The sequence below is a fragment of the Bacillus altaicus genome, from assembly GCF_042136375.2.
Classification (GTDB): domain Bacteria; phylum Bacillota; class Bacilli; order Bacillales; family Bacillaceae_G; genus Bacillus_A; species Bacillus_A cereus_U.
Genome location: NZ_CM143394.1, coordinates 1,609,651 through 1,665,688, shown reverse-complemented (window position 1 = coordinate 1,665,688; position 56,038 = coordinate 1,609,651). Strand labels below are relative to the sequence as shown.

The following is a 56,038-nucleotide window of genomic DNA, read 5'->3' as shown; positions in this document are numbered from 1 at the left end:
TACATACTTCTGGAGATGCATTTGAACTTTTCCCCTCGCAGGATGCTGTATATGCTACACAATACATCCCTGCAAAGATTACAGAAATTGCTTGGGACGATAAATACATTATCACAAAACAAATTGAGGAAAAATCAGATCCAAATAATCCTGACGCAGCAATTACAAATAAAAAAAGTGAACATTATTGGATTATCGATGTAAAGCATAATAAACGATTTGGTCCTTATAATGAAAAACAATTTAACGAGCAAAAAGATGCTTTTAAAATTACAGTGCCTTTTCAAAGTGTAGATTCATATGTGAAAGAACTAAAAAAACAGTCAGCATAACTTTTTATGCTGACTGTTTTCGTTTAAATACACACCTTACTTAGAAAATGAGATATTGAAAGTTTGTGGCTCTTTAACAGCTTCATGAGTATCTCCCACTGCTAAATCATCTGTTGTAAACTTAATATCCTTTACCTTCTCTTTTCCATCATCGAGTATTAAACCGATAATTCCTTCTCGTGTCTCACCAGGTTTATAATCTTCCCTTGATACACTCTTTGTGCCTACAAGTGTGTCTTCTTCATATAAAAAGTTTTGAGTCGCTACATTAAAATGCTGTTTGTCATTAATAATAACATCATTCATAGAGAAAAATTGCATGTTCTTATTTCCACTATTTTCTACCTTATATGTAATTTCAACATACCGAATCGTATCGCTAATCTCAGTTCCACTTAACGATGCATATAATTCAGCATCTTCTTGACTCACTTTATCTCCCAATCTACGCTTTACTTCTTCAGGAGTTAATGCAGTATACACTTTCAATGTATTTTTTGCATCTTTGCTCATTTGTGATAATGAGATAACTTTAACGTCTTGTACGTGAATTTTCATTGGGGCTACTTCAAATGTCTGATTCACAGAATGAATCTGTTCTAATTCAAAAGTCCCCCATCCCTTTTCTTTCACCTTTTGCCCTACTTTTTTAAGCTCACGCCCACCATACTCTTTTGTTTCAGGAATAAATTCTTTCTTTTTAGGTTCTGCTTTCTTTTCTTCTTGATGGAAGCAACCACTTAACATAAGAAGAAAACTACATAAAACAAAAATACTTTTCCATGCTTTCATCATTTAATTTCTCCTAACACTATCATTCATTAAAATATATTAGTCCCTTGTTTTGTAAACTATAGAAACAATGAAAAGTCCACAAAAAGAACTTGTCAGTCCAGATACCATTATACCTCCTATTTGGAAAATATGAAAATAGGGGTCTAATAACGCATGAACGATAAATATAGTGGCTGCCACAACGATAGATGAAGTCCAATATTTCTTTTTTTCCGAAGTTAAACTAGTATCTTGATCAGTTTCCCTCCTATATTTCCATAGTACATATATTAGTAATAGTAGACCAAAACACGTACTCCCATGCTGTAAAAATTTATAAATTGGAATACTATATACTTCTTGCTGTAACAGCGGCATTTTCATAACAAAATAGCCGGTCTTATGAGTAAAAGCATCCCAAACGACATGCGTTACCATACCGAATAAAGCAGAATAGCAAAATACAAAAATATCTTTCCAAGTATAAAGCCCCCACTTCTCATCTACTACATATTTATAGTAACTAGCAAAAGGCTTAGGTAAATGTGTTATAAATGGTCCTTTTAAAATACAATGATATGCATATGCTAATAAAAAAACGAGTGGTAAATTCAAATATAAGAACCCAGCCCATGTATGGCCAATAATACCGTATGGCCTAAAATGTAAAAAATATTCAAAATCAGGTGCCATACTACCTAATATAAGAGCCGTCACTGAAATATAACTAGAATGTTTCTTAGCAAAAGGGAGAACAGCTGCTGGATGTGCGAATGTAAATGGCATAGTTTAACTCCTTTTCATATTTCCAATAGCATACATATTATCATAACGATATGAACAATCTCTATGCAATGTTTATTTTCACATTGGAATATGATAGTTTAAATGTTATAATCCACATAAAATATTCAGAAAATAAGAGGAGTTCATGCGTCGTTAACACTTGTATTTTTTCTTGTTTTGTTTACCTTGTTTTTAAGTATATACATTGGCTTCTTTCTATGGAAGCACTTGAAAATTATAAAATATGCGCCTACTCTAGTTGGCTTTATGAGCGTTCTTTTCATTTTTATATGGAAGAGAATTACTTTCGGCTGGGAAGGTCTCGGTTTTGGCGCACTTCAATATACAATTTTATTAGCTAGTTTTCTTAAACTTGTATTCGCTGCTTTTTTAGAAACAAAATCCGTTATGAATTGAGGTTTATATATTGATTGACGTACCCTTTTTAAAAAGTGTCACATTAAAAAAAGAAAATATCCCTAGCTTTTCCGCATATCCATACTGCTTACCGGCTATACGAACATTACAATCACTCCTTTTCCATCCGAATGTAACATTCATTATTGGAGAAAACGGAACGGGTAAATCAACATTACTCGAAGCGATTGCAGTTGCTTTAGGTTTTAATGCAGAAGGTGGAACGAAGAATTTCCGTTTTAGCACCAACGATTCACATTCATCTTTACATGAATATCTTCGAATTTCAAAAAGTTTCAATACACCAAACGACGGCTTCTTTCTTCGTGCTGAATCATTTTATAACGTCGCTTCTTATATCGATGAAATAGATGCTATAAAATCTTACGGTGGCGTTTCACTACACAAACAATCACACGGCGAATCATTCTTCTCATTATTTATGAACCGCTTTTCAGGACAAGGTTTATACATTTTAGATGAGCCTGAGGCAGCTTTATCACCGATGAGGCAACTTTCAATGCTCATTCGCATGCACGAGCTAGCTGAACAAGGTTCACAATTTGTTATCGCGACGCATTCTCCCATTTTAATGGCTTATCCTGAATCTACTATATACTCTTTAACTCAAGAAGGGATTCACGAATCGACATTAGAAGAAACAGAGCATTATCAAACGACGAAACTTTTCTTTGAAAATCGCGATCGATTATTTCATCACTTATTTGAGTCATAAAAAAGAGGCAGCAATCGCTGCCTCTTTTTTATAGTGCTTCTATAAATAAAGCTACTCCAATACCGCCTCCAACGCATAGAGAGGCAATACCTTTCTCTAACCCACGTCTTTTTAATTCGTGAATTAAACTTACCGTAATACGAGCACCTGTACAACCAATTGGATGTCCAAGTCCTACACCACTACCGTTTACATTCACTTTCTCACGGTCTAATCCTAACTCTTTCTCTACAGCTAGGTATTGTGCAGCGAAAGCTTCATTAATTTCAAGTAAATCTGCATCTTCTAATGACCAATCTACTTTTTCTAACCCTTTGCGAATTGCTGGTGCTGGTCCAATACCCATAATTTTCGGATCTACACCTGCCACTGAATATCCAACAATTCGAGCTAACGGTTGTAAACCTTTTTCTTTCGCCTTTTCTTCACTCATTAACACTAAAACGGCACTTCCGTCATTAAGACCAGATGAATTCCCTGCAGTTACTGATCCGTCTTTACGGAAAGCTGGTTTTAATCCTGCTAATTTTTCAGCTGTAATATCTGCACGTGGATGTTCATCCTTCGCAAATACAACTTCTTTTCTACGTTCTTTTATTGTAATAGGAACAATTTGATCGTCAAAGTATCCAGACTCCATCGCTTGCAACGCTAATGTATGGCTACGAAGCGCAACTTCATCTTGTTCCTCTCTTGTAATTTCATATTGTTCAACTAAATTTTCCGCTGTTTCACCCATCATAATATGGTGAATCGGATCTTCTAAAACTTCCCACACCGTATCACGAATTTCTCCGTGCTGTAGACGTTGTCCCCAGCGGTGTTGTTTTAATGCATAAGGGCTCGAGCTCATTGCCTCTACTCCACCTGCAACAACAATATCACTTACACCTAATTGAATTTGCATTGCAGCAGACATAATTGCTTGCATACCTGAAGAACATTGACGTTGAATTGTATAACCAGTAACTGTGTCAGGAAATCCTGCCGCTAATGCAGCTGTTCTTGCCGTATTTGCTTCATCAGTTCTTTGAATACAATGACCTAAAATTACTTCATCAACTTCATGTGGCTCTACTCCGCCTCTTTTTACAGCTTCCTGAAGTACAGGAACAGCTAATTCTACTGGTGTTATATTTTTTAGTGCTCCTCCAAAAGTTCCAATTGGTGAACGAACTGCAGCTGTAATGACAACATTATGCATTTTATACTTGCCCCTCTCTTATGTACCCTGGTAAGTTTTTAGGTGAAATTCCATAAGTTGTATGTCTACAATTATCATACTATAAACATACCAAAAAATCAAAATATTTAATATAATAAAAATAGAAGGAATTAACCTTCTATTCTGTCAATGCATATAAGAATTTTTGTAATATCTTCTCTGTCGTTTCATTCAATTTCGGTAACTTGTCTACTGGAAAATATTGAAGTTGTAACCCTTCATGATCGAGCTTTAATTCTCCGCTTACATGATGTGCCTGATACAGATGAATCACATTAAAAATTTCATCTCCATTTGGATAACGGAAATAAACTTCCTTTCCTGAAAGAACACCAAGAAATTGCATTATTTTTGCACTTAGCCCCGTCTCCTCGAATAATTCCCTACGAGCAGTTTCTTCTGTCGTTTCTCCCAGTTCCATTGCCCCGCCAGGCACACCCCAATCATATGTATCTGAACGATATTGAAGCAATACTTCTTGATTATCATTTAATATAATAATTGCTGATCCTACTAAAATAAGTGGTCTCGTACCAACTACTTTGCGTAACTCTTCAATATACCCCAATATGTAAACTCCCCTTTCCTCACCCTTCCTTATCATAACAAAATTCTCTTCCTTTTGTTGCTGTAATTTTCAATAAAAAAAGGAAGCTTCCGCTTCCTTTTTTTACCGTTATTTCTTAAAGCTTTCGTATTTTACAGCTTCAAAAGCTTCTTCAATTTCCTCATTGCTATAATGGACATATGTAAAACGCCCTAATTCTACTAATCTAGCTATTTCTTGTAACGCTTTATGCTGATCATATGTTTCTTCAATTGTAATATTTACATAAAACTTCATTAATGGATGTTCATATAAAGGTTCTCCCACCTCTACATATACATCTTCAACCCCTTGCACAACTCTTACATAGCTCGCAAATTGATACAGAGCTTCTCTGTCTGAAACGATTTTTAATGTATACATATATTCTCCCCCTTTTCTTTACTATATCAAAAAGATGACCATACTACGTTATAGAACTATGAAATTTTTTCGACTTGTAGTCTAGGCGTTTATCCATACATAGGACCTTTTCCCCACATATATTATAGAAAGAATTTTTTCCTTTGAGGTGTTCCTTATGGATTCATACGTTAATATATGTGTTTGCATTACTCCAGGCGCCGATATTTCTGACGACCGTATCGCAAAAGATTTAGCAGTTGCAGAATCAATTTGGCATCCCATTACATTTCAAATTAAAGAAGTAATTGTACTAAACGAGCTTTTCCGTTTTTCTAATCGGGAAATTAGTTATAAAAACTCCATTCAAAGTCAGGAAAAATTATCATCCTTTTTTCAAACTTGTGTTAACGAAGCTCCTGAATGTGACCTTTATATTTGTTATATTGGCAGTGATTATTTCAAAGAAACCGCAGTAATAGCTTGCGCTTACTCTCTAGCGAAACAACAACAACTTACTGGTTACATCGTTCTAACAAACTCAGCTGCTCCAATGAAAAATATATACACCCTCGCTCACGAAATTGGTCATATTTTATTTACAAGACGTGTTCATGGAAAACTTACTCATGCAGATCCTCATTCCCCAACTGGATCGGAGCACCACCCTTCTCCATCAAATCTTATGTACCCTATAGTTCCCCGCCCAGAAAACGTCCATATTCATTCCTTATTAACGAACGAACAAAAGGAGCTCTCTTTACAAAGCTCTTTATTACAAAGAAAAAAACAGTAACGATATTGTTACTGTTTAAAACAACATATTCCAATCAACAAACCAAATACCGGCTGCGAGAAATAAAGTGAAACTATAAGCAGTGGGGGTTTTGTTCATCCCCCACTGCTTATTAGCCTTCACCAATCGGGCGTTTACGGGCAGTTGATCTCCCACCTAACTTCTTTGCTCCATCCGAATTTTGAGATGGGAGTTTTACTGCCCGTTAATGCGGGGTAAAAATAGACAACTAAAAGTAAATGTAATCCCTCTAAAAATCCCAATATAATATTTCTTTGGAAATACTTTTTTGCATATCCAAAGCAGCCCTTTTCCTATTAAACCGAAAAACAAAACATAACCCGATGTGTCATCTAGTAAAGTATTAAAATATTCATCATGTATTTGTGAAAGCAATATAATTAAGTTAACCTTAGAAAACAATTACTCCATATACATATAAATAACTCTTTCTCTTTTTTATTCGTATACTTCTCTTTTTTCTAATTTCGTATGAATTTTTAAAAGCATATAAATAACAATGAAAAGAATTACTTGTTGTACATACATTCCAATAATGCTTGATAAGTCTATCGTTACAAATGCATATTCTAATACAATTGGAACTAGTAAATAAGACAAAGTAAACCAACCACCAAATTTAATATTTACAATAGCTGCAAAAAGAACTACTATGCCAACAAGAGTGAAACTTTCTGTAGCAGTAAATTTAATAAATGTTGTACCATAAAAATTATTTAATAATGCAATACTAAAAATTGATAAAAACCATATTGCACCGGTTATATACATAATTAAAAACTCAGTTCTTTTACGCTTAAAGGCTGCTGTTCTCATCCCCAATATTAATACACTAACCCCTACAAAAGTCATAATTGGATATCCAATTAATTCAACTAAAGAATACGACAAACGATGATCAGCTTCACTAAAGAATACACTCTTCATCATCGTGAATGCTAATAAGTTTACAATAAAGTAAAGCAATAATTTATAATTACCTTTCTTATCTATCTCCATCTCTTTTGCAAGTTGATTAGCATATTCCTTTGGAGCATGACCAAATATATCACTTACACTCTTCCCTCTTTTTTCTCCTTCTACTAAATGAACTTCCGCATCTTCTATAAAAGAAATAATATCTGCTTCTCTAATGCCCTTTATTCGTAAATACCCTTGAGTTTCATCTATAAATTTTTGTGCTTCATTCGATAACACCTTTATCCCTCCCTTATTTAACCGTTTCTCTTCTATTCGCCTTCATCATAATTTCAAGGAAAATTAAAATAAATAAACTTCCATACAAGCATACAATTTGAAATAACATTGGCATAAGATCTTCCGATGTAAATGTTTTAAAAACTAACATAATAGAAAGCGGAATAATTAAATATAAGTTTTTAAACCATCCTTCAAAATATATATTTATAGCTACCGTGAGGATAAAGATCCCTCCAGCTAATATATAACTTTGGACTAGAGTCAACGTAAACATCGTTGTAGGATATATCACATCTAATATCGTAACTGCTCCTAATAAAAACATTGGCGCGATCATGACTAAAAACCACATGGAAAACCACGTTTTTGTAAGACTTGTTACAAATGTCATTTTACGAAGCAGAAAATTAGGACCCATAACAGCTAAAATCAATGTAAAACTATAGCCAATACACTGAATAAGCGAAATCTGTAAAATCCCATTATTAACTATTAAAATAGAAGCAATAATCCAAAACGAAACGATATTCATTACCGTAAACCCAATTTGCTTCCACGTTTCCTGTCTATCCCTTTCCATCACTTTTACAAGTTCATTCGCGTATTCTTTCGGTGAACTTCCGAAAATATCTTCTACACTTTTCCCTTCACCCTGACCTTCTATTAAATGCAACTCTGCATCTTCTAAAAAGCTTTCAATATCGCTTTCTTTCACACTCTTTGCAGTTAAAAATAATCTCATATCCAATAAAAAATTTCGCGCTTCATTTGATAGCATTATTTTTTTCTCCCCTTCCCTTCAAGTAGACGCTCTACACTACTTTGCATCGCTTCCCAGCGATCCATAAATTCATCCAGTGCTTCCTCGCCTTTTTCTGTTAATGTATAATATTTTCGCTTTGGACCAGATGGAGATTCCTTCATCACACTTGTTATTAATCCTTCCTTTTGCATTCGTATTAATAACGGATAAATACTTCCCTCACTCGCCATTGTGAAACCATATTTCGCTAGTTTTTCACTCATTTCATAACCATATATTTCACCTTCAGAAATAATAGCAAGTAAGCAACCTTCTAAAATCCCTTTTAGCATTTGACTTGTCGACATATTTCAAATCCTCCCACTATCTTGTTTTACAAGATAGATAAGCGTAAGTATCTTGCTTTACAAAATAGTATAGCAGAGACTATTTTGTAAAACAAGATAGCTAAATATATTTTTCCAAATGTTTGCAGGGATTTCATTATCACCTCTCTAAATAGAGCAATAAGAGAACTTTTATTATGAAGGAGTGTTTTTCATCATGGTTACAAATCGAGTTGTCTTTTTAACAGGTGCTGCGAGCGGTATTGGTTATGAAATGGGAAGTGCTTTCGCAAAAGAAGGTGCTAAAGTTGTCATTAGTGATCGTCTTGAAGATCGTGCAAAAGAAGCTGCTGAACAATTGCAAAAAGAAGGCTATCAAGCTATCGGTTTAAAATGTGACGTTACAGCTGAAGAAGAAATTGCAGCAGCAATTTCTCAAACAGTTACTCACTTCGGTTCATTAGACGTATTAATTAACAACGCAGGAATGCAACACGTCTCACCAATTGAAGATTTTCCAACGGATAAGTTCGAACTTCTTATTAAAATTATGCAAATTGCTCCATTTATTGCAACCAAGCTTGCCTTTCCTATTATGAAGAAACAACAGTATGGACGAATTATTAATATCGCTTCTATTAACGGCCTTGTCGGATTTGCTGGAAAAGCTGCTTATAATAGTGCGAAACATGGCGTAATCGGATTAACAAAAGTGGCTGCTTTAGAGGGAGCAACTCATGGAATTACTGTAAACGCTCTTTGTCCCGGATATGTTGATACTCCCCTTGTACGAAATCAACTACAAGATTTAGCAACTACACGAAATGTACCACTTGAAAATGTTTTAGAAGATGTTATTTATCCTCTTGTACCGCAGAAGCGCTTGTTGCAAGTACAAGAAATTGCAGATTATGCTATGTTTTTAGCAAGTGAAAAGGCAAAAGGCATAACTGGTCAAGCAGTTGTTATCGATGGTGGATATACTGCTCAATAAAAAATAAAGTTTGCTCACGAAGAGCAAACTTTATTTTACTTTCTATCGCGAGGATCTTCCTACTTTAGTAATTGTTTAGGGAGTTTCTCAATTGCAACAATCACTCCGTCTAATTTACTTTCAATGCGATGTAGTAAATATAGCGTTACAACAATTGGAAACCCCACATTACCTATCATCCTGATCCACTCATCCATCTTTCTCTCCTCCCTTCATTACATAAATAAGAGGAAAGGAAGACTTAAGGCATAAAAAACAAGCTATTTTTTATTATCTTGTTTTTTTAACTACTCAGCCATACATTTCATTTTTCAGCATATAGATTGCTGCCATGAAGATACAAATGTTCCTACACCTTGCTACCTTTCTTTGTTTTAAAACGTTGCGCGTGGTAGGAACAGGCCCTGAACGCTCCTATACATAGCCAGTCCCTCTCGACCATTTAAAAAATGTTTTTCTACCGGTTTTTTTATATAGCGACTGAGCAGTTAGCTTGTTTTTTCAAATAATGATGTAATTTCTTGCTTATAATCTCCACGTAAAATACCTTTCTCAGTGATAATTCCTGTAATTAATTCATGCGGTGTTACGTCAAATGCAGGGTTAAATACAGGCGTTCCAAGTGGCGCCACTTGTTTCCCAAAAATTTTCGTAACTTCTGTTTCATCTCTTTCTTCAATGACAATTTCAGCACCTGTTTGTTTCGTAGTATCAAATGTAGATAACGGTGCTGCAACATAAAATGGGATACCGAAATACTTTGCTAATATAGCTAAATTTAATGTTCCTATTTTATTAGCAGTATCACCGTTTTCAACGATTCGATCTGCTCCTACAATAATCGCATTAATTTCTTTCGTTCGAATTGCATGTGCTGCAGTATTATCCGTAATAAGCGTTACATCAATGTCTGCTTGCTTCAATTCCCATGTCGTTAAACGACCACCTTGTAAAACCGGTCTCGTTTCACACGCATACGCATGTAAACGTACACCCTTCTCTTTCCCAATATAAAATGGGGCTAATGCTGTTCCATATCTAGCAGTTGCAATACTTCCAGCGTTACAAATTGTTAAAATTTTATCACCGTCTTTAAAACATGTTAAAGCATGTTCTCCAATACTTCGGCACACCACTTCATCCTCTTGCTGAATACGAAGTGCTTCCTCTTCTAATATTTTTTGTGCTTCTTTTATTGTAGAAATCCCTCGTATTGCTTCTCTCATGCGATCAATTGCCCAAAATAAATTGACTGCCGTCGGACGTGATGTCCCTAAATAGTTACAATCTCTATTAAACTTCTTTTGAAATTCATCGATATTTGTAGCATCGTATTTCTTTGCCGCAAGCGCCAAACCAAACGCAGCTACAATTCCAATTGCAGGTGCTCCGCGTACTTCTAACATAATGATACTTTTCCATACATCTTCAACATTCGTTAATGTTTTGTATTCAGTGACATGCGGCAACTTTGTTTGGTTTAATACCGCAATGGCATCTCCTTTCCAACTTACAGATCTCGGAATAGTAATGATTGTACTCATGCCTTTACGCCTCCTGAAATTGTATGTTGAAATAATGTTCGGAACAGTTGTATATCTGCGCTCTTTGATTCATATTTTAATAGTTCTTTTCCTAAATAAAGTGCTTGTTTTTTAGCTTGAATTCTTCTTTCTTTATCTGATATTTCATCTAAATCTGCCACGTGTGCTAGACCAATTGTTCTACGAATAAGTTCACATCCAGCAAATCCAACAATATCACTAAAAATATTTTGCAAAATAATTGGTAACCATTGTTTCTCTTTCGTATATACTTCTACACCTTCTCCAATCCATAGCTTTGTAAAAGTTTCTACAAAATAACTCCATGTTTTCTCGATATGGAAAAATAGCACACTTCTTTTTTCCTCTTCACGCGATAACGCATTTAATAATAAATTTGCAATAAATTGGCCAAGATCAAATCCAAATGGACCGTACGTTGCAAATTCCGGATCAATTACTTTCGTTTCAGAAGGCGATGAAAATATACTACCAGTATGTAAATCCCCATGAATGAGCGCTTCTTTTCTCGTTAAAAACTTATACTTATACTGTGCTACTTTTAATTTTAAATTTTTGTCACTCCACAGTTCATCAACCGCTAGTTGTAACTCTGGCTCATAATCATTCGTATCATAATGACCAAACGGATCTGTAAACACTAAATCTTCTGTGATTTTACTAAGATCCGGATTAACAAATTCACTATCTAACACTCTTTTCTCTTCTGAACGTACGCCGAAATCTGAAGTATAAAATAAAACATGTGCTAGAAAGCGACCAATATGCTGGGATAAAAGAGGATACTCTTCTCCGTCTATTAATCCTTTTCTTGTAATCGTTAGCCTTGATAAATCTTCTATTACTGTCACTGCCAACTCCTCATCATGACTGTATACTTTTGGAACGTATTCCGGTACATACTTCGCGAAAATTTGTAGTGCTTTACTTTCAATCGTTGCTCTTTTTATTGACAATGGCCAGCTCTCACCAACTACTTTCGCATATGGAAGTGCTTGTTTTATTATAATTGTCTTCTCTCCATCATCTAATTTAAATACATAATTTAAATTGCCATCTCCAATTTCATGGCAAACTACATTTGCTTTCTTTTCAAAATAGCCATGTTCTTTTGCGTAGTGTACAGCTGTTACTTCTGTTAATGAATAATATCCCATCGTCTTCTCCCCCTTTTAATTCAGAGGTTTTTCTAGCACAGAAAAACCTCTTCCCACAAAGAAAGAGGTTTGAAGTTTATCTTCTCCCCTCTTATCTGCCAGAAAGTTTACTTTCTGCTGGAATTAGCACCGTGCCTTTTGACGTCATAAACGCCCCATTTCACAATGGTATTGCGGTCGGTTGCTGGGCTTCATCGGGCCAAATCCCTCCACCTGCTCTTGATAAGAGTTGTATAATTTTTTTGAATTTTTAACTTTATGATGAAGACTATACCAAGAATAAAAATCACTTGTCAACATTTTATTTGTATAATTCTGGACGGCGATCTGCAAAAACTGGGATTCCTTTGCGAACCTCTTTAATTTTCTCGAATTTCAGCTCTCCAAATAAAATAGATTCCTCTTCATTTGCCTCTACTACAACTTCACCCCAAGGATCGACAATTAAAGAATGACCTGCAAACTCATTGTTCGGATCCTTTCCTGCTCTATTACATGCTACAACATAACACTGGTTTTCAACTGCTCTCGCCTGTAAAAGCAAACGCCAATGTGCTAAACGAACTAATGGCCATTCTGCTACAACAAATAAAACTTTTGCCCCTTTAGCAGTATGAACACGCATCCACTCCGGAAAACGAATATCATAACAAATTATGCCAGCGCACTCTACATCATCTAGCTTAAATTCACCTGTCTCATTGCCAGCTACTAAATATTTATGTTCATCCATAAGCTGAAATAAATGTACTTTACTATATTCATTGACTAGCTTCCCTTCATTGTTTACAACATACATTGTATTTGTAACACCTTGCTCTGTTTGCTTTGCTATGGAACCACCAACAATATGTACACCATATTGTTTCGACCATTCTTTCAACTTTTCTTTCGTTTCCAATCCATCCCTATCTGCAATTTCAGAAAGTCTTGTTAAATCATATCCTGTTGTCCATAATTCTGGTAAGACGATAACATCTGGTCTTTCCTTCATCGCTTCGCTTATTTTATTTTTAGCATTCTCAATATTTTTTTCTACATCTCCAAAGATAATATCCATTTGAATACATGCCACTTTCATTTTGTCCGCTCCATTCTTAATTTTTTCTTTACAAAATACTGGAAAGATTATATCATTTGTCACTAGAATTGTAACAACTTTCAAAAGAGGTGGAAAGTATGAAAAATTTTCAACCTTCCAAAGTAGTAACATCATTGCCGACACAATTTTTCGCTTCACTTGTTGCAAAAGTTAACAAAGTCGTTGCAGCTGGTCACGATGTTATTAATCTAGGTCAAGGTAATCCAGATCAACCAACACCGCAGCATATCGTAAAAGCTTTACAAGATGCGGCTGAAAAGAGCATTCATCATAAATATCCGCCATTTCGCGGACATGAAAGCTTAAAAGAAGCCGTGGCAACATTCTATCAACGCGAATATGATGTAGTAGTAAATCCAAAAACTGAAGTTGCTATTTTGTTTGGCGGAAAGGCTGGATTAGTAGAATTACCAATTTGTTTTACAAACCCTGGTGATACCATTCTCGTTCCAGATCCAGGCTATCCAGATTATTTATCTGGAGTTGCTTTAGCAAAAGCGCACTTTGAAACAATGCCGCTTATTGCAGAAAATAATTTTTTACCGGATTATACAAAAATTGATGACTCTATTGCCAAGCAAGCAAAGTTAATGTTTTTAAACTATCCAAATAACCCTACCGGTGCTACAGCATCAAAAGATTTCTTTGATGAAACCATTCATTTTGCTAATAAACATAGTATATTAGTTGTTCATGATTTTGCTTACGGTGCTATCGGATTTGATGGTCAAAAGCCTGTTAGTTTCTTGCAGGCAGACGGTGCCAAAGATACAGGAATTGAAATTTACACTTTATCGAAAACTTTCAATATGGCTGGATGGCGTATTGCTTTTGCAGTGGGGAATGAAAGTGTCATCGAAACAATTAACCTATTGCAAGATCATATGTATGTTAGTATTTTTGGTGCAGTTCAAGATGCTGCCCGCGAAGCACTATTAGGCTCGCAGTCTTGTGTGGTAGAACTTGTTAATAGTTATGAATCTCGAAGAAATGCTCTTATTAAAGCTTGTCACTCGATTGGTTGGAATGTAAATATTCCAACCGGATCATTCTTTGCATGGCTTCCTGTACCAGAAGGCTATACATCTGAGCAATTTTCTGATATTTTGCTAGAAAAAGCACATGTCGCTGTTGCCCCTGGTATTGGATTTGGTGAGCACGGCGAAGGATATGTTCGTGTTGGTCTCTTACATACAGAAGATCGATTACGAGAAGCAATTAATCGAATTGATAAATTAAATTTTTTCAAAAAGTCATTGACAACATAAAAAAAATCTGACAAAATTCAGTTATCTTAAAAATTTAAACATTTCTAAATACTTCTTATCAAGAGCAGGTGGAGGGACGAGCCCGACGAAACCCGGCAACCGATCTACAATTGTAGACACGGTGCTAATTCTCGCAGCGTTACGCTGACAGATAAGGAGCTGGTTGTAAAAAAACCTCTCCTTAGCTGAGAGGTTTTTTTATTTAACTAGGAGGTTATAACAATGAGCGGAATTATAGCGACATATTTAATCCACGATGATTCTCACAACTTAGAAAAGAAAGCAGAACAAATTGCAATTGGTTTAACAATTGGTTCATGGACTCATTTACCACACTTATTACAAGAACAATTAAAACAACATAAAGGCAATGTCATTCATATTGAAGAGTTAGACGAACAAGAACATATTAACTCCTATCTTGGCAAAAAAGTATTACGTGGAATCATTAAAATTCATTATCCATCGCTGAACTTCAGCCCAGACTTACCAGCCATTTTGACAACAACATTTGGAAAACTTTCGTTAGATGGGGAAATTAAACTAATTGATTTAACATTCTCAGACGAATTAAAGAAACAGTTCCCTGGACCGAAATTTGGAATTGAAGGCATCCGAAACCTTTTACAAGTTCAAGATCGCCCTCTTCTAATGAGTATTTTCAAAGGGATGATAGGACGGAATATTGGATATTTAAAAACTCAACTACGCGATCAGGCAATTGGAGGCGTAGATATTGTAAAAGATGATGAAATTTTATTCGAAAACTCATTAACACCACTTACAAAAAGAATTGAATCTGGGAAAGAAGTTTTACAATCTGTATACGAAACTTACGGACATAAAACTTTATACGCAGTAAATTTAACAGGGCGAACTTATGATTTAAAAGAGAACGCGAAACGTGCGGTGTTAGCTGGAGCAGACATTCTTTTATTTAATGTATTTTCTTATGGATTAGATGTACTGCAATCACTTGTAGAAGACGATGAAATTCCAATTCCTATTATGGCACACCCTGCTGTAAGTGGCGCATATTCGTCATCGAAACTATACGGGTTCTCTTCGCCATTACTACTTGGAAAATTACTACGTTACGCTGGTGCTGATTTCTCTTTATTCCCATCACCATACGGCAACGTTGCATTAGAAAAAGAGGAAGCCCTTCTCATTACAAAAGCATTAACTGAGGAAGACCACTATTTCAAGAAAAGTTTTTCTGTTCCATCTGCTGGAATTCATCCTGGTTTCGTTCCCTTTATTCTACGAGATTTTGGTAAGGATGTTGTTATTAACGCCGGCGGCGGGATTCATGGGCATCCAAATGGAGCTCAAGGCGGTGGCAAAGCTTTCCGTGCTGCAATTGAAGCTACTTTACAAGGTAAACCACTCCATGAAGTGGATGAAATAAATTTGCATAGCGCACTACAAATATGGGGAAATCCTTCTCATGAGGTGAAATTATGAGTATTCAAGTATTTTGTGATTTCGATGGTACGATTACAAATAACGATAATATCATGTCCATTATGGAAAAATTCGCACCACCAGAAGCAGAGGAAATAAAGCAAAAAATTTTATCGCAAGAACTTTCTATTCAAGAAGGTGTTTCTCAATTATTTCGATTAATACCTATTAATCTACACGATGATATTATTCAGTTTTTACAAGAAACTGCTGAAATCCGTACAGGTTTTCATGAATTCATACAATTTATTAATGAAAATAACATTTCCTTTTACGTTATATCAGGTGGAATGGATTTCTTCGTCTATCCACTCTTACAAGAAATAATCCCTAAAGAACAAATTTATTGTAATGCAACTGACTTTTCAGGAGAATTTGTTGAAGTTAAATGGCCGCACCCTTGTGACGAGCAATGTCAGCATAGTTGCGGTCTCTGTAAATCATCATTAATTCGGAAACTAAGCTCTAAAGATGATTTTCATATTGTGATAGGAGATTCCATTACTGATTTACAAGCAGCAAAACAAGCAGATAAAGTATTTGCCCGTGACTTCCTTATTACAAAATGTGAAGAAAATCATATTGCTTATACATCCTTTAATACATTTCACGATATTCAAGTCGAATTACAACATTTGTTGGAGGTGAAATCATGAAACAACTTTTTCGTCAATGGTATGACTTAAGTGAAATAAAAAAAGAATTAACAACTCGGAATTGGTTTCCAGCAACGAGTGGAAATATTTCTATAAAAGTCAGTCATGATCCCCTTACTTTTCTTATTACAGCAAGTGGAAAAGATAAAACAAAAACCACTCCAGATGATTTTCTATTAGTAAATCATCAAGGAGTTCCCGTTTTAGAAACTGAATTACGCCCTTCAGCAGAAACAATATTGCATACACATATTTATAACAGTACGAATGCTGGGTGCGTACTTCATGTTCATACAACTGATAATAATGTCATCACAAATTTGTATAGCGATAAAGTCACCCTTCAAAATCAAGAGATTATTAAAGCTCTTGATATTTGGGAAGAAGGTGCAACGATTAACATTCCTATTATCGAAAATGATGCTCATATCCCAACGCTTGGAGAGAAATTTCGAAAGCATATACAAGGAGATTCAGGAGCAGTATTAATTCGAAACCATGGCATTACCGTATGGGGCCGTGATAGCTTTGATGCAAAAAAAAGATTAGAAGCTTATGAGTTTTTATTCCAATTTCATATAAAATTATTATCAATTCAAGGAGGCGTTTCTAATGGCGCAAATTCGTATTCATGAGGAAAATACTCGTATTGAGAATGAAGTAGAAGTATCAACCTTTCTACAAGGAGAAGATGTTTTATATGAGAAATGGAATATTTCTAAACTTCCTACTCATTTAAAAGAAAATTACTCCTTAACAGATGAAAATAAAGCTGAAATATTAACGTTGTTTTCAAAAGAAATTGCGGATGTTTCAGAGCGCAGAGGTTATAAAGCATATGATGTGATTTCACTTTCAAATAGCACACCTAACCTTGACGAGTTATTAATTAATTTTCAAAAAGAACACCATCATACTGACGATGAAGTTCGCTTTATTGTCAGCGGTCATGGCATCTTCGCTATTGAAGGAAAAGATGGTCGATTCTTTGACGTTGAACTTGAGCCTGGTGATCTTATATCTGTACCTGAAAATGCAAGACACTATTTTACCTTACAAGATGATCGCCAAGTTGTAGCTATTCGTATTTTTGTTACAACAGAAGGTTGGGTTCCAATTTATTAAGGTAGCTAGTTGAATAAAAGAACTTGGAACCCCTTTTCCAACCTTTTATTCACTCTACATATATACATCCTCCTATGGAACAGGCTTATTTCATAACATTGAAGTAAGCCTGATTTTTTATTTACTAAAATGATTTGTCCCTTTCGTTTGTTTAAATCAAATATATCGAATCATAATTCCACTTTATCAAGTGCATTTCGGAATACTTTTTGAACATTTATTGAACTTTTTTTGAATTTTTTCTGAAAATTCTGTTTTGCGTATGATATACTACAACTAATAAGAAGGAAAAGAATATTGCAAACAGAGGGGGATAATCATGAGTTTACTTATCGCACTTATACTAGGAGTTATATGCGGAGCTATTCCTGTCATTTTAGGAGCTATTATGGAAGAATTAGAAGTTGGTGTTTTAGGTTTTGCTGCATCGTGTGTAAGCGCTTTATTTTTCGGTTTATATGGTGCTATTCCTGTTTCTATTCTGTGCGCATTTTATATACTACGCCATGCTCGCGCGAAACAGTTGGGTCCTAATCACATTGCACAAGTTATTCCATTCCCAATTGAAAGATGCCGTCGCGCTTCCAGCCTATAGATTATCCAACTTAAATATTATGCCTGCCTAAATAAATAAAAAGTCCTCAAATGAGGACTTTTTATTTATTTTCTTCTAGAAATTGAAACAATTCTTGCAAATGAAGTGCATCTTCGCTATAGCTAACGGATACATGACATGTCCCTTCAATCTCAGCATGCATATAAAGAGCAATTCCATCCCGATCATATTTCAATGCCAAATAAAACTCCATTTCCTCTAACATCTTTTTCGAGGTTCGGATAACATAATGCCCTTTCTCATCTCTTCCATATTCAAAATCTGGTTCAAAATCGTATTTTTGTTTAAAAGCTTCTTTTTGCTTATCATTAATCTGTACACAAGTTGCTCGCTGCACAGCATCAATCATTTCGTCAAACTTTTGGAGATCCATCTCATTTACCCCCTTATATACTTTTTGTATAATACTTGTGTTCCACTATTCTCTTTTCCATCTGCGATTAGCTCTTCATACAATTCCTTCGCTAGGGTTAGGCCCGGTACTGGTAATTGTAATTTTTCAGCTTCATCTAAAGCAATCTTCATATCTTTCATAAAATGCTTTACATAAAAGCCAGGTTCAAAATCTCCTTTTAACATTCGAGGAGCTAAATTACTTAATGACCAGCTACCTGCTGCTCCTGTCGAAATACTCTCTAATACTTTATCTGCATTAAGTCCAGCCTTTTTCGCATACGCTACCGCTTCACATACTCCTATCATGTTAGAAGCAATTGCAATTTGATTGCACATTTTTGTATGTTGTCCACTCCCAGCAGGGCCTTGCAACTGAATATTTGTTCCTAGTTTTTCAAATAGAGGTAAGCAAATATCATATATTCTGTTCTCTCCACCGACCATAATTGCTAGTCTAGCTTCTTTAGCTCCAACATCCCCTCCAGATACTGGTGCATCTAATGTATATATATTCTTGCTTTTCGCAACTTCATTAATACGTTTTGCCAATGTTGGTGTCGATGTTGTAAAGTCAATTGCTATCGTACCTTCATTTGCATGTTCTAAAATTCCATCTATCCCAAAATACACTTCTTCTACATCATGAGGATAACCAACCATCGTCATAACAACATCAATTTGCTTTACTAACGCTTTCGGTGTATCACACCAAGTCGCACCCTCTTGCACTAAAGAATCCGCCTTTTCCTTCGTTCTATTATATACATATACTTTATAACCACTTTGCATTAAATGGTTAACCATACTTTTTCCCATCACACCAATACCAATGAAACCTATTGATAAATTTTTATTCTCCATCTTCTCATCCCCTTTGTTCTAATAAATCATTTACCATCTTCCTAAATTCCTTATTAAAATCATCATCCAAACTATTTTTCACATTTGAGAATAAAATAACAAACGTTCCTTTTTCTTTATTGAAATTATTAAACGTATTCCAACCAGATAGTACACCATGGTTATGGAAAAAATCAGGATATATGTAAAAGCTAAATGCATATTTTCTTTCTTGTGAAGGTGTAAACATCGCTTGTATACTTTGTTCTGAAAGAAGCTTTCCATTTATAATCGCTTCATCTAATTTCTTCATATCTCCTACTGTCGTATACATCTCACCAGAACCATATAACCAGTCCATCCCTAATTTTTGCGCTGGTACAAGTTCTTGATCTTTCTTCACATAACCCTTCGTGAAGTTTTTATCTCCAGGTACCATATTTCCCATACCTGATTCATGCATCTCTGCCTTTGTAAATATATTTTCTTTTATATAATCTCCTAAAGGCTTTTTCGTTATATTTTCTATAATATAAGCGAGCACCATATAATTATAATCCGTATACTTCCAACCTGTTCCTGGTGGAAAATCTAACTTTTGACTTCCAATCCAATTTATTAAATTGATACGTGAAGCTACATTAACCTTTCCTTTCCCACTTTCCGGTAAACCAGATGTATGCGTTAACAAGTGATATAACGTGATGTTTTTATCTGCTGGAAATGAAGGAATGTATTTATTTACATTATCTTGGATATTTAACTTCCCTTGTTCTTGTAACTGTAGAATGGATGTAGCAACAACTGTTTTCGTAATAGAACCGATACGATATTTTGTTTGAGGCGTATTTTCTATTTTATTTTGAACATCAGCATATCCATATCCTTTATTCAATATAACATGCTCTTTATCTGTCACCAAAACTGTCCCATTAAATTGCTTTCCTACTAAATATTGATCTAACTTTTGAGATATACTAGCATAATCAATTTTTTGTACTTCTTCTATATTATCTTGTACCTCTGACTCAATAGCAGGAGTTATCTTTGTTGTTAATACTGCTTGTTCCTTTGGATCTGGACTATAGAGAAAATAGTATACTCCGCCGCAAACTACAGCAGACAGTGAAACCATAGCCATTATTTTTTTTATCATATTGTTCCTCCGTCGTTACTTCATTTAAAATGGTCCCCCATATTCTATTATCAGGTAATAAAAAAAAATCGCAACAATTTGTTGCGAAAAATCACATTTTTTCTTTCCTATATATACATACTTGATTTTTCCCATTTTTTTTTGCTTCATATAATGCAATATCCGCTCTTTGCATTAATTCTTCTTTAGTAATCCCATTCTCATGTAACGCAACTCCAAAACTCGCTGTTAACTTTGAAATTCCAGAGAATTGCTTTGTTTCAATAAAAAATCGTAATGACTCCGCAACTTGAAACGCTTCTTTTTCTACCGTATTTGTCACTAATATTATAAATTCCTCTCCTCCCCACCTTGCAAATATATGTTGATTTTCAACTTTAGATTTCATAAGATCTGCTAGTTGTACTAATGCTAAATCGCCAAAATCATGACCATATGTGTCATTTACTGATTTAAAATTATCTATATCAAACAAAATAAGTGCTATTTTTTCATCGTTACGTACTACATTCTCCCACTCTTTCTCCAATATTTGTTGGAATTTCAAACGATTATATATTTCTGTCAATGAATCTATCATTGCAAGCCTTTCTTGCTCTTGATAGATTTCATCTAATTCTGTAATCTCTGTGCATTTTACTATAAATCGCGATAAGTCTTCTGGTAATGGTATCGCACGTAATAGAAAAGTAAATGCTTCTCCTTCATGATTGTACATTTTAATTCTTCTTCCATTTGATAAAGTATCATCCAGCCATGTTATATCGTGAGTCGTCGAATAATATCCGTTCTCTCTAATAAGATGTTCTGCAAACACTAAATGTTGTTCACGATACGTAAATAAGTTATCATATCCGAAGAATTGTAAAAAATTTGTATTACAATCAACAATCTCATCATCTTCTACTATAAATAATAAATCATTTTGAAAATCAAACATCGTTTGAAGCAATTCTTGTTGTAAACCTACTTGCCGCACTAAAGAAAGTTGATATAAACTCTTATTCACTTCCTCTAGTACCACTTGTGGGGTTACTGGTGCTATAACAATATTACGTATTCCTAACATTAGTAAATCTGCAAACTCATTGTTTATCTGTTGATCCCAAATGATAATGAATGTACTCCGTGAATCATATATATTCTTTATATATTTTATTTGATCAACATCTGTTACATACATAATTACAATATGCGGTTTAGTTCTATGAAACAATATTTCTCCTTCTTCAAAACTATTTGCTATAAACATACATTTTGGATGGACATTTTCTATCGTTTGTTGATGTGTACATCCATCTTCTATATAAAGGACATTCAACTGAAGATCTTGTAATACATTTTGGAAAACAGTATTCTCTAATAAAAAATGTAGTATGTTCATCACTAGTCTTCACTCACTTCATATATCTTGTTTTACTGAATTCCTCATAATCATTTTATAAAAGATTGTTCTCAAAAAAAATCCGATTAGTGAGGGATACATATTAACAAGCTAATTGAGAATGTTATCTTCGCTTATCTATTCTAGAAATTCCTTTTTTAGTTTATGATTATATGAATTGTATCGTTTGTATGAATGCCCTCCTTATTACTTAAAACTTGACAATTAAAATAAAGTTATTATATTCTTAAATTCAATAACTTACAAAATGTAAGTAGAATATATTACATGTATTTTAAATTAAGCTGCTATGTAATTTGGAGGATATATAATGACAAACAGTGACTTTTTTAACGTTTTATATGAACGCACATCTACACGTGCATTCAACCCTGAAAAAGAAATTTCATCTACAGAATTACACGAAATTTTAAAAGCAGCTGCTCAAGCACCTTCTGCTTGGAACTTGCAACACTGGAAATTCCTTGTTTTCCAAGGCGAAGACGTACAAAAACGATTACACCCAATTGCTTATAACCAACAACAAATTCTTGATGCTTCTGCCGTAGTCGCTATTTTAGGTGATTTAGAAGCATATAAAAATGTTGAACCTGTTTACGGTCCAATTGTAGAACAAGGATTTATGAAAGAAGAAGCTAAAGAGCGCTTAGCTAAAAACATTGAATCTGCATATACTCGTGAGCAATACCCACGAGATGCTGCCTTTTCAAATGCTGCTTTAGCAGCAATGCAACTTATGCTTGCTGCTAAAGCAACTGGCTGGGATACTTGCGCAATTGGTGGTTTCAACCCTCAAGCACTAATGGAAGAATTTAATGTTTCATCTCGTTACGTACCAATTATGCTTATTACAATTGGTGAATCAACTTTAAAAGGTCATCCTGCACCGCGCATGAGCGTAGAACAAGTGAGTGAATGGGCGGAATAATAAAAAAAACGAAGGTAATTTCATTACCTTCGTTTTTTTATATTCTGTCACACATCCGTAATATTACAATGTATTATTCGACATCTATACATAGAGAAATCGTAATTTTTATGCTATCCCTATAAACAAATATGACGTTTTATGTCGAAATTTGTTAAATCGTTGAAATATAACCGTGTGTTTTTGTTACAATTGTGATACAATGATAACAAATAGATAACAAGAGAGGGATTTTCATTGAGTTCATACGGAAGCTTTATCGCACTTTTAAGTTACATAGTAACTGTACTACTGCTATATTTTATTGGCGATGCTGCAAACATATCAGTGTTACAATTCCCAAAAGAAGAAGCGTTACAATTAGAAGCAGAAAAACATACTGCACGATCCATTGCACCACTACTCTTAGCTCTTCCTGTATATATCATCGTTTTATATAAAAGCAAAAAAGTGTAAAGGCTACCTATTTCATTCATTTCGGTGGTCTTTACATTTTTTTGTGACATTTCCCCTATTTTAAACATCATTCCATACTAATTACCCATCTAGTCATTTAAAATGAGAAAATCCCCTAGAAAAATTTCCATTATCTGTCCAGTCACTAAGTAACGAACTTACATAGATTATAAGTGTGAAGGGGGTGATGAGGATTATGTTTGGATCATTTGGATGCTGTGATAACTTTAGAGACTGTCATCATCATGAAAGAGAGCGCAACCACAACCATCGTGAGAAAGAGAAAGAAGAAATTAGACCACAACGACATGCTGTATGTAACGTGCTTGCACATCTTTCTATAGGCACTGAGATTTCGCTTCTTAAACTAAAAGGAAATGGAACATTCCGCAATTTAGTTTTTGAGGGGTTCTGTAACGGTATTGCTCTATTCTCTGCATTAAGAAAAGATGACGACAAAGACAACAACAACAACAACAAAGATGATAAGAATGGAAACAATCGTAATGACGATAGATTTGAAGGGATTTTACGTGTTTGCCCAGAAGATGTTATCGCAATTGCTCTTTAAGATAAGTTTAAACAATAAAATCACCTAAGGTATATGTAGCAAAAAAACCTGAGATCGATTTCGAATCGACTCAGGTTTTTTACTATTATATGCTTTTAACTAATTCAACAACTTCTTCAGCAGTTGACATTGTTAATGCTTTTTCTGCTAATGTTTCCATTTCTGCTTTTGACAACTTGCTTAGTTGTGTTCTTGCAGGAAGAATAGATGTTGCACTCATACTGAACTCATCTAAACCTAAGCCTAATAATAATGGGATAGCAAGTGAATCTCCCGCCATCTCACCACACATACCAGCCCATTTGCCCTCTTTATGAGCAGCATCGATAACCATTTTTACAAGACGTAAAATAGATGGGTTATATGGTTGGTATAAGTAAGCTACACGCTCGTTCATACGGTCTGCAGCCATTGTGTATTGGATTAAGTCATTTGTTCCGATAGAGAAGAAATCAACTTCTTTTGCGAACTGATCTGCTAATACTGCTGAAGCTGGAATTTCAACCATCATACCAACTTCAATAGAATCAGAAATCGTTGTACCCGCTTGAACAAGTCTTTCTTTCTCTTCTAATAAGATTGCTTTCGCTTGACGGAACTCATCAAGAGTTGCAATCATTGGGAACATAATCTTTAAGTTACCGTATACGCTAGCACGAAGTAATGCACGAAGTTGTGTACGGAACACATCTTGCTCATCAAGACATAAGCGAATTGCACGGTATCCTAAGAATGGGTTCATTTCTTTTGGTAAATGTAAGTATGGAAGCTCTTTATCTCCACCGATGTCAAGTGTACGAACAACGACTGGTTGATCTTCTTTTACACCTTCAAGAACTGCTTTATACGCTTCGAACTGCTCTTCTTCTGTTGGAAGATTGTCACGGCCCATGTATAAGAATTCTGTACGGTATAAACCAACGCCTTCTCCGCCATTATCGATAATACCTTGTACATCATTTGGTGTTCCGATATTAGCAACAAGCTCAACGTGATGTCCATCACTTGTTACAGTTGCTTGGTCTTTTAATTTTGCCCATACAACTTTTTGCTCTTCAAATTTCGCTTTCTTTTCTTCAAAAGAACGAAGAGTTTCTTCAGATGGGTTTACAATTACTTCTCCATCTAAACCGTCAATGATTACGATATCGCCGTTTTGGATTTTCTCCATAACAACCTTCGTACCAACAACAGCTGGAATTTCCATAGAACGAGCCATAATTGCAGAGTGAGATGTACGTCCACCGATATCAGTTGTGAAACCTTTTGCATATTCACGGTTTAGCTGAGCTGTATCAGATGGTGTTAAATCTTCAGCAATGATGATTACTTCTTCAGAAATTGTACCAGGATTTGAGAAATTAATTCCTAGTAAATGTGCAAGAACACGTTTTGTTACGTCGCGAATATCCGCAGCACGTTCTTTCATGTATTCGTTATCCATGTTTTCAAACATAGAAATAAACATTGATGCAACTTCATCCATTGCAAATTCAGCATTTACTTTTTCGCCATTTACTTTATCTTTTACTGGATTTACTAATTCTGGATCATTTAATACTAATAAATGTGCTTCAAAGATAGCAGCTTTATCAGCACCTAGCTCAGCAAAAGCATGGTCCTTAATAGCTTCTAGTTCAGATTTTGCTTTCTCAAGCGCAGCGTCTAAGCGTGCAATTTCAGCAGCTTCGTCTGTAATTGATTTCTTTTCAATGTTAAATTCAGGATTCTCAAGTCTGAAAGCCTTTGCAATAGCAATCCCACTTGATGCAGCGATCCCTTGAATGTTAAGAGTCATTATTCTCCTAATCCTTCGTTTTTCATAGTTTCTTCGATAGCTGCTAGTGCTTGAGCTGCATCATCACCATTTGCAGTGACCTTAATTTCCGCGCCTTGTTGAATTCCTAAAGACATAACACCCATGATTGATTTTAAGTTAACGTTTTTTCCGTTATACTCTAAGTTAATGTCAGAACCAAATTTGCTTGCAGTGTTTACAAGTAGAGTTGCTGGACGAGCATGAATTCCTGAGTCGCTAGTTACTTTAAAGATTTTTTCCATGATAATTTATCTCCTTCAAATACAGTATTTTTTTAGTTGTATAGACGTGAGTACTACATCATCTATTGTATATAATAGGCGATGTTCGGTCAACCACATCGCCTATTATAATTATAAACATTTTGCGTCAAATTCCTACTGAATGTCAATAATAGCGTTTTCGCCCTTCTTAACATTTCCATCTTTTTTCAATTCGACTTGTTGCCCTTGTTGTAAATTCGTAAAGACGATTGGTGTAATAATAGATGGTGCATTTTCTTTTACAAATGCAAGATCTACTTTTAATAATGGTTGTCCTTGCTTCACTTTATCACCTTGTGCTACAAGCGCTTCAAAGCCTTCACCATTTAATTTTACAGTATCAATACCGAAGTGGATTAAAATTTCTTTTCCGCCTTCAGACTGAATACCAATCGCATGTTTTGTAGGGAATACATTTACAATCTCACCATTAACCGGAGAAACTACTGTTCCTTCTGTTGGCTCAATCGCAAATCCATCTCCCATCATTTTCCCTGAGAATACTTGGTCAGGTACTTCTGTAATCGGTAAGATTTTCCCTTCAATTGGTGAAACGATTGTTTCATTTTCATCAACCTGTTGAGGAGCTTCTTCCACTTTTACAGGCGCTTCTTTTTCAACATGAGGTGTACGACCTGACATAATATCATGAATTTGTGATTTTAATGTGTCAGATTTCGGTCCGAAAATAGCTTGAATGTTATTTCCAACTTCAAGTACACCGGCTGCTCCAAGCTCTTTTAAGCGGTCTTTATTTACATTTTTTTGTTCGTTAACTTGAACGCGTAAACGAGTAATACAAGCATCTAACGAAGCAATATTTTCTTTACCACCAAGTGCTACTAATACTTCACGTGGAAGTTCTCCTGCTTCTGTTTTCCCTGCGCCTTCATTAGCAGTTGCCTCTTCACGACCAGGTGTTTTTAAGTTCCATTTACGGATTGCAAAACGGAATCCGAAGTAGTAAATAACTGCTAGTACAAGACCAACAATAATTACCCACCACCATGCCGTACGACCTGGTAGTACACCGAATAATATGAAGTCAATTAAACCACCAGAGAATGTCATACCAATTTTAACACCTAAAATTTGCATTGTCATAAATGATAGACCAGCGAATACTGCATGGATTCCGAATAATACTGGTGCTACGAATAAGAATGAAAATTCAAGCGGTTCTGTAATACCTGTTAAGAAAGATGTTAATGCAGCAGATCCTAAAATACCAGCTGCTAATTTTTTATTTTCTGGACGTGCTTCATGGTACATTGCTAAAGCTGCTGCTGGAAGACCGAACATCATGAACGGATACTTACCAGTTGTAAATGTACCTGCTGTTAATTCTACGCCGTCTTTTAACTGTGCCATAAAGATTTTTTGGTCACCACGGATTAATTCGCCAGCTGCATTTGTATACTGACCGAATTCGAACCAGAACGGTGAATAGAAAATATGATGTAATCCAAATGGAATTAATGAACGTTCAATTAAACCGAATATAAATGCTGCTATCGTTCTATTTGCATCAATCATTTGATGTGAGAACGTATTTAAGCCACCTTGAATGTATGGCCAAATGAAGCACATGATAATACCTACCACTAAAGAGAATGTTGCAGTTGCGATTGGTACGAAACGCTTACCTGCAAAGAAACCTAAGTATGATGGTAATTCAATGTTGAAGTATTTATTATAACAATATGCCGCTACTATCCCGACGATAATACCACCAAACACTCCTGTTTGCAGCGTTGGAATTCCTAATACGTTTGCATATGCTGGATCTGAAAATCCAATTTTTACTGGATCTGTTCCAGTGCTTGTTACTTTCACTAGTTTATCTACTTCTAAGAACACACTCATCGTTTTGTTCATAATTAAGTATCCGACGAACGCTGCTAAACCAGCTACTCCGTCTCCACCAGCTAAACCGATCGCTACCCCAACTGCGAATAATAGCGCAAGGTTAGCGAAAATAATATCGCCAGATTGTTCCATAATTTTTGCAACCATTACGAACCAATCTGCTTTTAAAGCAGGGATAACATTTGTTAGTTGTGGATTTTGAAATGCATTACCAAATCCAAGTAAAATACCTGCTGCCGGTAAAATCGCTACTGGAAGCATAAGCGCTTTTCCGACTTTTTGAAGAACACCAAAGATCTTCTTAAACATGGAAACCCTTCCTCTCTTATCTATATTGATACTTTTCGACAAACGCCAAAAAGGCATGAGGAAAAAAAAGATAGAACGATAGCTATACAAAGGGTAGTATGTCCCTTTCTTTAGCTTACATTCCCAACTTTTCTCCACTCATGCCTGATCGAATCAGTAACACGTGTCAAAAATAGGATTACGTATAAGTTCACTATAATTAAAGCAAACGTTTTCGTTATTTACCTTAATGTGTTTGTCGAATTTTGTATAACTTTGCAATAGTTATTATACATAACTATTGTAAGCGATTCAATCATTTTTTTTAACGTTTTCATTTTAGACAAAAATATATGTCTTTTTACACATGTTCTGCTTTCACTAATCGTTGTAAATGCATCGTTAAATAAATACTCTCCGCTTCATAAACAGGAAGTTGTAATTCGTTCTGCATTACTTTGACTAGCTTCCACGCCAAATTGTAACAAACTGGATATTCTAATTTTAATAAATCAGCAAAACTTTGTGCTTCTTCTACTTTTTCTCCTTTTTTCACCCGTTCAATAGCATATTGTAAATGGCGAATAAGGCGTAAATAATGAATGCTTTCTTGGTCTAAAGTAATTTGTAGGTTTGTCTCAATTAAAGACACAAGTTGTGCAATAAGACGAGAATTTTGATTAACAGAAGATAAATCAGAGTTTGTAAGCGAGCTATAAATATGGAGTGCGATAAAGCCAACTTCTCCTTCTGGCAATGTAATTTGCAAACGAGAATTTAAAAGTTTCACAACTCCTTCAGCAATTTCATATTCCTCTGGATATAGCATTTTCGTTTCAACTAAAAAAGGATTATCTATTGTAAGTCCTTGTTTCAGCCTTTTAATTGCAAAAGAAATATGATCTGTTAAAGCGATATGAATATGTTCATTTAATGGAGACTCCGCTTTTTCTTGAATGTATAACATAATATCATTCATCAATTCAATTAGCTTTTCACTCACATGCGGCACTAAAAGTTTGTATTGTTCTCGATCACGTTCATTTTTTAAAACAAACATTTTCTCAATTTGTTCTTGCTCCAACACATCTTCAGCCTTTTTTCCAAATCCAATTCCTTTACCGATCACTACTACTTCCTCGTGTTCAGGATGGCTAGCAATGATGACATTATTATTTAAAACTTTTTTAATTTCTAGATAATTACTCATATAACACCACCCTCGTACTTAAATAGCCTACTTTTATGTTACAGAACATTCTTCTTTGTCGTCAATGTAAAACATCTACCATTTGATAAAAATTCATTTTTTAGACATGTTTGTATATGATGCGTATAATGTAAGAGCAACTGTACATAGAAAGGAGATAGCAACATGATTAAAATGTTTGTAAGTGATATTGACGGTACAATGATGCAGCATGGAGGTCTGATTGATGAACAGGATGTTGCGGCACTTCGCAGTCTTGCTGAGCAAAATGTTATTCTTTGTTTCGCTTCCGGGCGACTTGATAATGAAATCGCAGACTTAATGAAGGCTGTAAATACAAATTTCCATCGCATTAGTGTGAATGGTGTGTTTGTATACACTAATGAAAATAAGCAACTATTATCCGCAAATTTTGATTCCAGCATTCTTCCTGATTTACTAGCTATGACAAATCAAGACCCTTATTTCCGTTATGTAAGTGATGAGCATAATTACTATATTGAAGAAAAGACACCTTTTATTCATGAACTCGAAAAACAAGTAGCAATGACTTCTGTTGAAGAACCAAATTTATTACAGAAAATCGATGATACAATTTTTCCAAATAAAATTTCTATCGGTGGAACAAAAGAAAACTTACAACTCCTTCAAAAAAAGATCGATGAAAAATTCCATGGAAAAGTTAGTACTTTCATTTCAGCTGAACAATGTTTAGATGTAATGCCACCAAATATTAGTAAAGGTTCTGCTATTTCTGTTTTATTACAAGAGTTTCAAATACAACCAGAGGAGGTTGCGTGCATAGGGGATTCTTACAATGATATTCCAATGTTTTCTTTAACTCCTCATAGTTTTGCTATGTCTCAAGCTGATGATGCGGTAAAAGAGCACGCTCACTATGTAGTAGATGCTGTCAAAGATGCCGTTAACCAAGTACTTGGTTATAATGAAGAAGCAAATAAAAATACGACTCGATCCTTATAAGGATGAGTCGTATTTTTATTTCTTTACATGTTGAAAACATCAAAGTTCACTGTACTTCACAAACTGAAATATATTACTTGTTACGTGCGATGTTCGTAATAAACTTGTAACGATCCCCACGATAAATACATTTCACATACTCTAACGGTAACTCACCTTCTGAATATGACCATTGACGCATTACAAGTACAGGCGCCTTTTTAGGAATATGCAGATGTTCAGCTTCATTATCCGTTGCAATTGAAGCTTCAATTGATTGAGTAGCGCGAACAAGCTTAAAGCCCAGTTTTTTCTCTAAATGTTCATATAAAGATTGTTGCAATATTTCTTCGTTAATATCTTTCACAAGAGTTGGCGACAAATATGTCGTCTCAAATGCAATCGGTTCGTCATCAGCTAAACGCGTACGCCTCACTTCATAAACCGATTCTCCCTCTTGTATTCTTAGCCGGTCTGCTATTTTAGCAGTAGCTGGAACTAGGCGGAAACTTAATAACTGGCTGCTCGGTTTCATACCACGAGAAATCATATCTTCTGTGAACCCCGTCATTCCTTGCAACTTTTGCTCCACTTTCGGAAGTTGGACGAACGTTCCAATCCCACGTTTCCGGTATAAATAACCTTGTTCCACTAAGTTATTAATCGCCTGTCTGATTGTCATACGACTCACTTCGAACTTATCACAAAGTTCATTCTCAGATGGAATTTTATCTCCCGGCTTCCATTCACCTTCCTCAATTAGCTGTTTCACCCACTCTTGAATCTGATAATAGATCGGAAATGGTGAATACTTGTCGATGTTCATCAGCAATCGCCTCACTGCATAAAGATAGAGCTTCTGGATCTGCGATTACGGTTACATTCGGATGACGTTGTAGAACTGTAGCAGGACACGCCTCACTATATTCACCTTGCAATAACTCTTTAATAGCTTCTGCCTTTTTAGATCCCATAGCAACAAGTAGAATTTGTTTTGCTTTCATAATACTTCCAATTCCCATTGTAATCGCATGAGTCGGCACATCTTCTTCATTTTCAAAGAAGCGAAGGTTTGCTTGGCGCGTAGATTCTGTTAATTCTACAATGTTAGTTGGAGAATTAAATGGTGTTCCTGGCTCATTAAATCCGATGTGACCGTTTTCACCGATTCCAAGAATCTGTAAGTCAACTGGGTTAGCTACTAGAATGCCTTCATAACGCTTGCACTCTTCCTCTAAATCACTTGCCATCCCATTCGGTACATAAGTTTGTTTAAATGGAAGATGATCAAACAACTGTTCTTGCATGAAATAGTGATAGCTGTTTTTATCTTCGTGTGGTAAATTTACGTACTCATCTAAGTTTACAGTGGTTGTATGACTTGTATCAAGTTTATTTTTTCGCATTTCTGCATAAATACCTAATGGAGAGCTTCCTGTAGCCATTCCTAAAGTTGGATTTTCTTTTGATTTTACAACCTCTTTAATTAACTTATAACCTGATTCTGCTAATTCTTCTGGAGTTTTTACAACAAGAATATTCATCTTATTACTTCCCTTCCTTCATATGAATTCCTAAACGAACCGTATCATATACATGTAATTCTTCAGTCATAACAACAAAGTCTGCATCTTTACCTGCCGCTAACGCGCCTTTATTATTTAATCCAAATTCTTCTGCTTGATTAACTGATGTCATCAACACAGCATCCTCGATTGAACATCCTGTAAATTCAATTACATTTCGGAAAGCTTGATCCATTTTCAAAATACTACCAGCTAACGTTCCATCTTCTAATCGGGCACTGCCATCTTTTACATGTACTGGCTGTCCGCCAAGTTCATATAATCCTTCTTCAAGACCTTTTGCACGCATTGCATCTGTAATGACACTTACTTTTTTCGGCCCTTTTAATTTATACGCTAATTTCACCATATCAGGGTGAATGTGAATACCATCTGTAATTACTTCAACCATTACATCTGAATTTAATAACACATGACCAACAACTCCTGGTTCACGATGATGTAATCCACGCATTTGGTTATATAAATGTGTTGCATGTGTAATTTTTCTATTTTTCAGTTGTGCATCAATCGCATCTGTATGCCCCATTGTGCCAACAACACCTGTTTCAGCAAGATACTGTTCAAACTCTAACGCACCTTCTTCTTCCGGTGCATATGTTACTAATTTAATTAGATTACCGCTTGCTTCCTGCCATTGTTTAAATTGCTCGATACTCGCAGGAACAATATGTTCAAGTGGTTGTGCACCCGCACGTTTTTTTGAAACATATGGTCCTTCTAAGTGAATATATTCGAAATGTGCTCCTTTATCTTTCGCTTCCTTTGCAGCAAGTAGCGCCGCTTCAATCGCTTCTGGAGCTTGTGTCATTGTTGTTGGGAAGTAAGTTGTAACTCCTTCTTTTAACATTTCTTTACCAAGAGTTACTAATCCATCGCTATTTGCATCCATCGCATCAATATCGTATCCACCATGAATATGAACATCAATCATACCTGGAATCACAATCTTTCCTGCCGCATCTAACACAGTTTCATTTTCTTGTGATACATATTGAGCCATCAAACCAATTTCTTTAACTGTTTCTGTGTAACGAATAAATCCGTTTTCCACTACTTCTTTACCTGTATAAATTTTGGCATTGATGACAACTTGCGTTTTCATTTTCATCGATCCTTTCCCATGAAATACCTACTTATTATTATTACCTTATTCGCCTAATTCCATCTTAATATACACACAAGTAGTTGTCTATACATTCTAATGAAATTTCCTCTTCGTTCAGCGAAAAAAGGAAATTGATTTCTTTTTCATTATAATATATATTATCCATTTTTTCCAAAATGGATAATACCCTCTTATATAATTAGTTACTTAAGTAATGGCATAAGGCCGCTTGCCCCCATAGTAATATGTTCACCATCTGTTTCTATTTCCACAGTTCGCTTGTTTGTTCTGTATATCATTATACCACGCTGTTTTAATCGTCTTACTACACTTTGATGAGGATGCCCATACGGATTTCTACTCCCGTACGAAAGAATAGCGAATTGTGGATCTACTTTTTTTAAGAATGTTTCACTCGTTGAAGTATACGAGCCATGATGCCCAACTTTTAATACATCTGCATGTACATCAAATTGCTTTAATATTTCATTTTCCGTCCGTATATCAGCATCACCCATTAATAAAAAGTCCGCTTTACCATATCGAATCTTTAACACAATTGAGGACTCGTTATTCTCGTCTTTTGATTTACCATTGTTCAATACTTGTATAGAAACATGTGGATCTAGCGGTATGTATTGTCCTTCCTTCACTGAAATGAAAGGAATGCCCCTTTTTTTAATGTTATTCCGATACGTATGATAAGTAAATGAACTATATGTTTTCCCACTATCTAATACGAGTGAAACTGGCATTTGTTCTACAATTGGAATAAGCCCTCCTATATGGTCCATATCAGGATGAGTACTTACAATCACATCTAAATGATTAATTCCTTTTTCAATTAGTTTTTGAATAATAACCTCTCCCGCTTCATAAGGGCCCCCATCTATTAACATCGTTTGACCATTTGGCAATGTAATAAGTGTCGCATCACCTTGTCCAACTTTTAAAAAACTCACTTTCATTTTACCGAAATGTTGCCGATGCATATGTATAGAAGACGCAGTATGAATAGACATCATATATCTTTTAGCCGATGCGCTGTTTAACGAAAAACATAATAAAACAGAAACCAACAATAGAATACTCCGTACACCCTTCATAGCTCGTCTCCTTTTTTCATTTAGTATGGCACGCTCTGTAATTGATATACAAAAAAAGCTTAGCAAAATGCTAAGCTTTTATTTTGATAATTCCTGTAAAGAACCAAAGAATAAATCTGCTTCATTCATTTGTTCATTTTCTTCCGAAAGAGGTGGTAAATCATCTAATGTTTTCAATCCAAACGTATCTAAAAACTCTTTCGTCGTTCCGTATAAAATAGGGCGCCCCGGTCCTTCCGCTCTTCCCGTTTCTTTTATAAGTAAGTGTGAAACTAACGTTTGTAATGCCTTGTCTGTTTTCACTCCTCGAATCTCTTCCATTTCTGTCCTTGTAATCGGTTGACGGTACGCAACGATTGCCAACGTTTCAAGAGCTGCTTGAGACAGTGACGCCGTTGTTGGGGTATCTATTAATTTTTGATAGTATGCAGCATGTTCTTTCTTTGTTGCAAAACGATACATTTTTGCATATTGCACAATTTGCAGACCGCGATTCGATCCCTCACATTCTTTTTGCATTTCCTCTATACTGTTTATTACTTCTTCCACTTCAACTTCCAGAACTTTAGCTATCTGTTCCGGATAAATCCCTTCGTCACCTGCAACAAATAAAATCCCTTCAATAATCGCTTTTTGTTCTTTTCTATCCATTTTACGAACTCCTTCCTCCTATTTCCCATAAAAAATACACATAAAAAAACCGAATCACAGTAAATGCGTTCGGTTCAATATTTCTTCTCTCGTTCCAAACGATACATTAAAACCTAACATAAGATAAAATATTTCTATCCCATCTTCACATACCAACTCTATACGGATTTATTAGAGCTTGATACGAAAATTTCATCAAAATTATGTTCTTGCTCAATTATGATTTGTTGATTTTTCATTAGCTCAAGAACCGCTAAAAATGTTACAACCATTATTTCACGTTCTTCATCAGCAAACAAATCATAAAAACTTTGACGACCGCCTCTTACTTCTAACTGTTGTAGAATATCAGTCATTCGCTGTGCAATTGGTATTTCTTGGCGAGTAATTCGCGTTGTTACGGGAGTCTTTGCTTTTTTACGACGCATTAGCTTTTGAAATGCCGCTAACATATCATATAACGTAACATCAAGAGGTAAGCTTGTCTCCTCTTCTTGTTGAAATGATGTAAAATCAATTGGCGGACGTGTATATAGCTGTGCTCTTTCTTGTTCTCTTTCTTTTAACTCAGTAGCAACTTGCTTATATTTCTTATATTCAATTAACCTCTCCATCAATTCTTGACGGGGGTCATCTATAAAGTCTTCACCGTTATCAGGTACATCTTCTTCTTGTTTCGGTAACAACATTTTACTTTTAATTTGTAATAACGTTGCAGCCATTACTAAATACTCACTGGCAACATCTAATTGTAATTCTTTCATCGTATGGACATAAGATAGATATTGCTCTGTAATTTCCGCTACAGGAATATTATATATATCGATTTCGTAACGATGTATTAAGTGTAACAATAGATCTAAAGGCCCTTCAAAAGCCTCTACTTTAAAATTATACTGCACAAAGCATCCCACCACATTTTTTCTATAACACCATAAGTATAGAGCATACTCATGTTCTATCCAACCTTTTTAAGAAATTTAATTAAAAATAGACCTATGCCCATGTCATAATGCCCACCGCTTCATATGATAACAATGTAGTAAGAACAATGTAGGAGGTCAAAAAACTATGGGGCACGTTGATTGTGGTTTTAGCGGTGGGTTCGCATTACTTGTTGTACTGTTCATTTTACTAATCATTGTAGGAGCAGCTTGCTTCTGCTAATATGAAGCAATAAAGCGACTAGGGATACTTCCCTAGTCGCTTATTGTTAATATTTCTATGATAAACTGTACATATAACCGTTAGACAGGAGCGAAAAAAATGTATCCTACCGAGTACATACAATTTTTAATTCATTTTCACGGAGACTGTGATTATTTTGAATGTCATGAAATATTAGAAGAGTATTGGAAATTAAAACCTAGAGGAGAACGCGACACTTACTTAGTCGGTCTCATTCAAATTGCTGTTTCCTTATACCATCACAGACGATCCAACTGGAATGGTGCAGAGAAGATGATAAAAAGCGCAATAGCACTTTTAGAAAAGAACAGTACATCTTTACATCAATTAGGAATAGATCATAAACAACTTATATTCTTATTAAATGAAAGGTTACAATCTATCCACAAAAAGGAATTTTTCGCGCCGTTATTTTTACCCTTATTAGACGCATCGTTAGAAAAACAATGCATACAGTTATGTAAGAAACAAAACCTCTCTTGGAAAGATGTGAATTTCATTCCTGGTGAATACATCATAAATAAGCACACATTGCGTGATCGAACAGAAGTCATTTCTGAACGACACGAACAACTACAAAAAAGAAAGCAGAGATAATAAACTACTTATCCCTGCTTTCATGAATGTATATTTTGTTCAAGCTCTTTACACTTTTTGCAAAAACTTGCTGTTTGCTCATTTCCGCAAATTGTAAACTCAAGAAATTTACTCTTAAGCTCTTGAACCATCTTCGTCCCAATCCCCATATGACGGTGAGACGGATTCACGCTCAAATGCTGAATTTCCAATACCTGATCTTCTTTTTTTATAATCCCCATTATCCCAACAAAATCTTCATTTTGTTTCCACAAATACAATTGCCAATCCTCTTTCGCTTCATACTCTTTCATTGTCAATTGTAATTTTTTCACATCTTTTTCAGTTGGCATAAATGAAAGAAGCCCCATTGCAATTTTTTCATAACTTTTTTTAAAACGAATTAACATAACCCTTATCCCTTCTTACAAAAGTTACAAACTATTTATCCCATCAATCACTCTTTTCATATCACATTCATTCTACAATATTTTTACCAGAGTGAGAAGAGGCTGAAACAACTTGATAATCATACAAAGCGTTAAGAAGAAAGTCAAATATATGTTTCCACGCTATTTCTTTCTATTACACCGCTCAAAAAAGAGACAATATTGTATAGGAACTAAAAGGAGAATCCCTTTCTCATCACATTTATTGAAGCATATAATTCGTACTCCATCCTATGTATTTTGTTAAAAGTGTGTTCTCATGAACAATATAATTTAACGTTAGTAGCCGTCCTATTTGTGTCATATACTTTAAAATATATACCAATTCCTGTTTATAGGAAATAAAAAAAAGAGAGCAAAATCGCTCTCTTTTTCTCACAACTTATTCTTCCCAAACTTTAACTTCTTTCATTACATCGCCTTGACGCATGTTTAATACCGTTTCAATACCGCTTGTTGCTTTACCGAATACAGTATGTACGCCATCTAAATGCGGTTGTGGCTCATGAACAACAAAAAATTGGCTACCACCTGTATTACGACCAGCATGTGCCATAGAAAGTGATCCAACAAGGTGTCTACGAGGATTTCCATCAGTCTCACATGGAATAGAGTAACCTGGGCCACCTGCACCTGTTCCTGTTGGGTCTCCACCTTGGCTTACGAAGCCAGGAATAACGCGGTGGAATGTCACACCGTCATAAAATCCTTGCTCTGCTAATTTCTTAAAGTTTTCTACTGTTTTTGGTGCCTCTTCTGGGTAAAATTCTAAATCGATTTTTTCGCCATTTTCCATTAATATGTATCCTAAAGTTTTCATATGTATATGTCTCCTTTCAACTATCTCAGCACTATATTACCATATTCATGACGAGAAACAAAAAGAATCCGACAATCTGCATACTTCTTTTTCGAAATGTGGAAAAAGCTAGGTGACAAATTTAAAAAATATACTATAATAACTGTGTTGCCCGAAAATTTCAGAAAGAGAAAGGGAGCGATTTTTCGTGAAAGCGAAATTACTAGCTCTGCTATTAGCTGTAGCCGTATTTATTATGCCAACAGCTTCATTTGCAGACATCATTGAGGGAGAATCAATTGTTACACTAGGAGAAAACTTATCTGAACAACAAAAACAAGAGCTGTTAAAAGAAATGAAAGCACCAAAAGATGCTACAATCATCACTGTGTCTAATGCGGAAGAACATAAATTTCTAGAAGGAATTGTTCCAAAAGCACAAATTGGTACAAGAGCAATTTCCTCTTCTATGATTACATACACAAAACCAGGGTCAGGTCTCATTGTACGCTCAAAAAACATTAATTCGATAACAGATGCAATGTACACAAATGCACTTATTACAGCAGGTGTGAAAGATGCAGAGATTCAAATTACTGCACCATTTAAAGTTTCCGGAACTGCTGCTTTAACAGGTTTAATGAAGGCCTATGAAACAACATCGAACAAAGAGATTCCAGAAGATGTTAAAAAAGTAGCCAATGAAGAAATGGTACAAACAGCAACACTTGGTGATAAAATCGGTGAAGACAAAGCAGTTCAACTTGTTGCAAAAATTAAAGAAGAAATTGCAAAAGAACAGCCAAAAACAACTGAAGATTTACGTTCATTAATTAAAAAAATTGCTGATCAACTTGGCATTACATTAACAGATGAACAGTTGGATAACTTAGTATCGTTATTTGATAAAATGAAAAATCTTAATATCGATTGGAACCAAGTTGGTAGTCAATTAGATAAAGCAAAAGACCATGTGTCTGCCTTCTTAGGATCTGAAGAAGGACAAAGTTTCCTAGATAAAGTAAAAGATTTCTTCTCTAGTATCATTGATTTCGTTAAATCTTTATTCAAGTAAAAAAGAAGCTCGCCAGTGACGAGCTTCTTTTTTATACAAGTAACGGTAATTTCATAATAGCTTCTTCAACCGAACGAACAACATGATTTGCTTTCTCCTTCACATACGGATGAGCATGATGGAGGGTGAAGGAGTGCGGGGTTACTTCAAACATAGAAATATCATTGAAAGAATCTCCAATACATGCAACTTCATTTGCTTCAATTTGTAAATGTTCCATTAATCGCTTCAGAGCGCTTCCTTTACTTACACCTCTTGGCATAATGTCAACATAGCGCTTACCCGATATAAAGACTTCCGCTTCGCTATGAAATGTATCTCGCAACTCTTGATCTAATGCTACAATTTTTTCTTCTTCTCCAAAAACAAATAATTTCGCAGGATGTACAGTCTTCCCAAATTCCTCTTCTAGTTCTTCGATTTCAGCAATATGCACTCCCATATACTCTTCAAAAGTATGATGATGTTCATTCTTCCTTTTTGTATATCGCTGCTCATTTGCACAAACAATATCTGCTAGTCCCTTTTTATGTATATATCGATATATTTCCTGGGCAACCCCATCTTCAAAACTCGATTCATGAAATACTTTTCCATCCGGTAGTATCATTGTCGCTCCATTTAAACTAGTTGTGTAATACGGGAACGAAAACCTTTTTACCGCCTCATCAATTCGGTGAGTAAAACGGCCAGAGGCAAAACAAATATTTGTCCCTTTTTCAGCTAGCCAACAAAGCGCTCGTTCATCTTCTTTTTGCATATGATTCACATTGTAAACGAGCGTATCATCTAAATCACTTACAAATAATTTAATCATGTCCTCTTCCCCTTTCATACACAATATCTACTCTAATTGTACAAAAAAAATGTTTGATTTTTGTTAAAAAAATAATAAATTTTCAATAAAAAATAAGCAGGAGCATAACCCCGCTTATTTTTGTCTTCGCACATTTTGAGGTCTTACAATACTTGGACGAACCTTTAAACTAGACATAGTTGGACGAAGTAAAATTTTCGTTAACGCGCCCCAATCAAACGGTAAAAACGGCCATAAATACGGTGTTTGCAAGCTTTTGATAGATGTTAAAAATAGAATCAATATCGTCATTCCAATGACAAATCCCATTTCATGAAATATGCCTGTTAAAATAATTACAAACAATTTTCCAATCTTATTCCCAAGCCCTAACTCATAACTTGGCGTAGCGTATGCTCCAATCATAGAAACTGCTACATACAAAATAACTTCTGGTACAAACAAACCCACATCAATTGCAATTTGACCAATTAATATAGCTGAAATTAATCCTGCTGCAGACGACAATGATGTCGGTGTATGAATGGCAGCCATCCTTAAAAACTCGAGCCCGATTTCCGCCATCAAAATTTGTAATAAAATCGGTAAATGCGTCATTTTATTCGGTCCAATGAAAGCAAGACTTTCCGGTAAAAGAGTTGGATTAAAAACAAAAACTAACCAAAATGGCAGTAAGAACAGCGAAAATATAACACCTAAAAAACGTACCCAACGTAAAAATGTACCTACAGCTGGATTTTGTCTAAACTCTTCTGCATGCTGTAAATGGTGGAAATATGTTGTTGGAGTGATCATAACACTTGGTGATGTGTCAACGAGTACTAACACATGTCCTTCTAATAGATGATTTGCTGCTACATCTGGTCTTTCTGTGTATCGAATAAGCGGGAATGGATTATAACCTTGTTTAACTACAAATTCTTCTACTGTTTTATCCGCCATCGTAATCCCGTCTACATCAATGTTATTTAATTCTTGTTTTATAATCTTTACTAAATCTGGATTTGCAACATCTTGAACGTATGTAATACAAATATCCGTTTGCGATCTATCTCCGACTCGAATCATTTCATTTCGAAGACGTGGATCGCGTATTCTTCTACGAATTAACGCTGTATTTACAACGATATTTTCAACAAAGCCATCCCTTGCACCGCGCACTACCTTTTCTGTATCTGGTTCTGTCGGCGTCCGGCCCGGATAACTACGAACATCTATTGCGAACGCTTCCGTTTCACCTTCCACAAATATAACAATGAGTCCCGATAATACTTGGAGCATTACATCATCCATCGTTTTCACTTTACTTACTTGTTGATGAATTAAACGATTCTCTAAAAGCTTTACTGTATCTTCTTCTACATCCCTTATTTCATTTGTATCCACCGCTTCTTCTAAAATAGGGATAATATAATTCGTATCACAAAGTCCATTTACAAATAACACACCAATTTCTTTATTTAAAATTTGAAATTTACGAATACCAACATCGTATGTAACACCCAGTCCAACTGTTTGCTTTAAGTAATTTTCATTATCACTTAAAAAAGATGAAATTGGGATATTCACTTTTTTAGGCTTCGTCATAAAACCCACTCCTTTCCAAAATTAATTGAATCGCTTTTCTAGTAATAGGTGATCCTCTCTCCCATTCATCATTTCCACACATCTTACCAATATCACCGACCCCCACAATGACAGGAACATTCAGACCATCTAAACAATAAATCGTATCCCCACTAATCCTGCCAACTTCACCATCTGGGAGTCCAAATTTATCAACGCCGTATTCTGTCAAATTCCCATTCCGATCTACACTTACATCTACACGCGCCCATTCCCAATGATGTGTATTAGATGCTACTGCTAAAATACCCAGTACATCAACTTGTTTATGTGTTGCGACATACTTTAACGCCTTTTCACCAGATCCTTCTCCTATAAATCCGCTGTCATCAAACATGACAAATACAGGGTCATATGGCGTTTGCATAATAAGCTCAACGACTTTCTTCCCTGTCAATTTGGTCGGATTACTTTGCGATGCCGAAATACACCTTCCCCCAAATTCCTTTGTTAACAGCTCAATTGTCCGCTTTGCATATTCATCTCCATCTGTGACCAAAACAACCCTTCGTCTCATTTGATTTATCCTTTCGGTTTACATATAAGTGCAACAAAAAATGAAAATAATATCGCTGCTGAAATCCCCGCAGACGTTAAGCTAAACATACCGATTCCAATTCCTAAATATCCATGTTTTTCTGCCGCATGCATTGCCCCGTGCAATAGTGAGTGTCCAAAACTTGTAATAGGGACCGTTGCCCCTGCACCTGCAAATTTTATAAGCTTATCGTACAATCCGAATCCGTCTAAAATAGCTCCGGCGACTACAAAAGTTGCCATTAAATGTGCCGGTGTTAACTTTGCGAAATCTAGCAACACTTGTCCAATTACACAAATAGCTCCTCCTACAAGAAATGCGTATATAAAATCCACAATTCACTCTCCTTTAACACTTTCAAACACAACACCATGCGCAATCGTTGGAATCGTTTCCTTCTGTTGCATCATCATGGGACTTAATAGAGCTCCAGTTGCAACGACAAAAATTCGTTGTAAATTCCCCTTTTGCATTTCACGCAATAAATGTCCGTATGTTACAACAGCTGAACAAGCACAACCACTGCCCCCTGCAAACACTTCTTCTTGATTTGAATTGTAAATCATTAATCCACAATCGTTGTATACATTCCCCAAATCATATCCTTCCTCAAGTAAAAGTTGTCTCGCAATTGGTGTCCCAACAGCTGATAAATCACCAGTAACAATAAGATCATAATCAGCTGCACTTCTTCTCAAATCTTCAAAATGCTGTTGAATTGTATGAGCAGCAGCTGGTGCCATCGCTGATCCCATATCTAAAGGATTAGCAATTCCTAAATCTTGTACTTTGCCGATTGTTGCTGCTGTTATTTTAATTGCACTCTTCTCATTGCTAATCAATATTGATCCTGCTCCAGTAACAGTTGAGTTTGCTGTCCCTGGCTTTTGTCCTCCGTATTCTGTTGGGGAACGAAACTGTCTTTCAGCCGTCGCATTATGACTACTTACTGTAGCTAAAATACGATTCGCAAATCCACCATCTATAAAAGCTGATCCAATCGCCAAAGTTTCCATTGACGTCGCACAAGCGCTGAACATCCCTAAAAAAGGAATACCATACTCACGAGCAACATAATTTGCTGTCACTGTTTGGTTTAATAAATCTCCCGCTAAAAAGAAATCAATTTGCGATTTTTTTATATTCCCTTTTTGCATCGCTTGTTGAATCGAGTCTGACATTAACCTTCGTTCAGCAAGTTCCCAGTTTTCCTCTCCGCAATGTAAGTCAGAATATGAAATATCAAAATCCTTTCCAAGAGGGCCTTCAGCTTCTTTCGGACCGACAGCAGTACCAGTTGCATTCACGAAGATATCATTTTGAAATACCCACGTTTGTTTTCCTGTCAATCTCATACCCACCCCTCCTTTAAGACATTAAAATTTGAAATGTATATCTTATTAACCCGATAATGTATGCACCGACGACTCCAAATACAATGACACTTCCTGCAAGCTTAAACATGTTAGTAGCGATTCCTAGAACAATCCCTTCACTCCTATGTTCTAGTGCGGCACTCGCCATAGAATTCGCAAATCCAGTAACTGGTACTGCTGATCCCGCTCCAGAAAACTGCCCGATTTTATCATATACACCACACCCTGTTAAAATCGCTGATAGTAAAACAAGAGTTGCAACTGTAGGGTTTCCTGCCTCTTGCTCACTAAAGTGAAAGTAATGTATATAAAATTTCATCAACACTTCTCCCACCGTACAAATGAGTCCACCAACAAGAAATGCCTTCACACAATTTATGAAATAGTTCGGTTTTGGATGGTACTCCTTCACTTTATTTATGTAATCGTCCTTCAATTTTCGCCCTGCCATATATATTGCCTCCTACTTTACGAAATAAATCCAGTGAAACAACGAGCCTATTACTTTCCCAAGTACAAGAGCAACCAGTAAAACAACAATTTTCCCCTCTACCCTTACTCGTTTCGCTAAAATAGGTAAAACGTTTAATACTTCCGTTAACGCCGCAGCGAGCATTCCAATGAATGTGCCACAAAATATCCCTAATATTACGAGCCAATATTGCGACGTTTGAAATGTAATATTTTTCAAACTACACCAAGCCCCTGTTAAAGTACCTGCAATGACCGCCCACTCAAAATATTGAATATGCTTTCCACTTCTCGTTAATTGAGCCAAGCGCGGGATTATACCAAGTACAGCTAAAAACGCGACATATCCGCTACCTACTGCAATCCCTCCAGCTAAACCAATTAATATAACAAATGCACACTCAATCATCAGCAATCTGTTTCATATTATCCTTGTTTTCATGCACAATTACATATTGATCAAGCGACTGCTGATATTGAAACATCTCAACTTCTAACGGGCTCGGCTCTTCATTAATTCTCTTTTGAAATACATGATTAAAAAATAAGACCATACCTAATCCAAGACCTAATGAATAAGGAATTTGAAATAAAAGTGGTTGCGCCTTAAATTCTCCAGTAATCATGTAATATAACCGTTGGTGTACTTGTTGCATACTTACATCTTCATGGAAATAAATGATTGCAAGGGCCGCTCCAATGAAAAGTAACAACCATACAAGTCCGAAGAAAACCGGATGCACTTTCTTTTTTTCGTATATAATTTCAACAAGAGTTTGTCCAGAACCAAGTAAATTAATTTGTATGTGAGCCGCTTTTTGTTGAATAATCTCAATCACTTTCATAACATCAATTACAACATGTGTTTTATCATGCGCTGTTATTTTGTAGACTATCTCATTTTGTAACGACTCAACTACCAAAGAATCTCCGGCAAGTTGAGCAACATCGCTCAGCTTTACTTCATACGTAGGAGACACTTTTAAGCGATTGCGCATTTTAATATAAATCGTTCCTTCCAATTTCCATTCACTCCTTCACTCTTCCTCGTAGTTGTAGTATGGTTATTGGAATTTTTTCTAATACAATTTTTTCATAAAAAAACATCTGTACCATTTCGGTACAGATGTTTTTTAGCTTATGCCTTTTTCTTAAATAAATTTGCAATACTTAATGCAAGTCCTCCCCAAATGACTACCATACCTATAACCATCATCATAATCGCTGATCCGCTCATCATGAAACACCTCGGTCCTTCCATTCTTTTTCAAGCTGGGCAGAGTCTGAATGTATTTGTGCATTCCATTTCTTCAGACTAATGACTATCGCAACTATAAGAAACGCTGCTGCAATCGACCAACCATACGTTACAACAAAAAAAATCGAATAGATGGCTATTCATCTATTCGATCTTTCATCTGTTTTAATATTTTCTTTTCAAGTCTTGAAACTTGTACTTGCGAAATGCCTATGCGCTCCGCTACTTCTGATTGGGTTTGGTCTTTATAATAGCGCAAATACACAATTAGCCGTTCTCGTTCATCCAATTCTCTAATTGCTTCTTTTAAAGCAATTTTATCAAACCATTTCGTTTCCGATTGATCTGCAATTTGATCTAAAATAGTAATTGGATCTCCATCGTTTTCATACACAGTTTCATGTATCGACGCAGGAGCACGACTCGCTTCTTGCGCCAGAACAACTTCTTCCGGCGTTAGTTCAAGAGCCTCTGCTACCTCATTAATCGTTGGAGCCCTTCCAAATTCCTTCGAAAGCTCGTCTCTCATCTTTCGGACTTTGTTTCCTGTTTCTTTTAAAGATCTACTTACTTTCACTGATCCATCGTCACGTAAAAATCGTTGTATTTCACCGATAATCATTGGAACTGCATATGTTGAAAATTTCACGTCGAAAGATAAATCAAATTTATCTACCGATTTTAAGAGTCCAATACATCCAATTTGAAATAAATCGTCTGGTTCGTATCCTCGATTAAGAAATCGCTGCACAACCGACCATACGAGACGCATATTACTTTGAACGATTGTATCTCTCGCTTGTTGATCTCCATCTTGACTCTTTTGAATTAACGCTTTTAGCTCGTGGTCCTTTAACTGAGGTTTCTTCTTCTCATTTCTGACCTCTATGTCCATTGGCTATTCTCCTTAATTGCATAGAGCGTTACTATTTGATAAGTATTTTGTCAAATGGATTGTTGTCCCGAAAGATTCGTTTGAAATAACTTCTACTTCATCCATAAAATTTTCCATGATAGTAAATCCCATTCCGGAACGCTCTAATTCAGGTTTAGTTGTAAAAAGGGGTTGCCTTGCTTCATCTAAGTTAAAGATACCAATCCCTTCATCTCGAATCGTGAGTTTCACCATCGCTTCTTCCAAAATCACTGAAATATAAACAACACCTTCTGCATTTCCTTCATACCCATGAATAATTGCATTTGTAACCGCTTCTGACACAACTGTTTTAATCTCTGTTAGTTCTTCCATCGTCGGGTCTAATTGCGCAATAAAAGCAGCTACCGTAACACGAGCGAATGATTCATTCTGACTTAACGCTGAAAATTGAAGGTTCATTTCATTTCTCATCTATGCCACCCCCAACGTCGCGAGCGCATGCGCTTCACTTTCTTCTAAACGAACAATTTTGAATAGACCTGACATTTCAAATAAACGTTTAACAGGCGGTGAAATTGCACAGACAACCATCTCCCCACCTAATCCCTTTACATGTTTATATCGGCCTAATATAACGCCTAAACCTGAACTATCCATAAATGTTAAGTTCTCTAGGCTCAAAACAATATGATGAACACCATGTGTCTCAATCATATCTGTTACTTTCGTTCGCAACTCTTCAGCAGTATGATGATCTAATTCACCCTCTAGCCTCACACATAAGACGTCACGTTTTACTTCTAAATGCATGGAAAGACTCACACGATTTCCTCCTTATGCTCAAACTTTATTCTTTAACATAAGATTTTCGTGATATAAAACAAGAATCCTTCCTACTGACAAAAGAAGAACTATTTCGCCATAAAGTGAAACCTTTCAGCAATTATCCCCGTAGATACGAACAGAAAAGCGGCAAAATTTTCACCGCTATTTTGATGTTGAAAACATCCCAAAGCTTCGTTTAAATAACTCCCACCAGCTAGCTGCATCAACATCTTCTTTCGCTACAATTGTTTGTTTTAATAAAACATCTTTATCTCTTTTAATAACAAGTGTACCAAGTGCATCACCTTTTTTAATCGGTGCCTTCACTTTCTTTTCAGCAATCACTTCTTGTTTAACTTTGTCCATATTTTCGCCCTTCTTCATAAGAAGAGACACATTGTCTGACGCAACTAAATCTACTTTTTCTTCCTTACCTTTTCCTACTTGTACAGTCTTAATTTTCTCACCACGTGTATACAATTTCTTTGTCATGTATTGTCCAAATGCATAATCAAGCAGCTTCGTTACTTGATTGTTCCGCTCTTTTGATGTAGGTGCTCCCATTACAACTGAAATAACACGCATACCATTTTTCTCAGCCGATGCTGTTAAACAATATTTCGCTTCTGTCGTAAAGCCTGTTTTCACTCCATCTACTCCAGGATAAAAACGTACTAGCTTATTCGTATTAACAAGCCAAAATTTCTTATCCGTATTTTCACGTAAATAGTCTTCATATTTACCTGTGTATTTTCGAATAAGTGGATACTTCATCAACTCTTTCGCCATAATAGCCATATCATTCGCTGTGGAATAATGATCTTTCGCTGGGAGACCTGTCGGATTTTGAAAATGGGTATTTTTCAATCCTAAATCTTTCGCTTTTTTGTTCATCATATTTACGAATCCTTCTTCTGAACCAGCGATATGCTCGGCCACTGCAACAGATGCATCATTTCCAGATGCAATTGCAATGCCCTTTAACATTTCATTTACAGTCATCTCTTCCCCAGGTTCTAGAAAGATTTGTGATCCGCCCATTGAAGCTGCGTGTTCACTCGCTCTCACTTTATCTGTCAGTTTTAATTTTCCTTTTTCAACTTGTTCCATAATTAAAAGCATTGTCATAATCTTTGTCATACTAGCAGGTGGTAACTTTTCATTCGGATTTTTATCAAATAAAACTTTACCTGTATCTTGCTCAATTACGATCGCTGACGACGCTTGTTCCGCTAACTTCGGCGTGGCTTCTTCTGTTTTCTCCTGCTTCGTTTTCTCAGATTGCGCAAAACTAACTGAAGTACCAGAAAGCAATAACATGAAACAAACAAGTATTCCAAAAACTCGCTTCATGACTAACCCTCCATTCTATATCAAACTTATTTTTTCCAATTTATACATTTTTAATACCATATTTTTCTATTATTTTCAGTTGACAAATAAATTCATTGCCTATATTGTATTAAGTGTATTACACGCAGTAGTACACTTAATACTCACCAGGAAGGAGACATTGCTCTTGCATATTCAACTTGATCCAAGAAGCAACACTCCGATATGGGAACAAATTGTTCAAAATATAAAAGAGCTCGTACTAAAAAACATGTTAGCTCCAAGTGATAAGCTTCCTTCTGTACGCGAGCTTGCTTCTTTACTCGTTATAAATCCAAATACAGTAAGTAAAGCTTATCAAGAATTAGAGCGACAAGGGATTATTGAAACATTACGAGGAAAAGGAACATTTGTAGCCCAATCGATTACCCCAACATTAGACGAAAGGAAAATCGCTATGGTTGAAAAGCAATTTCATCAATTATTACTAGAAGCCTCTTATCTTGGGATTACGAAAGATAAAATTCACGATTGGATAGATTCATACTATAAAGAGATTGGAGGAAATACAGATGCTGAAAGTGACAAACTTGAAGAAAACAATTGATAGCCAAACGATTTTAGACGATGTTTCTTTCACATTACAAAAAGGTAGTATCGTCGGATTGCTCGGAAGAAATGGCGCAGGGAAAACAACTTTATTACGAACGATGGTCGGCATTTTAGACCCTGATGAAGGAACTGTTACATATGAGGATACAGATGTTCATAAGCATCCTGAAATTAAACAAAAAGTTGTATACGTTCCAGATTCTACCAACATATTAAACGGATATACAGTGAAGGAAATCGTGAAGTTTTATAAAGCAGTTTATACAGCATTTGATGAACAATATTTTTATGAAATATTAGAACGTTTTAATTTACCAAACAAACGTATTCGTAGTTACTCAAAAGGAATGAAAGCACTGCTTGCGATTATTTTAGCTTTCGCTACAAAAGCAGAATATATCATTTTAGATGAACCGACAAACGGACTTGATCCTATCGTTAAAAGACAGATTCTACAATTTCTCGTTGAAGAAGTAGCAGAAAAAGAAATTACAATTTTCATCTCCACTCACCATTTAGATGAAGTTGAAAAAATTGCCGATACAATCATTATTTTAAAAGGACATACAGTAGATTCTATTACATCACTAGATGATGCAAAATCACAATTTGCTAAAGTCCAAGTTGCTTACGAACGATCACTACCTCAAAAACTAGAAAACTTAAGCAATATTAAAATATTAAATCAAACAGGAAAAGTATATACAATCTTAATTGAGGGAAATGTGGCTACAACACTGGAGAAGTTCTATAAAGAGCAACCAATACTCATTGAAGAATTAGCAATGTCACTTGAAGATGTCTTCGTTACGACACTTGAGGGGGATGAGTATGTTTCATAAGGCGCTGTGGATGTGGAATTGGAAGCGCGGAAAATATGCTGTGTTACTCTTTTTCTTTAGTTCACTTTATCTTTTATCTTTCGGATACTATAGAGCAGCCGATCGACAACTTGCTGAATATCACGATTTGCAAGAAAAGGGAACGTACTATTATTTCTATTATTTTGGATTTGGGGAAAGTAATAGCTTTTGGTTAACTGTTCTTATCATTGCTTTAGCTTGTTTATTGATGGGATGGGAACGTAGTAACCAGTCTAATACTTTACTTATGACGATGCCATTTAAAAGAAAAGATGTTTTTTTATCAAAATGGGCTTTTGGTTCATTTTGTATTGTAGGTTCATTACTTATAAATTGGATCCTTATGTATGTTATTTATAAAACAACAATCCATTTTGATTATCAATCATTCGGACCATTTCATCGATACTTTCTTTATGCAATTGTCTCTTATGTTGCAGTATATACAGCTGCATTATGTATCGGTACTTTTACTGGAAGCGTTGTTTCGCAAGTCGTTTTTTGTATTCCGTGGCTTCTAATGGGGCTTACATTTATTCCATTAGTGTACACTTTTACAATAAACCATTTACATGCTACAGATACTAGAAATAACAACTTGTATGAACAACTTCATGAAATCAATCAAAAAACAAATATAGTTGCACCAATATATAATTATACGATTCGTTACCACTATGATCCAAAATCACGTAAGAAAGAAAACGATCCAACCACTTTAAGAGATCCGGCAAATCATACGTATTATTCAGCTAAGTCAGTGCTAGTTCCTATTTTCTATACGATGTTCTATTTACTACTTGGCACATATTTATATACACGATCGCCAAATGAAAACGCTCAAAAAGTATTTATTTCCCAAAAACATTTACGAATATGGATATGGGGGACAACCATTTATTTTGCATTACTAGGTGGCTATAAAATAAATCAATTTAATTTCTTACTTAACTACTATATCAGTTTGCTTCTCGCTGGAATCATTACTTATGTTGTACTATCACGTCTAACAAATTATAAAGTTTTTTAAAGGAGGGGGCCTATGTTTCAAAAAGCACTATGGCTAAGAACATATCAACAAAGTAAATATGTTGTATGGTTGTTTTGGTTCGTTAGCTTCTATACTTTATCATATAAATACTATATGGCTTCTATTCAACAGCTATACTTTCTAAATGACAATAAAAAGTGGAACTATGTATATCACTACCACTTTGATTTAACACTTATAGACCCTGTCATACTGTTAGGTGGTGTACTTATCGTTCTAGCTTGTACATTAATTGGTTGGGAAAGACAAAATAACTCTAGTGACTTGCTATGGTCTATGCCATTTAAACGTTCACACATCTATATAACAAAGTGGTTGTTTGGGATCTGCAACATTGCAGCAATCATCGTATTAAACTGGGGACTATTCGCCATTATGAAAAAAACAACTTTTCATAATAAATATCAAATATTTTCACCATTTCATACTTATTTTCTATACATGTTAATTGTGTTAATCGCTATTTATACGCTTGCATTATGTATAGGAACAATTACTGGGAATATTCTCTCGCAGGGACTTCTTACTGCAGCCATATTCATGTTTCCATTGTTATTTCCATCCCTTATCTCAGCGGTCATCGCTGTTCACTCGAATACTGACTTTCATGAGGACAATGGCAATATTCATCGTGTTATGGAAAACATACGCATTTCGGGTCCAGCAGAAAATTTTCATATTAGATTTGATTATGATCCACAAAATGCTTATACCGATAATGATGGAGTGCGTCATAATGAACCAAACTTTACAGAAATCCCTTCAGTAAAAACATTGATTGGACCTATTGTAAATATAATTATTCTATTACCACTCGGTATATATTTATATGTTCGTTCAGTCAATGAGCGGAATGGTAGTTTCTTACTATATCCAAAGCTTCAAAAAACATTTATGGTCTGCGCTATTTTCTGTATTGGAATTAGCGGCGGTTTAATAATTGGTGGGACCCATTCGTTGCTTAATTTTTACGTTGGTTTATTCGGAACAAGCATAATTAGCTATTTTCTTCTATCTAAAATATTGAGATTGAAGGTCTCTTGGAATTTCAAATAAAATAACCTCCTCACTAAGAGGAGGTTATTTCACATTCTCTCTCCTATCCCCATATACCATCTCTTCTTTCATCCCAAATCCATCACCGTTTTGCACAATTTGCTCTGTCGGCGCGACTACACTTTCAGCAATTTTCCATTCGCCGTTCTCTTTCATAAATACTTGCAGAAAATAGTTCATGCCATTTAATTGATACGCATTTTCTTTTTTTACATTATAGTGCACCGCAATGTAGTGCACTTGAATATTTTCTTTCCCTGCTTTTGATACGTATTGCGATAATCTTGGAATGTACATTGATGCTTTCTGAAATGGTAATTGCTTCGCTTTAACGAGCGATGAACTTGTTACATTACGCAGAGTGTCCTGATTACGAACATTATCGCTATGATGAAATAATACTGCGTTTTGCATAGAACGCACCCATAATTTCGAATACAAGACGGTATTATCGTTTTCAATGTACTTCACTTCTTTTTGCACCACTTGGATAGGGGTATCGGCGTACATGAATGTATGAAAGCAGAAGAAACTTCCAAGTAAAATGGTAAGTGCAGCAATATATTTCATAATCTTTCCTCCGATCTGTTTAATTAGAGTATCGGAGTTTCAAAATATTTTTATTCAAAAGAAAAAGGATAGGAAAGCTCTCGCTTCCTATCCTCATTTATTATAATACGCGGCCAAATAGTTCTAAAACCATTTCTATCTCTTGGTCGCTCCAACCTTTAAATTTCTCTTTATAATATTCTTTACGCACAGCTTCAAGCTTTTCAGTTACTTCTCGTCCGTTTTCAGTAATTTCTAAGTATACGATACGACGGTCCGAATTTGAACGTTTTCTTTCAACAAACCCTTTTCGCACGAGACGATCTGTTACAGCTGTAATATGACTGGAGGTTACGTTTACTTCACTCGCAATTTGCGAAGCCATCTGTGGACTTTTTAAAAATAACGCACGTAATACAGAGAATTCATTATATGGCATATGCTCTGAAAAACGTGTATTAATATCATTTTGTAATAAACGTATCATCTTTCGAAATGATGCAGATAAATCTAAAATCAGTGTTTCTCTATTTTCGTTCACTAGCCTCGTCCCTTTTTTATCATATTTACACATATTATAATCTATAAATACCTATATTGTATATGCTTTCTTCCCTCAACATTCTCATTTATGTAACTTTTTTCATAAGATTTTCTTTTTTGTTCACACATATACATATAAAAAAGGATGGTGAGCATAAATGCAAAGTGGAATGAATCCGTATTTACATAATATCCGTACGACAAATACTGGTAAAGAAGCTACTATTACTGTACAAGGAGAAGGCATTATAAAGGCAAAACCAAATGTTGTCATATTAACACTGGGCATTCGAACAGATAGTAAAAATGTAAAACAGGCGCAAGAAGAAAATGCAGTGCAATCGAAACAATTGCTTGATGCACTCAAACAGCTAGGTATTGCCGATAAAGATATAGAAACCATTTCTTATACCATTACTCCTCAATACGAATATGTAAATGATAAAGCATTACTACAAGGCTACCGTGTGGAGCATTTGTATGAAATTACCGTTTTAAATGTGCAAAAAGCAGGGGAAGTATATGATATAGCCGTTACAAATGGTGCAAACGTAGCAAAAGGATTACGTTTTCGAATATCTCATCCAAATAAATATTATGAGCAAGCTCTCATTCAAGCTCTGCAACAAGCAGTAGACAAAGCTCGTACAATTGCGAGTACCTACAATTTAAATATTAATCCTGTTCCCCTCTCACTCGTTGAAGAATCTGTCCAATTACCACGGGAGATCGCATCATATGCTACTTTGCATGCGCAAGCAGCTCCGCCCATTCAATCAGGAGAACTAGAAATCATTTCATCTATCCGGGCAATTTTTACGTATTTATAAATAAACTCATTTATAAGTAACCGTTATCATTTTCATTGTTGTAAAAACATGATGTTCTGATATAATAAAGGACGGTGAGCTCTTACATAAGAGATATCACGGGTGGGAGAGGGATATGAAAAAGAAGGTTTAACATGAAAGGAATACTTGAAAGAACATTTAAATTAGACTTACACCAAACATCAACAAAACAAGAAGTTTTAGCTGGAGTCACGTCATTTTTTACAATTGTTTATATTATGATTGTAAATGCGTCAATCTTATCAGATGCCGGCATTCCTCTTGAGGCAGGAATTTTGGCAACTGTTTTTAGTTCATTTGTCGGATGTCTACTTATGGCATTTTGGGCAAATGCACCTGCTATTCTTGTCCCTGGTATGGGTGTAAATGCATTCTTCACGTACACTGCTGTGCATACGCTCGGTTTAACTTGGCAAGAAGCATTGGCAGCTGTTTTTATCGCCGGTATTATTTTTACAATTGCTGCTTTTACACCGATTGCTCGCGTGCTTTCGGTATCGATTCCAAAGGCATTAAAGGAAGCGATCACTGTCGGTATCGGGTTGTTTTTAGCTTTCATCGGCTTGCAAAAAGGTGGTTTAGTCGTTTCGCATCCTAATACTGCTGTTGCAATGGGGAAATTAAGTAGTCCTGTCGTTCTTGCCACACTACTTACTCTTATTGTCGCACTTGTGCTATTTGTGCGTAACGTACGTGGAAGCTTTTTATGGACGATTGCAATTGGCACTGGTATTGCATGGCTGTTTGGTCTTGTTGATACGAGTCAAATGGGAAATAGTTCGTTTTCATTCGCTAATTATGGCGATGTGTTTGGAGCTATGTCATTTGGGAAACTTTCTTCCTTGCCATTTTGGATTGCAACATTCTCCTTAAGCATGGTGCTTATTTTTGAGAACATGGGACTACTGCACGGTTTATTAGAAGATGACCGTAAATTCCCACGTGCTTACCAAGCAAATGCACTTTCAGCCATGACATGTGGTCTATTTGGCACAAGCCCTACCGTTTCAACAGTAGAGAGTGCCGCAGGTATTACTGCAGGCGGAAAAACAGGTCTGACGTCTATCGTTACAGGGTTGTTATTCTTCGCATCACTGTTTGCGCTTCCGTTTGTCAAAATAATTCCTGATAGTGCCATTGCACCAATCTTAATTATTATTGGCGGGCTGATGATTACAAGCATTCAACAAATTCCTCTGAACGACTTTTCAGAAGGGTTTCCAGCGTTTTTAATTATCGTTATGATCCCGCTCACATATAGTATCGCTGATGGCATTGCGTTCGGATTTATTGCTTATCCTATCTTGAAAGTTGCTCTTGGAAAGCGTAAAGAAGTCGCACCGTCCATGTATATCATTACATGCTTATTCTTAGCCATGTTCGTATTACACGCTATTGGCTAAGAAAAAAACACCGAGGTTTCCCTCGGTGTTTTTTTACTTAAACCAACCTTTTTTATAAAACCAAGCCATCATTCCGCCGCCAATTAACGCCATTAAAATTAAGCAAATAAAATAACTATACTTCCCGCCAAGCTCTGGCATATGTGCGAAGTTCATGCCGTATACCCCTGCAATAAATGTTAACGGCATGAAAATAGTTGAGAAAACAGTTAATGTTTTCATAATGTTGTTCATATGGTGGGAATTCAACGAAAAGTAACTATCTCGAATATCTGCTGTTAATTCACGGCTCGCTTCAATCATCTCTGTCAGTTTAAGCAAATGGTCATGTATATCTTTAAAATAAATTTCATGATCGCTTATACCGTAAAAACGTGTTGAATTTAATATACGATACAATAAATCACGCATCGGAATAATCGTACGCCTTAGCTTAGATAAATCCGCACGAATATCAAATACTTCTTCTAGCACACTTCCTGCTGTCTCACCCGTTAAATTGTCATCAATTGCATTTAAATGGTCTTCAATGTAATAAACCGGTGCGAAATAATCATCTACAATTTGGTCAACAATTGTATGTGCTACATGTAAAGGACTCTTCTTAATACGTTTCTCCTCACCGAGCGTTTTCCATACTCTTTCAATCGCATTATTATGAGAGAAATGGAAAGAGACTATATATCGATCACTAACAAATAAATCGATTTCATGCGGTTCTAATCCATCTTCTCCGAATGCATGAAGAACTAAAAAGTTATATCCATCATAAAAATCTACCTTTGGTCTCTGTACATACTCTACACAATCTTCAATTGCAAGGGGATGGAACTTGAAGTGATCTTGTAAAATATATGTATACTCCTCTTTCGTCGGCTTATATAAATCAAGCCAATACCATACGATGTTCTCCTTTTTCGTTTCTTCTAGCGAAACATCATATAAAACTTCATTTTTTTTCGTTATTGCACAAATTCTAATCATAATTTCACCCATTACTATTATAAACAAAA

69 protein-coding genes and 2 riboswitches (1 of these 71 cut by a window edge) are annotated in these 56,038 nt (G+C 35.5%); of the genes, 24 read left to right on the top strand and 45 right to left on the bottom strand.

Annotated features, from left to right (window positions below; translation table 11 throughout):
• Positions 1-332 carry the 3' portion of a DUF3997 domain-containing protein gene (locus ACE38F_RS08870; protein WP_002033805.1) on the top strand. The gene continues 100 nt to the left of window position 1, outside the view, so the window shows 332 of its 432 coding nt (coding positions 101-432); its start codon lies off the left edge, out of view; it ends in the stop codon at positions 330-332.
• Between the two features lie 36 nt (positions 333-368).
• Here ACE38F_RS08870 and ACE38F_RS08865 read toward each other — a convergent pair whose 3' ends face one another.
• A complete protein-coding gene (locus tag ACE38F_RS08865; RefSeq protein WP_375369459.1) occupies positions 369-1,127 on the bottom strand; it encodes a hypothetical protein in 759 nt (252 codons plus the stop codon).
• Positions 1,128-1,163: 36 nt separating this feature from the next.
• Positions 1,164-1,892: a DUF4184 family protein gene (locus tag ACE38F_RS08860; RefSeq protein WP_375369460.1), complete on the bottom strand. Its 729-nt coding sequence runs from the start codon at positions 1,890-1,892 to the stop codon at positions 1,164-1,166.
• Positions 1,893-2,024: 132 nt separating this feature from the next.
• Here ACE38F_RS08860 and ACE38F_RS08855 point away from each other — a divergent pair, with 132 nt between their 5' ends.
• Positions 2,025-2,309 carry a hypothetical protein gene (locus ACE38F_RS08855; RefSeq protein WP_375369629.1) on the top strand — a complete coding sequence of 95 codons (285 nt, stop codon included), beginning with the start codon at positions 2,025-2,027 and terminating at the stop codon, positions 2,307-2,309.
• 10 nt (positions 2,310-2,319) lie between these two features.
• Positions 2,320-3,045 (top strand): AAA family ATPase, encoded by a 726-nt coding sequence (locus ACE38F_RS08850; RefSeq protein WP_088079302.1) that lies wholly within the window; start codon positions 2,320-2,322, stop codon positions 3,043-3,045.
• A 28-nt stretch (positions 3,046-3,073) separates the two neighbouring features.
• On the opposite strand, the gene ACE38F_RS08845 is transcribed toward ACE38F_RS08850, so the two are convergent.
• The 3 genes from ACE38F_RS08845 to ACE38F_RS08835 form a co-directional block, all read right to left on the bottom strand.
• Positions 3,074-4,249: an acetyl-CoA C-acetyltransferase gene (locus tag ACE38F_RS08845; protein ID WP_002128911.1), complete on the bottom strand. Its 1,176-nt coding sequence runs from the start codon at positions 4,247-4,249 to the stop codon at positions 3,074-3,076.
• Between the two features lie 139 nt (positions 4,250-4,388).
• Positions 4,389-4,838: an NUDIX hydrolase gene (locus ACE38F_RS08840; RefSeq protein ID WP_002145954.1), complete on the bottom strand. Its 450-nt coding sequence runs from the start codon at positions 4,836-4,838 to the stop codon at positions 4,389-4,391.
• A gap of 108 nt (positions 4,839-4,946) precedes the next feature.
• Positions 4,947-5,240 (bottom strand): DUF3928 family protein, encoded by a 294-nt coding sequence (locus tag ACE38F_RS08835; RefSeq protein ID WP_375369461.1) that lies wholly within the window; start codon positions 5,238-5,240, stop codon positions 4,947-4,949.
• A gap of 157 nt (positions 5,241-5,397) precedes the next feature.
• On the opposite strand from ACE38F_RS08835, the gene ACE38F_RS08830 reads away from it, so the two are divergent.
• Entirely contained in the window at positions 5,398-6,015 is a 618-nt protein-coding gene (locus ACE38F_RS08830) for an ImmA/IrrE family metallo-endopeptidase (RefSeq protein WP_215554046.1), read from the top strand.
• A 195-nt stretch (positions 6,016-6,210) separates the two neighbouring features.
• Here the strand turns inward: ACE38F_RS08830 and ACE38F_RS08825 are convergent, their stop codons facing one another.
• Genes ACE38F_RS08825 through ACE38F_RS08810 form a run of 4 tightly spaced genes read right to left on the bottom strand, consistent with a single transcriptional unit; the run spans position 6,211 to position 8,346 of the window.
• Entirely contained in the window at positions 6,211-6,438 is a 228-nt protein-coding gene (locus ACE38F_RS08825) for a DNA-binding protein (RefSeq protein ID WP_375369462.1), read from the bottom strand.
• A gap of 36 nt (positions 6,439-6,474) precedes the next feature.
• Entirely contained in the window at positions 6,475-7,233 is a 759-nt protein-coding gene (locus tag ACE38F_RS08820) for a DUF1129 domain-containing protein (protein WP_215554048.1), read from the bottom strand.
• Between the two features lie 13 nt (positions 7,234-7,246).
• Positions 7,247-8,014 (bottom strand): DUF1129 domain-containing protein, encoded by a 768-nt coding sequence (locus tag ACE38F_RS08815; RefSeq protein WP_375369463.1) that lies wholly within the window; start codon positions 8,012-8,014, stop codon positions 7,247-7,249.
• Complete coding sequence (locus ACE38F_RS08810; RefSeq protein WP_002111568.1) at positions 8,014-8,346, bottom strand: PadR family transcriptional regulator; 333 nt, start codon at positions 8,344-8,346, stop codon at positions 8,014-8,016. The genes ACE38F_RS08815 and ACE38F_RS08810 overlap by 1 nt, the downstream gene beginning before the upstream one ends.
• Before the next feature lie 196 nt (positions 8,347-8,542).
• Between ACE38F_RS08810 and ACE38F_RS08805 the strand changes: the two genes are divergently transcribed.
• Entirely contained in the window at positions 8,543-9,319 is a 777-nt protein-coding gene (locus ACE38F_RS08805) for a 3-hydroxybutyrate dehydrogenase (RefSeq protein WP_002160640.1), read from the top strand.
• Positions 9,320-9,378: 59 nt separating this feature from the next.
• On the opposite strand, the gene ACE38F_RS08800 is transcribed toward ACE38F_RS08805, so the two are convergent.
• The 4 genes from ACE38F_RS08800 to ACE38F_RS08785 all read right to left on the bottom strand — a co-directional run bounded on the left by ACE38F_RS08800 (position 9,379) and on the right by ACE38F_RS08785 (position 13,206).
• On the bottom strand, positions 9,379-9,516 hold the full coding sequence (locus tag ACE38F_RS08800; RefSeq protein ID WP_215554051.1) for a YvrJ family protein: 138 nt from the start codon (positions 9,514-9,516) through the stop codon (positions 9,379-9,381).
• A 291-nt stretch (positions 9,517-9,807) separates the two neighbouring features.
• Positions 9,808-10,863 (bottom strand): S-methyl-5-thioribose-1-phosphate isomerase, encoded by a 1,056-nt coding sequence (gene mtnA, locus ACE38F_RS08795; protein WP_341305953.1) that lies wholly within the window; start codon positions 10,861-10,863, stop codon positions 9,808-9,810.
• Positions 10,860-12,041, bottom strand: coding sequence for an S-methyl-5-thioribose kinase (mtnK, locus tag ACE38F_RS08790; RefSeq protein WP_375369464.1), 1,182 nt, complete (start codon positions 12,039-12,041; stop codon positions 10,860-10,862). The genes mtnA and mtnK overlap by 4 nt, the downstream gene beginning before the upstream one ends.
• An 88-nt stretch (positions 12,042-12,129) precedes the next feature.
• Positions 12,130-12,270, bottom strand: a riboswitch (SAM riboswitch).
• 72 nt (positions 12,271-12,342) lie between these two features.
• Entirely contained in the window at positions 12,343-13,206 is an 864-nt protein-coding gene (locus tag ACE38F_RS08785) for a carbon-nitrogen family hydrolase (protein WP_375369630.1), read from the bottom strand.
• A gap of 14 nt (positions 13,207-13,220) precedes the next feature.
• On the opposite strand from ACE38F_RS08785, the gene ACE38F_RS08780 reads away from it, so the two are divergent.
• The 6 genes from ACE38F_RS08780 (at position 13,221) to ACE38F_RS08755 (ending at position 18,254) form a co-directional block, all read left to right on the top strand.
• A complete protein-coding gene (locus ACE38F_RS08780; RefSeq protein WP_375369465.1) occupies positions 13,221-14,411 on the top strand; it encodes a pyridoxal phosphate-dependent aminotransferase in 1,191 nt (396 codons plus the stop codon).
• Between the two features lie 52 nt (positions 14,412-14,463).
• A riboswitch (SAM riboswitch) is annotated at positions 14,464-14,569 on the top strand.
• A 64-nt stretch (positions 14,570-14,633) separates the two neighbouring features.
• Positions 14,634-15,878 (top strand): 2,3-diketo-5-methylthiopentyl-1-phosphate enolase, encoded by a 1,245-nt coding sequence (mtnW, locus tag ACE38F_RS08775; RefSeq protein WP_341305950.1) that lies wholly within the window; start codon positions 14,634-14,636, stop codon positions 15,876-15,878.
• Entirely contained in the window at positions 15,875-16,534 is a 660-nt protein-coding gene (locus ACE38F_RS08770; RefSeq protein WP_002111579.1) for a 2-hydroxy-3-keto-5-methylthiopentenyl-1-phosphate phosphatase, read from the top strand. Before mtnW ends, ACE38F_RS08770 begins: the two co-directional genes overlap by 4 nt.
• A complete protein-coding gene (locus ACE38F_RS08765) occupies positions 16,531-17,169 on the top strand; it encodes a methylthioribulose 1-phosphate dehydratase (protein WP_002111581.1) in 639 nt (212 codons plus the stop codon). Before ACE38F_RS08770 ends, ACE38F_RS08765 begins: the two co-directional genes overlap by 4 nt.
• Positions 17,147-17,659, top strand: a complete 513-nt coding sequence (locus ACE38F_RS08760; protein WP_375369466.1) for a 1,2-dihydroxy-3-keto-5-methylthiopentene dioxygenase — start codon at positions 17,147-17,149, stop codon at positions 17,657-17,659. Before ACE38F_RS08765 ends, ACE38F_RS08760 begins: the two co-directional genes overlap by 23 nt.
• Before the next feature lie 319 nt (positions 17,660-17,978).
• Positions 17,979-18,254, top strand: coding sequence for a hypothetical protein (locus tag ACE38F_RS08755; protein WP_002160633.1), 276 nt, complete (start codon positions 17,979-17,981; stop codon positions 18,252-18,254).
• 61 nt (positions 18,255-18,315) lie between these two features.
• Here ACE38F_RS08755 and ACE38F_RS08750 read toward each other — a convergent pair whose 3' ends face one another.
• The 4 genes from ACE38F_RS08750 to ACE38F_RS08735 all read right to left on the bottom strand — a co-directional run bounded on the left by ACE38F_RS08750 (position 18,316) and on the right by ACE38F_RS08735 (position 22,051).
• Positions 18,316-18,648, bottom strand: a complete 333-nt coding sequence (locus tag ACE38F_RS08750; protein ID WP_215554059.1) for a DUF3909 family protein — start codon at positions 18,646-18,648, stop codon at positions 18,316-18,318.
• 5 nt (positions 18,649-18,653) lie between these two features.
• On the bottom strand, positions 18,654-19,532 hold the full coding sequence (locus ACE38F_RS08745; RefSeq protein WP_215554060.1) for an NAD(P)-dependent oxidoreductase: 879 nt from the start codon (positions 19,530-19,532) through the stop codon (positions 18,654-18,656).
• Positions 19,533-19,536: 4 nt separating this feature from the next.
• Positions 19,537-20,667: a serine hydrolase domain-containing protein gene (locus ACE38F_RS08740; RefSeq protein WP_215554061.1), complete on the bottom strand. Its 1,131-nt coding sequence runs from the start codon at positions 20,665-20,667 to the stop codon at positions 19,537-19,539.
• Positions 20,668-20,758: 91 nt separating this feature from the next.
• On the bottom strand, positions 20,759-22,051 hold the full coding sequence (locus tag ACE38F_RS08735) for a GGDEF domain-containing protein (protein ID WP_375369467.1): 1,293 nt from the start codon (positions 22,049-22,051) through the stop codon (positions 20,759-20,761).
• 331 nt (positions 22,052-22,382) lie between these two features.
• On the opposite strand from ACE38F_RS08735, the gene ACE38F_RS08730 reads away from it, so the two are divergent.
• The 3 genes from ACE38F_RS08730 to ACE38F_RS08720 all read left to right on the top strand — a co-directional run bounded on the left by ACE38F_RS08730 (position 22,383) and on the right by ACE38F_RS08720 (position 24,027).
• Entirely contained in the window at positions 22,383-23,000 is a 618-nt protein-coding gene (locus ACE38F_RS08730) for a nitroreductase family protein (protein ID WP_375369468.1), read from the top strand.
• A gap of 237 nt (positions 23,001-23,237) precedes the next feature.
• Positions 23,238-23,456, top strand: a complete 219-nt coding sequence (locus ACE38F_RS08725) for a hypothetical protein (protein ID WP_002088422.1) — start codon at positions 23,238-23,240, stop codon at positions 23,454-23,456.
• A 196-nt stretch (positions 23,457-23,652) separates the two neighbouring features.
• Positions 23,653-24,027, top strand: coding sequence for a DUF3915 family protein (locus ACE38F_RS08720; RefSeq protein WP_375369469.1), 375 nt, complete (start codon positions 23,653-23,655; stop codon positions 24,025-24,027).
• 85 nt (positions 24,028-24,112) lie between these two features.
• Here the strand turns inward: ACE38F_RS08720 and ptsP are convergent, their stop codons facing one another.
• From ptsP to glcT, 4 genes are all read right to left on the bottom strand, one after another.
• Entirely contained in the window at positions 24,113-25,825 is a 1,713-nt protein-coding gene (gene ptsP, locus ACE38F_RS08715) for a phosphoenolpyruvate--protein phosphotransferase (RefSeq protein WP_341305942.1), read from the bottom strand.
• Positions 25,825-26,088, bottom strand: a complete 264-nt coding sequence (gene ptsH, locus ACE38F_RS08710; protein ID WP_002033915.1) for a phosphocarrier protein HPr — start codon at positions 26,086-26,088, stop codon at positions 25,825-25,827. Before ptsH ends, ptsP begins: the two co-directional genes overlap by 1 nt.
• A gap of 135 nt (positions 26,089-26,223) precedes the next feature.
• On the bottom strand, positions 26,224-28,287 hold the full coding sequence (gene ptsG, locus ACE38F_RS08705; RefSeq protein ID WP_215554066.1) for a PTS glucose transporter subunit IIABC: 2,064 nt from the start codon (positions 28,285-28,287) through the stop codon (positions 26,224-26,226).
• Between the two features lie 340 nt (positions 28,288-28,627).
• Positions 28,628-29,476, bottom strand: coding sequence for a glucose PTS transporter transcription antiterminator GlcT (gene glcT / locus ACE38F_RS08700; protein ID WP_002033914.1), 849 nt, complete (start codon positions 29,474-29,476; stop codon positions 28,628-28,630).
• A gap of 165 nt (positions 29,477-29,641) precedes the next feature.
• On the opposite strand from glcT, the gene ACE38F_RS08695 reads away from it, so the two are divergent.
• Positions 29,642-30,460: a Cof-type HAD-IIB family hydrolase gene (locus ACE38F_RS08695; RefSeq protein ID WP_085312282.1), complete on the top strand. Its 819-nt coding sequence runs from the start codon at positions 29,642-29,644 to the stop codon at positions 30,458-30,460.
• Between the two features lie 73 nt (positions 30,461-30,533).
• On the opposite strand, the gene phnF is transcribed toward ACE38F_RS08695, so the two are convergent.
• From phnF to ACE38F_RS08665, 6 genes are all read right to left on the bottom strand, one after another.
• Complete coding sequence (gene phnF, locus ACE38F_RS08690) at positions 30,534-31,265, bottom strand: phosphonate metabolism transcriptional regulator PhnF (RefSeq protein WP_078172874.1); 732 nt, start codon at positions 31,263-31,265, stop codon at positions 30,534-30,536.
• Entirely contained in the window at positions 31,195-31,983 is a 789-nt protein-coding gene (nagB, locus tag ACE38F_RS08685) for a glucosamine-6-phosphate deaminase (RefSeq protein ID WP_215554067.1), read from the bottom strand. The genes phnF and nagB overlap by 71 nt, the downstream gene beginning before the upstream one ends.
• 4 nt (positions 31,984-31,987) lie before the next feature.
• Positions 31,988-33,130, bottom strand: coding sequence for an N-acetylglucosamine-6-phosphate deacetylase (gene nagA / locus ACE38F_RS08680; protein ID WP_375369631.1), 1,143 nt, complete (start codon positions 33,128-33,130; stop codon positions 31,988-31,990).
• 206 nt (positions 33,131-33,336) lie between these two features.
• The gene (locus tag ACE38F_RS08675; protein ID WP_375369470.1) at positions 33,337-34,239 is read right to left on the bottom strand and encodes a ComEC/Rec2 family competence protein; all 903 of its coding nucleotides are present in this window, start codon (positions 34,237-34,239) and stop codon (positions 33,337-33,339) included.
• 78 nt (positions 34,240-34,317) lie between these two features.
• On the bottom strand, positions 34,318-34,890 hold the full coding sequence (gene scpB, locus ACE38F_RS08670) for an SMC-Scp complex subunit ScpB (protein WP_215554068.1): 573 nt from the start codon (positions 34,888-34,890) through the stop codon (positions 34,318-34,320).
• A 158-nt stretch (positions 34,891-35,048) separates the two neighbouring features.
• Positions 35,049-35,792, bottom strand: coding sequence for a segregation/condensation protein A (locus ACE38F_RS08665; protein WP_002145923.1), 744 nt, complete (start codon positions 35,790-35,792; stop codon positions 35,049-35,051).
• A gap of 169 nt (positions 35,793-35,961) precedes the next feature.
• On the opposite strand from ACE38F_RS08665, the gene ACE38F_RS08660 reads away from it, so the two are divergent.
• Both ACE38F_RS08660 and ACE38F_RS08655 read left to right on the top strand, forming a co-directional pair.
• On the top strand, positions 35,962-36,057 hold the full coding sequence (locus tag ACE38F_RS08660) for a YjcZ family sporulation protein (protein ID WP_000510194.1): 96 nt from the start codon (positions 35,962-35,964) through the stop codon (positions 36,055-36,057).
• Positions 36,058-36,156: 99 nt separating this feature from the next.
• Complete coding sequence (locus tag ACE38F_RS08655; protein ID WP_078172872.1) at positions 36,157-36,675, top strand: DUF309 domain-containing protein; 519 nt, start codon at positions 36,157-36,159, stop codon at positions 36,673-36,675.
• A gap of 20 nt (positions 36,676-36,695) precedes the next feature.
• On the opposite strand, the gene ribT is transcribed toward ACE38F_RS08655, so the two are convergent.
• Both ribT and ACE38F_RS08645 read right to left on the bottom strand, forming a co-directional pair.
• Positions 36,696-37,064: a GNAT family N-acetyltransferase RibT gene (gene ribT / locus ACE38F_RS08650; protein WP_215554070.1), complete on the bottom strand. Its 369-nt coding sequence runs from the start codon at positions 37,062-37,064 to the stop codon at positions 36,696-36,698.
• A gap of 421 nt (positions 37,065-37,485) precedes the next feature.
• A complete protein-coding gene (locus tag ACE38F_RS08645) occupies positions 37,486-37,923 on the bottom strand; it encodes a peptidylprolyl isomerase (protein WP_002160618.1) in 438 nt (145 codons plus the stop codon).
• A gap of 187 nt (positions 37,924-38,110) precedes the next feature.
• Here ACE38F_RS08645 and ACE38F_RS08640 point away from each other — a divergent pair, with 187 nt between their 5' ends.
• The gene (locus tag ACE38F_RS08640) at positions 38,111-38,977 is read left to right on the top strand and encodes a DUF1002 domain-containing protein (protein ID WP_215554071.1); all 867 of its coding nucleotides are present in this window, start codon (positions 38,111-38,113) and stop codon (positions 38,975-38,977) included.
• A 31-nt stretch (positions 38,978-39,008) separates the two neighbouring features.
• Here the strand turns inward: ACE38F_RS08640 and ACE38F_RS08635 are convergent, their stop codons facing one another.
• From ACE38F_RS08635 to dacF, 13 genes are all read right to left on the bottom strand, one after another.
• Positions 39,009-39,812 (bottom strand): Cof-type HAD-IIB family hydrolase, encoded by an 804-nt coding sequence (locus ACE38F_RS08635; protein ID WP_375369471.1) that lies wholly within the window; start codon positions 39,810-39,812, stop codon positions 39,009-39,011.
• A gap of 96 nt (positions 39,813-39,908) precedes the next feature.
• Positions 39,909-41,381, bottom strand: coding sequence for a spore germination protein SpoVAF (gene spoVAF, locus ACE38F_RS08630; protein WP_044442741.1), 1,473 nt, complete (start codon positions 41,379-41,381; stop codon positions 39,909-39,911).
• A complete protein-coding gene (spoVAEA, locus tag ACE38F_RS08625) occupies positions 41,368-41,937 on the bottom strand; it encodes a stage V sporulation protein SpoVABEA (protein ID WP_002111611.1) in 570 nt (189 codons plus the stop codon). The genes spoVAF and spoVAEA overlap by 14 nt, the downstream gene beginning before the upstream one ends.
• Before the next feature lie 5 nt (positions 41,938-41,942).
• Positions 41,943-42,293 carry a stage V sporulation protein AE gene (gene spoVAE / locus ACE38F_RS08620; RefSeq protein ID WP_002014916.1) on the bottom strand — a complete coding sequence of 117 codons (351 nt, stop codon included), beginning with the start codon at positions 42,291-42,293 and terminating at the stop codon, positions 41,943-41,945.
• A 3-nt stretch (positions 42,294-42,296) separates the two neighbouring features.
• The gene (gene spoVAD, locus ACE38F_RS08615; protein WP_375369472.1) at positions 42,297-43,313 is read right to left on the bottom strand and encodes a stage V sporulation protein AD; all 1,017 of its coding nucleotides are present in this window, start codon (positions 43,311-43,313) and stop codon (positions 42,297-42,299) included.
• A 13-nt stretch (positions 43,314-43,326) separates the two neighbouring features.
• Positions 43,327-43,785 carry a stage V sporulation protein AC gene (spoVAC, locus tag ACE38F_RS08610; RefSeq protein ID WP_215554074.1) on the bottom strand — a complete coding sequence of 153 codons (459 nt, stop codon included), beginning with the start codon at positions 43,783-43,785 and terminating at the stop codon, positions 43,327-43,329.
• Between the two features lie 12 nt (positions 43,786-43,797).
• The gene (gene spoVAB / locus ACE38F_RS08605) at positions 43,798-44,214 is read right to left on the bottom strand and encodes a stage V sporulation protein SpoVAB (RefSeq protein ID WP_341307929.1); all 417 of its coding nucleotides are present in this window, start codon (positions 44,212-44,214) and stop codon (positions 43,798-43,800) included.
• Complete coding sequence (locus ACE38F_RS08600; protein WP_341305932.1) at positions 44,207-44,827, bottom strand: stage V sporulation protein AA; 621 nt, start codon at positions 44,825-44,827, stop codon at positions 44,207-44,209. The genes spoVAB and ACE38F_RS08600 overlap by 8 nt, the downstream gene beginning before the upstream one ends.
• Before the next feature lie 116 nt (positions 44,828-44,943).
• Complete coding sequence (locus ACE38F_RS08595) at positions 44,944-45,042, bottom strand: methionine/alanine import family NSS transporter small subunit (protein ID WP_000016829.1); 99 nt, start codon at positions 45,040-45,042, stop codon at positions 44,944-44,946.
• A 157-nt stretch (positions 45,043-45,199) separates the two neighbouring features.
• Complete coding sequence (sigF, locus tag ACE38F_RS08590) at positions 45,200-45,958, bottom strand: RNA polymerase sporulation sigma factor SigF (RefSeq protein WP_341305931.1); 759 nt, start codon at positions 45,956-45,958, stop codon at positions 45,200-45,202.
• A 12-nt stretch (positions 45,959-45,970) separates the two neighbouring features.
• On the bottom strand, positions 45,971-46,411 hold the full coding sequence (spoIIAB, locus tag ACE38F_RS08585) for an anti-sigma F factor (RefSeq protein ID WP_001243400.1): 441 nt from the start codon (positions 46,409-46,411) through the stop codon (positions 45,971-45,973).
• A complete protein-coding gene (gene spoIIAA, locus ACE38F_RS08580; RefSeq protein ID WP_002088460.1) occupies positions 46,412-46,762 on the bottom strand; it encodes an anti-sigma F factor antagonist in 351 nt (116 codons plus the stop codon). It abuts the gene before it with no gap.
• A gap of 165 nt (positions 46,763-46,927) precedes the next feature.
• Complete coding sequence (gene dacF / locus ACE38F_RS08575) at positions 46,928-48,118, bottom strand: serine-type D-Ala-D-Ala carboxypeptidase DacF (protein WP_078172866.1); 1,191 nt, start codon at positions 48,116-48,118, stop codon at positions 46,928-46,930.
• A gap of 166 nt (positions 48,119-48,284) precedes the next feature.
• Between dacF and ACE38F_RS08570 the strand changes: the two genes are divergently transcribed.
• Genes ACE38F_RS08570 through ACE38F_RS08555 form a run of 4 tightly spaced genes read left to right on the top strand, consistent with a single transcriptional unit; the run spans position 48,285 to position 51,679 of the window.
• Positions 48,285-48,704: a GntR family transcriptional regulator gene (locus ACE38F_RS08570; RefSeq protein ID WP_002145907.1), complete on the top strand. Its 420-nt coding sequence runs from the start codon at positions 48,285-48,287 to the stop codon at positions 48,702-48,704.
• Positions 48,670-49,551 carry an ABC transporter ATP-binding protein gene (locus ACE38F_RS08565; RefSeq protein ID WP_375369473.1) on the top strand — a complete coding sequence of 294 codons (882 nt, stop codon included), beginning with the start codon at positions 48,670-48,672 and terminating at the stop codon, positions 49,549-49,551. Before ACE38F_RS08570 ends, ACE38F_RS08565 begins: the two co-directional genes overlap by 35 nt.
• Positions 49,541-50,602 carry an ABC transporter permease gene (locus tag ACE38F_RS08560; RefSeq protein ID WP_375369474.1) on the top strand — a complete coding sequence of 354 codons (1,062 nt, stop codon included), beginning with the start codon at positions 49,541-49,543 and terminating at the stop codon, positions 50,600-50,602. Before ACE38F_RS08565 ends, ACE38F_RS08560 begins: the two co-directional genes overlap by 11 nt.
• Positions 50,603-50,614: 12 nt before the next feature.
• Positions 50,615-51,679 (top strand): ABC transporter permease subunit, encoded by a 1,065-nt coding sequence (locus tag ACE38F_RS08555; RefSeq protein WP_215554078.1) that lies wholly within the window; start codon positions 50,615-50,617, stop codon positions 51,677-51,679.
• 24 nt (positions 51,680-51,703) lie between these two features.
• On the opposite strand, the gene ACE38F_RS08550 is transcribed toward ACE38F_RS08555, so the two are convergent.
• Together ACE38F_RS08550 and ACE38F_RS08545 are read right to left on the bottom strand one after the other, a co-directional pair.
• Entirely contained in the window at positions 51,704-52,249 is a 546-nt protein-coding gene (locus ACE38F_RS08550; RefSeq protein WP_375369475.1) for a hypothetical protein, read from the bottom strand.
• A gap of 100 nt (positions 52,250-52,349) precedes the next feature.
• Complete coding sequence (locus ACE38F_RS08545) at positions 52,350-52,769, bottom strand: MarR family winged helix-turn-helix transcriptional regulator (RefSeq protein ID WP_002088468.1); 420 nt, start codon at positions 52,767-52,769, stop codon at positions 52,350-52,352.
• A gap of 160 nt (positions 52,770-52,929) precedes the next feature.
• On the opposite strand from ACE38F_RS08545, the gene ACE38F_RS08540 reads away from it, so the two are divergent.
• Together ACE38F_RS08540 and ACE38F_RS08535 are read left to right on the top strand one after the other, a co-directional pair.
• Positions 52,930-53,601 carry an SIMPL domain-containing protein gene (locus tag ACE38F_RS08540; protein WP_199672886.1) on the top strand — a complete coding sequence of 224 codons (672 nt, stop codon included), beginning with the start codon at positions 52,930-52,932 and terminating at the stop codon, positions 53,599-53,601.
• Positions 53,602-53,735: 134 nt separating this feature from the next.
• The gene (locus ACE38F_RS08535) at positions 53,736-55,025 is read left to right on the top strand and encodes an NCS2 family permease (RefSeq protein WP_375369476.1); all 1,290 of its coding nucleotides are present in this window, start codon (positions 53,736-53,738) and stop codon (positions 55,023-55,025) included.
• Positions 55,026-55,058: 33 nt separating this feature from the next.
• Here ACE38F_RS08535 and corA read toward each other — a convergent pair whose 3' ends face one another.
• The gene (gene corA, locus ACE38F_RS08530) at positions 55,059-56,021 is read right to left on the bottom strand and encodes a magnesium/cobalt transporter CorA (RefSeq protein WP_375369477.1); all 963 of its coding nucleotides are present in this window, start codon (positions 56,019-56,021) and stop codon (positions 55,059-55,061) included.
• Between the last annotated feature and the right edge of the window lie 17 nt (positions 56,022-56,038).

Excerpts from the sequence above, each read along its gene's own strand:
- ACE38F_RS08765 (WP_002111581.1), top strand. The coding sequence starts at position 16,531 with ATGAAACAACTTTTTCGTCAATGGTATGACTTAAGTGAAATAAAAAAA.
- ACE38F_RS08555 (WP_215554078.1), top strand. The coding sequence starts at position 50,615 with ATGTTTCAAAAAGCACTATGGCTAAGAACATATCAACAAAGTAAATAT.
- ACE38F_RS08755 (WP_002160633.1), top strand. The coding sequence starts at position 17,979 with ATGAGTTTACTTATCGCACTTATACTAGGAGTTATATGCGGAGCTATT.
- ACE38F_RS08535 (WP_375369476.1), top strand. The coding sequence starts at position 53,736 with ATGAAAGGAATACTTGAAAGAACATTTAAATTAGACTTACACCAAACA.
- ACE38F_RS08750 (WP_215554059.1), bottom strand. The coding sequence starts at position 18,648 with ATGGATCTCCAAAAGTTTGACGAAATGATTGATGCTGTGCAGCGAGCA.
- ptsG (WP_215554066.1), bottom strand. The coding sequence starts at position 28,287 with ATGTTTAAGAAGATCTTTGGTGTTCTTCAAAAAGTCGGAAAAGCGCTT.
- ACE38F_RS08865 (WP_375369459.1), bottom strand. The coding sequence starts at position 1,127 with ATGATGAAAGCATGGAAAAGTATTTTTGTTTTATGTAGTTTTCTTCTT.
- ACE38F_RS08835 (WP_375369461.1), bottom strand. The coding sequence starts at position 5,240 with ATGTATACATTAAAAATCGTTTCAGACAGAGAAGCTCTGTATCAATTT.
- ACE38F_RS08805 (WP_002160640.1), top strand. The coding sequence starts at position 8,543 with ATGGTTACAAATCGAGTTGTCTTTTTAACAGGTGCTGCGAGCGGTATT.
- ACE38F_RS08740 (WP_215554061.1), bottom strand. The coding sequence starts at position 20,667 with ATGATAAAAAAAATAATGGCTATGGTTTCACTGTCTGCTGTAGTTTGC.
- spoVAC (WP_215554074.1), bottom strand. The coding sequence starts at position 43,785 with ATGGCAGGGCGAAAATTGAAGGACGATTACATAAATAAAGTGAAGGAG.
- ACE38F_RS08770 (WP_002111579.1), top strand. The coding sequence starts at position 15,875 with ATGAGTATTCAAGTATTTTGTGATTTCGATGGTACGATTACAAATAAC.
- mtnW (WP_341305950.1), top strand. The coding sequence starts at position 14,634 with ATGAGCGGAATTATAGCGACATATTTAATCCACGATGATTCTCACAAC.
- mtnK (WP_375369464.1), bottom strand. The coding sequence starts at position 12,041 with ATGGGATATTATTCATTAACAGAAGTAACAGCTGTACACTACGCAAAA.
- ACE38F_RS08735 (WP_375369467.1), bottom strand. The coding sequence starts at position 22,051 with ATGAACATACTACATTTTTTATTAGAGAATACTGTTTTCCAAAATGTA.
- ptsP (WP_341305942.1), bottom strand. The coding sequence starts at position 25,825 with ATGACTCTTAACATTCAAGGGATCGCTGCATCAAGTGGGATTGCTATT.
- ribT (WP_215554070.1), bottom strand. The coding sequence starts at position 37,064 with ATGTTAATTCGTTTTAAAAAAAGTTATGAAAAAATTGCAATGGGGCTT.
- ACE38F_RS08745 (WP_215554060.1), bottom strand. The coding sequence starts at position 19,532 with ATGGAGAATAAAAATTTATCAATAGGTTTCATTGGTATTGGTGTGATG.
- ACE38F_RS08800 (WP_215554051.1), bottom strand. The coding sequence starts at position 9,516 with ATGGATGAGTGGATCAGGATGATAGGTAATGTGGGGTTTCCAATTGTT.
- ACE38F_RS08645 (WP_002160618.1), bottom strand. The coding sequence starts at position 37,923 with ATGAAAACTTTAGGATACATATTAATGGAAAATGGCGAAAAAATCGAT.
- nagB (WP_215554067.1), bottom strand. The coding sequence starts at position 31,983 with ATGAATATTCTTGTTGTAAAAACTCCAGAAGAATTAGCAGAATCAGGT.
- ACE38F_RS08550 (WP_375369475.1), bottom strand. The coding sequence starts at position 52,249 with ATGAAATATATTGCTGCACTTACCATTTTACTTGGAAGTTTCTTCTGC.
- spoVAB (WP_341307929.1), bottom strand. The coding sequence starts at position 44,214 with ATGATTGAGTGTGCATTTGTTATATTAATTGGTTTAGCTGGAGGGATT.
- ACE38F_RS08595 (WP_000016829.1), bottom strand. The coding sequence starts at position 45,042 with ATGAGCGGATCAGCGATTATGATGATGGTTATAGGTATGGTAGTCATT.
- ACE38F_RS08760 (WP_375369466.1), top strand. The coding sequence starts at position 17,147 with ATGGCGCAAATTCGTATTCATGAGGAAAATACTCGTATTGAGAATGAA.
- spoVAF (WP_044442741.1), bottom strand. The coding sequence starts at position 41,381 with ATGACGAAGCCTAAAAAAGTGAATATCCCAATTTCATCTTTTTTAAGT.
- ACE38F_RS08655 (WP_078172872.1), top strand. The coding sequence starts at position 36,157 with ATGTATCCTACCGAGTACATACAATTTTTAATTCATTTTCACGGAGAC.
- ACE38F_RS08695 (WP_085312282.1), top strand. The coding sequence starts at position 29,642 with ATGATTAAAATGTTTGTAAGTGATATTGACGGTACAATGATGCAGCAT.
- dacF (WP_078172866.1), bottom strand. The coding sequence starts at position 48,118 with ATGAAGCGAGTTTTTGGAATACTTGTTTGTTTCATGTTATTGCTTTCT.
- ACE38F_RS08810 (WP_002111568.1), bottom strand. The coding sequence starts at position 8,346 with ATGTCGACAAGTCAAATGCTAAAAGGGATTTTAGAAGGTTGCTTACTT.
- mtnA (WP_341305953.1), bottom strand. The coding sequence starts at position 10,863 with ATGAGTACAATCATTACTATTCCGAGATCTGTAAGTTGGAAAGGAGAT.
- ACE38F_RS08720 (WP_375369469.1), top strand. The coding sequence starts at position 23,653 with ATGTTTGGATCATTTGGATGCTGTGATAACTTTAGAGACTGTCATCAT.
- glcT (WP_002033914.1), bottom strand. The coding sequence starts at position 29,476 with ATGAGTAATTATCTAGAAATTAAAAAAGTTTTAAATAATAATGTCATC.
- ACE38F_RS08860 (WP_375369460.1), bottom strand. The coding sequence starts at position 1,892 with ATGCCATTTACATTCGCACATCCAGCAGCTGTTCTCCCTTTTGCTAAG.
- ACE38F_RS08565 (WP_375369473.1), top strand. The coding sequence starts at position 48,670 with ATGCTGAAAGTGACAAACTTGAAGAAAACAATTGATAGCCAAACGATT.
- ptsH (WP_002033915.1), bottom strand. The coding sequence starts at position 26,088 with ATGGAAAAAATCTTTAAAGTAACTAGCGACTCAGGAATTCATGCTCGT.
- ACE38F_RS08845 (WP_002128911.1), bottom strand. The coding sequence starts at position 4,249 with ATGCATAATGTTGTCATTACAGCTGCAGTTCGTTCACCAATTGGAACT.
- ACE38F_RS08815 (WP_375369463.1), bottom strand. The coding sequence starts at position 8,014 with ATGCTATCAAATGAAGCGCGAAATTTTTTATTGGATATGAGATTATTT.
- spoVAD (WP_375369472.1), bottom strand. The coding sequence starts at position 43,313 with ATGAGATTGACAGGAAAACAAACGTGGGTATTTCAAAATGATATCTTC.
- ACE38F_RS08675 (WP_375369470.1), bottom strand. The coding sequence starts at position 34,239 with ATGAAGGGTGTACGGAGTATTCTATTGTTGGTTTCTGTTTTATTATGT.
- ACE38F_RS08635 (WP_375369471.1), bottom strand. The coding sequence starts at position 39,812 with ATGAAAGGGGAAGAGGACATGATTAAATTATTTGTAAGTGATTTAGAT.
- corA (WP_375369477.1), bottom strand. The coding sequence starts at position 56,021 with ATGGGTGAAATTATGATTAGAATTTGTGCAATAACGAAAAAAAATGAA.
- ACE38F_RS08540 (WP_199672886.1), top strand. The coding sequence starts at position 52,930 with ATGCAAAGTGGAATGAATCCGTATTTACATAATATCCGTACGACAAAT.
- ACE38F_RS08830 (WP_215554046.1), top strand. The coding sequence starts at position 5,398 with ATGGATTCATACGTTAATATATGTGTTTGCATTACTCCAGGCGCCGAT.
- ACE38F_RS08660 (WP_000510194.1), top strand. The coding sequence starts at position 35,962 with ATGGGGCACGTTGATTGTGGTTTTAGCGGTGGGTTCGCATTACTTGTT.
- ACE38F_RS08730 (WP_375369468.1), top strand. The coding sequence starts at position 22,383 with ATGACAAACAGTGACTTTTTTAACGTTTTATATGAACGCACATCTACA.
- ACE38F_RS08560 (WP_375369474.1), top strand. The coding sequence starts at position 49,541 with ATGTTTCATAAGGCGCTGTGGATGTGGAATTGGAAGCGCGGAAAATAT.
- nagA (WP_375369631.1), bottom strand. The coding sequence starts at position 33,130 with ATGAAAACGCAAGTTGTCATCAATGCCAAAATTTATACAGGTAAAGAA.
- spoIIAB (WP_001243400.1), bottom strand. The coding sequence starts at position 46,411 with ATGAGAAATGAAATGAACCTTCAATTTTCAGCGTTAAGTCAGAATGAA.
- scpB (WP_215554068.1), bottom strand. The coding sequence starts at position 34,890 with ATGGATAGAAAAGAACAAAAAGCGATTATTGAAGGGATTTTATTTGTT.
- spoVAEA (WP_002111611.1), bottom strand. The coding sequence starts at position 41,937 with ATGAGACGAAGGGTTGTTTTGGTCACAGATGGAGATGAATATGCAAAG.
- sigF (WP_341305931.1), bottom strand. The coding sequence starts at position 45,958 with ATGGACATAGAGGTCAGAAATGAGAAGAAGAAACCTCAGTTAAAGGAC.
- phnF (WP_078172874.1), bottom strand. The coding sequence starts at position 31,265 with ATGAACATCGACAAGTATTCACCATTTCCGATCTATTATCAGATTCAA.
- ACE38F_RS08780 (WP_375369465.1), top strand. The coding sequence starts at position 13,221 with ATGAAAAATTTTCAACCTTCCAAAGTAGTAACATCATTGCCGACACAA.